The organism is Corynebacterium occultum, from assembly GCF_009734425.1.
Lineage (GTDB): Bacteria > Actinomycetota > Actinomycetes > Mycobacteriales > Mycobacteriaceae > Corynebacterium > Corynebacterium occultum.
The window spans coordinates 2,693,730-2,751,400 of sequence record NZ_CP046455.1 but is presented as its reverse complement, the minus strand read 5'-3'; the positions used below and the strand labels follow the sequence as shown (position 1 = coordinate 2,751,400).

General features: G+C 62.3%; 42 protein-coding genes (2 of these 42 cut by a window edge). 28 read left to right on the top strand and 14 right to left on the bottom strand.

Translation table 11 applies throughout. The features are described from left to right. Positions 1 to 1,789: the 5' portion of a bifunctional proline dehydrogenase/L-glutamate gamma-semialdehyde dehydrogenase gene (locus COCCU_RS12525; protein WP_156231960.1), read on the bottom strand. 1,700 nt of this gene lie to the left of the window's left edge; only the first 1,789 of its 3,489 coding nucleotides appear in the window; the start codon lies at positions 1,787 to 1,789; its stop codon lies off the left edge, out of view. Positions 1,790 to 2,162: 373 nt separating this feature from the next. Here COCCU_RS12525 and COCCU_RS12520 point away from each other — a divergent pair, with 373 nt between their 5' ends. The 6 genes from COCCU_RS12520 to exaC all read left to right on the top strand — a co-directional run bounded on the left by COCCU_RS12520 (position 2,163) and on the right by exaC (position 9,627). Then, complete coding sequence (locus COCCU_RS12520; protein WP_156231958.1) at positions 2,163 to 2,654, top strand: Dps family protein; 492 nt, start codon at positions 2,163 to 2,165, stop codon at positions 2,652 to 2,654. Positions 2,655 to 3,178: 524 nt separating this feature from the next. Continuing rightward, entirely contained in the window at positions 3,179 to 5,029 is a 1,851-nt protein-coding gene (dnaK, locus tag COCCU_RS12515; protein ID WP_156231956.1) for a molecular chaperone DnaK, read from the top strand. Next, complete coding sequence (gene grpE / locus COCCU_RS12510) at positions 5,026 to 5,685, top strand: nucleotide exchange factor GrpE (RefSeq protein ID WP_156231954.1); 660 nt, start codon at positions 5,026 to 5,028, stop codon at positions 5,683 to 5,685. The genes dnaK and grpE overlap by 4 nt, the downstream gene beginning before the upstream one ends. A gap of 393 nt (positions 5,686 to 6,078) precedes the next feature. Then, a complete protein-coding gene (dnaJ, locus tag COCCU_RS12505; RefSeq protein ID WP_156231952.1) occupies positions 6,079 to 7,269 on the top strand; it encodes a molecular chaperone DnaJ in 1,191 nt (396 codons plus the stop codon). A 183-nt stretch (positions 7,270 to 7,452) separates the two neighbouring features. After that, a complete protein-coding gene (locus COCCU_RS12500; protein WP_231598946.1) occupies positions 7,453 to 7,836 on the top strand; it encodes a heat shock protein transcriptional repressor HspR in 384 nt (127 codons plus the stop codon). A gap of 270 nt (positions 7,837 to 8,106) precedes the next feature. Continuing rightward, positions 8,107 to 9,627: an acetaldehyde dehydrogenase ExaC gene (exaC, locus tag COCCU_RS12495; protein WP_156231948.1), complete on the top strand. Its 1,521-nt coding sequence runs from the start codon at positions 8,107 to 8,109 to the stop codon at positions 9,625 to 9,627. Between the two features lie 16 nt (positions 9,628 to 9,643). On the opposite strand, the gene COCCU_RS12490 is transcribed toward exaC, so the two are convergent. Together COCCU_RS12490 and COCCU_RS12485 are read right to left on the bottom strand one after the other, a co-directional pair. Continuing rightward, positions 9,644 to 10,870, bottom strand: coding sequence for an alpha/beta hydrolase (locus COCCU_RS12490; protein WP_156231946.1), 1,227 nt, complete (start codon positions 10,868 to 10,870; stop codon positions 9,644 to 9,646). Further along, positions 10,867 to 11,133, bottom strand: a complete 267-nt coding sequence (locus COCCU_RS12485) for a hypothetical protein (RefSeq protein WP_156231944.1) — start codon at positions 11,131 to 11,133, stop codon at positions 10,867 to 10,869. The genes COCCU_RS12490 and COCCU_RS12485 overlap by 4 nt, the downstream gene beginning before the upstream one ends. A gap of 91 nt (positions 11,134 to 11,224) precedes the next feature. Here COCCU_RS12485 and COCCU_RS12480 point away from each other — a divergent pair, with 91 nt between their 5' ends. Further along, positions 11,225 to 12,043 (top strand): carbon-nitrogen hydrolase family protein, encoded by an 819-nt coding sequence (locus COCCU_RS12480; protein WP_156231942.1) that lies wholly within the window; start codon positions 11,225 to 11,227, stop codon positions 12,041 to 12,043. Positions 12,044 to 12,299: 256 nt separating this feature from the next. Here the strand turns inward: COCCU_RS12480 and COCCU_RS12475 are convergent, their stop codons facing one another. The 3 genes from COCCU_RS12475 to COCCU_RS12465 form a co-directional block, all read right to left on the bottom strand. Continuing rightward, positions 12,300 to 13,454, bottom strand: coding sequence for an FAD-binding oxidoreductase (locus COCCU_RS12475; protein WP_197088363.1), 1,155 nt, complete (start codon positions 13,452 to 13,454; stop codon positions 12,300 to 12,302). A gap of 55 nt (positions 13,455 to 13,509) precedes the next feature. Further along, on the bottom strand, positions 13,510 to 14,577 hold the full coding sequence (locus tag COCCU_RS12470; protein ID WP_156231938.1) for an LLM class flavin-dependent oxidoreductase: 1,068 nt from the start codon (positions 14,575 to 14,577) through the stop codon (positions 13,510 to 13,512). Positions 14,578 to 14,654: 77 nt separating this feature from the next. Further along, positions 14,655 to 15,797, bottom strand: a complete 1,143-nt coding sequence (locus tag COCCU_RS12465) for an NAD(P)-binding domain-containing protein (protein WP_156231936.1) — start codon at positions 15,795 to 15,797, stop codon at positions 14,655 to 14,657. 248 nt (positions 15,798 to 16,045) lie between these two features. Between COCCU_RS12465 and COCCU_RS12460 the strand changes: the two genes are divergently transcribed. Beyond that, the gene (locus COCCU_RS12460; protein WP_156231934.1) at positions 16,046 to 17,419 is read left to right on the top strand and encodes a sodium/glutamate symporter; all 1,374 of its coding nucleotides are present in this window, start codon (positions 16,046 to 16,048) and stop codon (positions 17,417 to 17,419) included. 132 nt (positions 17,420 to 17,551) lie between these two features. Here the strand turns inward: COCCU_RS12460 and COCCU_RS14935 are convergent, their stop codons facing one another. Next, entirely contained in the window at positions 17,552 to 17,668 is a 117-nt protein-coding gene (locus tag COCCU_RS14935; RefSeq protein WP_407924175.1) for a putative transporter small subunit, read from the bottom strand. 11 nt (positions 17,669 to 17,679) lie between these two features. Then, entirely contained in the window at positions 17,680 to 19,410 is a 1,731-nt protein-coding gene (locus COCCU_RS12455; RefSeq protein WP_156231933.1) for a sodium:solute symporter family transporter, read from the bottom strand. 2,247 nt (positions 19,411 to 21,657) lie between these two features. Between COCCU_RS12455 and COCCU_RS12450 the strand changes: the two genes are divergently transcribed. The 5 genes from COCCU_RS12450 (at position 21,658) to clpB (ending at position 34,285) form a co-directional block, all read left to right on the top strand. Continuing rightward, on the top strand, positions 21,658 to 23,292 hold the full coding sequence (locus COCCU_RS12450) for a SpaH/EbpB family LPXTG-anchored major pilin (protein WP_156231931.1): 1,635 nt from the start codon (positions 21,658 to 21,660) through the stop codon (positions 23,290 to 23,292). 78 nt (positions 23,293 to 23,370) lie between these two features. Further along, on the top strand, positions 23,371 to 24,282 hold the full coding sequence (locus tag COCCU_RS12445; protein ID WP_156231929.1) for a class C sortase: 912 nt from the start codon (positions 23,371 to 23,373) through the stop codon (positions 24,280 to 24,282). Further along, the gene (locus COCCU_RS12440) at positions 24,272 to 25,123 is read left to right on the top strand and encodes an isopeptide-forming domain-containing protein (protein WP_156231927.1); all 852 of its coding nucleotides are present in this window, start codon (positions 24,272 to 24,274) and stop codon (positions 25,121 to 25,123) included. Before COCCU_RS12445 ends, COCCU_RS12440 begins: the two co-directional genes overlap by 11 nt. 519 nt (positions 25,124 to 25,642) lie before the next feature. Continuing rightward, complete coding sequence (locus tag COCCU_RS12435; RefSeq protein ID WP_156231925.1) at positions 25,643 to 30,820, top strand: DUF5979 domain-containing protein; 5,178 nt, start codon at positions 25,643 to 25,645, stop codon at positions 30,818 to 30,820. A gap of 900 nt (positions 30,821 to 31,720) precedes the next feature. Then, a complete protein-coding gene (clpB, locus tag COCCU_RS12430; RefSeq protein ID WP_156231923.1) occupies positions 31,721 to 34,285 on the top strand; it encodes an ATP-dependent chaperone ClpB in 2,565 nt (854 codons plus the stop codon). A 180-nt stretch (positions 34,286 to 34,465) separates the two neighbouring features. Here the strand turns inward: clpB and COCCU_RS12425 are convergent, their stop codons facing one another. Further along, positions 34,466 to 34,954, bottom strand: a complete 489-nt coding sequence (locus COCCU_RS12425; RefSeq protein ID WP_156231922.1) for a hypothetical protein — start codon at positions 34,952 to 34,954, stop codon at positions 34,466 to 34,468. Positions 34,955 to 35,020: 66 nt separating this feature from the next. After that, the gene (locus COCCU_RS12420) at positions 35,021 to 35,644 is read right to left on the bottom strand and encodes a hypothetical protein (RefSeq protein ID WP_156231920.1); all 624 of its coding nucleotides are present in this window, start codon (positions 35,642 to 35,644) and stop codon (positions 35,021 to 35,023) included. Between the two features lie 121 nt (positions 35,645 to 35,765). Between COCCU_RS12420 and COCCU_RS12415 the strand changes: the two genes are divergently transcribed. Further along, positions 35,766 to 36,347: a TetR/AcrR family transcriptional regulator gene (locus COCCU_RS12415; RefSeq protein WP_156231919.1), complete on the top strand. Its 582-nt coding sequence runs from the start codon at positions 35,766 to 35,768 to the stop codon at positions 36,345 to 36,347. Between the two features lie 195 nt (positions 36,348 to 36,542). Further along, on the top strand, positions 36,543 to 38,279 hold the full coding sequence (locus COCCU_RS12410) for an alpha/beta hydrolase (protein ID WP_197088362.1): 1,737 nt from the start codon (positions 36,543 to 36,545) through the stop codon (positions 38,277 to 38,279). Here the strand turns inward: COCCU_RS12410 and COCCU_RS12405 are convergent. Then, the gene (locus COCCU_RS12405; protein WP_156232861.1) at positions 38,273 to 39,676 is read right to left on the bottom strand and encodes an MFS transporter; all 1,404 of its coding nucleotides are present in this window, start codon (positions 39,674 to 39,676) and stop codon (positions 38,273 to 38,275) included. The genes COCCU_RS12410 and COCCU_RS12405 overlap by 7 nt on opposite strands. Before the next feature lie 178 nt (positions 39,677 to 39,854). Between COCCU_RS12405 and COCCU_RS12400 the strand changes: the two genes are divergently transcribed. The 12 genes from COCCU_RS12400 to COCCU_RS12345 all read left to right on the top strand — a co-directional run bounded on the left by COCCU_RS12400 (position 39,855) and on the right by COCCU_RS12345 (position 51,923). Next, positions 39,855 to 40,796 (top strand): ABC transporter ATP-binding protein, encoded by a 942-nt coding sequence (locus COCCU_RS12400; protein WP_156231917.1) that lies wholly within the window; start codon positions 39,855 to 39,857, stop codon positions 40,794 to 40,796. Positions 40,797 to 40,843: 47 nt separating this feature from the next. Then, positions 40,844 to 41,668 (top strand): ABC transporter permease, encoded by an 825-nt coding sequence (locus tag COCCU_RS12395; RefSeq protein ID WP_156231916.1) that lies wholly within the window; start codon positions 40,844 to 40,846, stop codon positions 41,666 to 41,668. A 28-nt stretch (positions 41,669 to 41,696) separates the two neighbouring features. Beyond that, positions 41,697 to 42,917 carry a sensor histidine kinase gene (locus COCCU_RS12390; RefSeq protein WP_156231914.1) on the top strand — a complete coding sequence of 407 codons (1,221 nt, stop codon included), beginning with the start codon at positions 41,697 to 41,699 and terminating at the stop codon, positions 42,915 to 42,917. Next, positions 42,914 to 43,537, top strand: coding sequence for a response regulator transcription factor (locus COCCU_RS12385; RefSeq protein ID WP_156231912.1), 624 nt, complete (start codon positions 42,914 to 42,916; stop codon positions 43,535 to 43,537). Before COCCU_RS12390 ends, COCCU_RS12385 begins: the two co-directional genes overlap by 4 nt. A gap of 83 nt (positions 43,538 to 43,620) precedes the next feature. Next, positions 43,621 to 44,487: a sulfurtransferase gene (locus COCCU_RS12380; RefSeq protein WP_156231910.1), complete on the top strand. Its 867-nt coding sequence runs from the start codon at positions 43,621 to 43,623 to the stop codon at positions 44,485 to 44,487. An 84-nt stretch (positions 44,488 to 44,571) separates the two neighbouring features. Further along, positions 44,572 to 45,999, top strand: coding sequence for a type III secretion system chaperone family protein (locus COCCU_RS12375; RefSeq protein ID WP_197088361.1), 1,428 nt, complete (start codon positions 44,572 to 44,574; stop codon positions 45,997 to 45,999). 102 nt (positions 46,000 to 46,101) lie between these two features. Beyond that, a complete protein-coding gene (gene pyrE, locus COCCU_RS12370) occupies positions 46,102 to 46,656 on the top strand; it encodes an orotate phosphoribosyltransferase (RefSeq protein WP_156231909.1) in 555 nt (184 codons plus the stop codon). A gap of 43 nt (positions 46,657 to 46,699) precedes the next feature. After that, entirely contained in the window at positions 46,700 to 47,362 is a 663-nt protein-coding gene (locus COCCU_RS12365) for a TrmH family RNA methyltransferase (protein WP_407924174.1), read from the top strand. A gap of 57 nt (positions 47,363 to 47,419) precedes the next feature. Beyond that, the gene (locus tag COCCU_RS12360) at positions 47,420 to 48,649 is read left to right on the top strand and encodes a glycoside hydrolase family 76 protein (RefSeq protein ID WP_156231907.1); all 1,230 of its coding nucleotides are present in this window, start codon (positions 47,420 to 47,422) and stop codon (positions 48,647 to 48,649) included. A gap of 143 nt (positions 48,650 to 48,792) precedes the next feature. After that, positions 48,793 to 49,827 carry a class II fructose-bisphosphate aldolase gene (fbaA, locus tag COCCU_RS12355; RefSeq protein ID WP_156231906.1) on the top strand — a complete coding sequence of 345 codons (1,035 nt, stop codon included), beginning with the start codon at positions 48,793 to 48,795 and terminating at the stop codon, positions 49,825 to 49,827. A gap of 44 nt (positions 49,828 to 49,871) precedes the next feature. Further along, positions 49,872 to 51,062, top strand: a complete 1,191-nt coding sequence (locus COCCU_RS12350) for an FUSC family protein (protein ID WP_197088360.1) — start codon at positions 49,872 to 49,874, stop codon at positions 51,060 to 51,062. Between the two features lie 210 nt (positions 51,063 to 51,272). After that, the gene (locus COCCU_RS12345; RefSeq protein ID WP_156231904.1) at positions 51,273 to 51,923 is read left to right on the top strand and encodes a septum formation family protein; all 651 of its coding nucleotides are present in this window, start codon (positions 51,273 to 51,275) and stop codon (positions 51,921 to 51,923) included. On the opposite strand, the gene COCCU_RS12340 is transcribed toward COCCU_RS12345, so the two are convergent. Continuing rightward, positions 51,920 to 52,918: a hypothetical protein gene (locus COCCU_RS12340; protein ID WP_231598770.1), complete on the bottom strand. Its 999-nt coding sequence runs from the start codon at positions 52,916 to 52,918 to the stop codon at positions 51,920 to 51,922. The two genes, COCCU_RS12345 and COCCU_RS12340, sit on opposite strands and share 4 nt — an antisense overlap. Positions 52,919 to 53,074: 156 nt before the next feature. Between COCCU_RS12340 and COCCU_RS12335 the strand changes: the two genes are divergently transcribed. Beyond that, entirely contained in the window at positions 53,075 to 54,370 is a 1,296-nt protein-coding gene (locus COCCU_RS12335; RefSeq protein ID WP_156231902.1) for an adenylosuccinate synthase, read from the top strand. Between the two features lie 183 nt (positions 54,371 to 54,553). Here the strand turns inward: COCCU_RS12335 and COCCU_RS12330 are convergent, their stop codons facing one another. Both COCCU_RS12330 and COCCU_RS12325 read right to left on the bottom strand, forming a co-directional pair. After that, positions 54,554 to 56,080 (bottom strand): MFS transporter, encoded by a 1,527-nt coding sequence (locus tag COCCU_RS12330; RefSeq protein WP_156231901.1) that lies wholly within the window; start codon positions 56,078 to 56,080, stop codon positions 54,554 to 54,556. 279 nt (positions 56,081 to 56,359) lie between these two features. Then, positions 56,360 to 57,671, bottom strand: partial view of an MFS transporter gene (locus COCCU_RS12325; protein ID WP_156231899.1) — the 3' portion only. The gene runs 221 nt beyond the window's last position; the window shows 1,312 of its 1,533 coding nt (coding positions 222-1,533); the start codon falls outside the window, past its right edge; its stop codon occupies positions 56,360 to 56,362.

The window sequence follows — 57,671 nt, the reverse complement described above, 5'->3', positions numbered from 1 at the left end:
TGGCCTCCGAAACCTCCGGATCGGACTGATCCACCGCCTTATTGGCCTCATGCGCCATCACCGAAATCAGCTCCCCGCGGGCATCCGCCAGGGCATCCGCGATCTGATCCAGAACCTCGGCACGCTCGGCACCACTGCGCTGGGACCAGCCCTCAGCCAGTGTCCGGGCACGTTCCACGGCGGTGTCGATGACATCAGGATCCGAGACCTCCTGGTTCACCGGCGCGCCGGGATCCGTGGCCAGTGCCTGCAGTGCCCATTCGCGGTTGTGCAGCAGGGCAGGGTCAGTGTCCGGTTCATTGATGAAACGTCCCAGGCCCACCGCCTGGGTGTCCGAATCCAGGTTGCGGTCCTGGCGGCGTCGGGGTCCGGAGGCGGTGACCCAGCGACAGGACACCGACTCGCGGAACCGCTGCTCCTGTTCCTGCATGGGGGTCTGGTGGTCCTGGCCCTCCACCTCGGGGGCGAAGAGGGCAGGCAGAAAGTTCTGTTTCTCACTGGTTTCCTCCAGTCGACGGACCAGGTAGGACACGGCCACATCGAAGTCCTCGGCGTGCACCACCGGGGTGTAGAGGATCATCTCCCCGAAGACCTTCTGCACCGCCCGGGACTGGGAGGGGGACATGCCCTGCAGCATCTCTGCATCCAGCTGATGCTCCACCCCACGCTTGACGGCCAGTTCCCAGGCCAGGGCCACGGTGTAGAGGTTGTGGCTGGCCACACCGATGCGCAGGTTATCGGCGTGTTCGGGCTGGAGGATGTAGTCGAGCAGGCGCAGATAGTTGGCGTCCACCTCCTCCTTGGAGGAGTAGGGGGCCTGGGCCCAGCCGTGCACCTCCGCCTCCACCTTCTCCATGGAGAGATTGGCACCCTTGACCAGGCGGACCTTGATTGCGGCCCCACCTTCGGCGCGGCGTTGCTGGGCGAATTCAGCCAGCTGTACCAGAGCGTCATAGGTGTCCGGCAGGTAGGCCTGCAGCACGATGCCGGTCTCCAGGTCCTTGAACTCCTCTTCGTTGAGCAGTTCGGTGAAGAGCCGGATGGTGAGGTGAAGGTCCTTGTACTCCTCCATGTCCAGGTTGATGAACACCCGCGGTGACTGCTGCATCGCGGTGCGGTAGAGCGGCCGCAGCTGTTCCTTCAGGCGGATCAGGTTGCCTTCGATGTCCCAGTGGTTGAGCTGGGCAACCAGGCTGGAGGCCTTCACCGACACATAGGTCACCCGCGGATTGCGGATCAGATCCAGGGTGCGGGCGGCACGGGAAGCAGCCTCATCATTACCGAGCACCGCCTCACCCAGCAGGTTCAGGTTGAGTTGGGTGCCCTCGGCATGAGCCTTGTCCAGCAGGGCATTCAGTGCCTTGCCCTCGGCATCGAGCACCAGGTGGCCAACCATCTGGCGCATCCGTCTCCTAGCCAGGGGCATCACCACATCCGGCAGCACGCGACCGGCCATACCGCCCGCCCCAAGTAGGAACTTATTGACGGGACCCAGGAAATCGGGGACCTCGGTGAGGCGGCGCAGCTCCTCGGCACCGACCTTGTTGTCCTCGGGGCGGGCCACCCGGTCCACGAAATCCATGGTGAAGTTCACGCCCTTGGGATCCCGCACGATCTCCGCCAGCTGTTCGGTGGCCTTGGCCTCCTTATGGGAGGCCTCGGTACCGGTCTCCTTGAGCCACTGGTGGGCACGTTCGACAGCTGCCTCAACCACAGCCTCCACATCCGCGGCATTCGCGGTGGGGGTGCGGGGTGCGTACTTCTGTTCTTCGATGTGGTTGGCGTTCATGCTGGACTCCTGAAATTGGGTGGTGCTGGTGCGGGGGCCGGTATATCCGGGCAGATTTATCTGGCCGGCTTATCGACGGCCGCGACCGGCGGCCGGTCACTGGCATGCCTGAGATTGCAACGATTCATGTGCATGTTTTGTGGCACCACCTTTCAGCGAGTCCCGGAGATTCCGAAAGAACTACTAGGGCCGAGTATATGGAGGAAACCAGGGGAGTGGGGCAGGTTACATTTTCGAGTATCCTTTGCGGGTGATGGGGAATTTTTTCGGGGAAAAGCGGGGCCGATAGGTTCTTAGGTAAGGCAGACCTATGAAATATAGGTTAATGCTCAAAAAAGACCCACCGTGATCAATTTTGTGTATAATTGCAGCTATGAGCAACTACACCGTTCCGGGAATCAATGAAAACGACGCCAAGAAGCTCAACGACGAGCTTCAGGCCCGACTTACCGACTACAACGACCTGCACCTGATCCTGAAGCACGCGCATTGGAATGTGAACGGCCCCAATTTCATTGCCGTCCACGAAATGATTGACCCGCAGGTCGAGCTGGTCCGTGGCTACGCCGATGAGGTCGCAGAGCGCATCTCCACCCTCGGTGGCGCGCCGGTAGGCACCCCGGCGGGCTCGGTTGAGGACCGCACTCCGCTGACCTACGAACTGAACGAAGGCCCCACCCAGAAGCATCTGGCTGAGCTGGACAAGGTCTACAACCAGGTTGTCGAGGGGGTTCGTGAATCCATCGCCGTCGCCGGCGAGCTGGATCCGATCACCGAGGATGCCTTGATCGGCCAGGCCGCCGAGCTGGAGAAGTTCCAGTGGTTCATGCGCAAGCACCTCGAGAATGCCCAGGGCAATATCTAGCACTTCTTTTCATCGCGGGGTCGGTCGACTCTCCTCCGGGAGAGCGGTCGGCCCTTCTTTTATGTGCTTTGGGGCTAGGTTTCAGGGCGGGTCGGGGAGCTCGGGGGGGGCACCGTGCCGTCGATAAGCTTCTGGTTCCTGCTGTTGTGGTCGATGGGCGGATTCCTGCTCGCGGCGGGCTCCCGGTGGCCGTGATTGAGGGGAATGGGGGAGTGGCTCGGCGATATTTTTCCCCGGTTCTGGCTCTGATCCGAGTAAATCTTCGGCCCCAGAGTTCGCTTTAAGCGATCAGAATTGAGCCTTCTCGGCTCGGGGTGGCTCAGGGTTCCCACCTATTTACCCCTGATTAGCTGGGAAAATGTGCAGAGTTGAGTCGACTTGGAATAACTTTGGAGTTAGTCTGGTTGCAGCAGATGTAAGGTTGAGTGACATCGGCTCAAGGGGATCTGTTAGTCTGGTTCCAGAAGTTGAGCTGAGTGCAGTCAACTAAAGATAGATCCCGGATCAACAGGAGGAATATCAATATGGGACGTGCAGTAGGAATCGACCTCGGTACCACCAACTCTGTGGTTTCCGTTCTGGAGGGCGGCGAGGCCGTCGTCATCGCCAACTCCGAGGGTGCCCGCACCACCCCGTCGGTCGTGGCCTTCGCCAAGAACGGTGAAGTTCTGGTCGGCCAGTCCGCCAAGAACCAGGCGGTCACCAACGTTGACCGCACCATCCGCTCCGTCAAGCGCCACATCGGCACCGACTGGTCGGTCGCCATCGACGACAAAAACTACACCCCGCAGGAAATCTCCGCCCGCACCCTGATGAAGCTGAAGCGCGACGCTGAGGCTTACCTGGGCGATGAGGTCACCGACGCCGTCATCACCGTCCCCGCCTACTTCGAGGACGCACAGCGCCAGGCCACCAAGGAGGCCGGCCAGATCGCGGGTCTGAACGTTCTGCGTATTGTCAACGAGCCCACCGCTGCTGCATTGGCCTACGGCCTGGAGAAGGGTGACAAGGAGCAGACCATCCTGGTCTTCGACCTCGGTGGCGGCACCTTCGACGTCTCCCTGCTCGAGATCGGTGACGGCGTGGTTGAGGTTCGCGCCACCGCCGGTGACAACCAGCTCGGTGGCGATGACTGGGATCAGCGCATCGTCGACTGGCTGGTCGAGAAGTTCAAGTCCTCCAACGGCATCGACCTGACCAAGGACAAGATGGCCCTGCAGCGTCTGCGCGAGGCTGCTGAAAAGGCCAAGATCGAGCTTTCGGCTTCCCAGTCCGCCAACATCAACCTGCCCTACATCACGGTTGACGCAGAGAAGAACCCGCTGTTCCTGGACGAGACTCTGTCCCGCACCGAGTTCCAGAAGATCACCCAGGACCTGCTGGACCGCACCAAGCAGCCCTTCAACCAGGTCATCAAGGACTCCGACCTCTCCATCTCCGAGGTTGACCACGTGGTCCTCGTCGGTGGTTCCACCCGTATGCCGGCCGTGACCGACCTGGTCAAGGAGCTGACCGGTGGCCGCGAGCCGAACAAGGGTGTCAACCCGGATGAGGTCGTCGCAGTCGGCGCTGCCCTGCAGGCAGGTGTCCTCCGCGGTGAGGTCAAGGACGTGCTGCTTCTCGACGTCACCCCGCTTTCCCTGGGCATTGAGACCAAGGGTGGCGTGATGACCAAGCTCATCGAGCGCAACACCACCATCCCCACCAAGCGTTCCGAGACCTTCACCACCGCCGAGGACAACCAGCCCTCCGTGCAGATCCAGGTCTTCCAGGGTGAGCGCGAGATTGCCTCCGCCAACAAGCTGCTCGGTTCCTTCGAGCTGGGTGGCATCGCACCGGCACCCCGTGGCGTTCCGCAGATCGAGGTCACCTTCGACATCGACGCCAACGGCATTGTCCACGTCACCGCGAAGGACAAGGGCACCGGCAAGGAGAACACGATCAAGATCCAGGATGGCTCCGGCCTGTCCCAGGAAGAGATCGACCGCATGGTCAAGGATGCCGAGGCTCACGCCGAGGAGGACAAGAAGCGCCGCGAGGAGCAGGAGACCCGCAACTCCGCTGAGTCCATGACCTACCAGACCCGCAAGTTCGTCGAGGAGAACTCCGACAAGGTCTCCGAGGAGCTCAAGACCAAGGTCGAGGAAGCTGCCAAGGAGGTCGACGAGGCACTCAAGGGTGATGACCTCGAGGCCATCAAGGCTGCCGTCGAGAAGCTCTCCACCGAGTCCCAGGAGATGGGCAAGGCCATCTACGAGGCCGAGGCCAACACCGGTGCCACCCAGGCAGACACCCCGGCTGACGACAATGTCGTCGATGCCGAGGTCGTCGATGAGGACAGCGCCGAGGAGAAGAAGGAGGATGACAGCAAGTGACCCAGTCCAACGGTATGCCCGACAACCCGGGAGATCCGGAGAACACCGATCCGGAGGCGACCTCGGCTGAGACTTCCGAAGCCGCCGCCGAGGAGGCCGCCGCTGGTCAGGGTGCAAGCGAGGACGCCATCGAGGGGCAGTCCGCCGAGTTTGATCCGACCCTCGAGTCGGACGTGGATGCGGCACTGGCTGATATCGATGCCGAACTTGCCGACGCCGAGGCAGACAGCGCCGACAACTCCGTCGAGGCCCAGCTGGCTGAGCGTACCGAGGACCTCCAGCGGGTCAGTGCGGAATACGCCAACTACCGTCGTCGTACCGAGCGGGAACGCCAGGGTGTGATCGATAACGCCAAGACCACCGTGATCACCAAGCTGCTTCCCATCCTCGATGATCTCGACCTGGCTGAGAAGCACGGTGATCTCGCCGAAGGTCCGCTGAAGGCCATCGCCACCAAGCTGCGTGACACCCTGAGGGAGTACAAGGTGGAAGCCTTCGCTGCCGAGGGTGACACCTTCGACCCGGAGATCCACGAAGCCGTTCAGGACCTGTCCTCCGGTGATGAGAAGGTCATCGGCACGGTCCTGCGTAAGGGCTACCGCGCGGATGCACGGATGATCCGCACCGCGATGGTCATCATCTCTGACCCGGCCTAAAATCAGCCGCCCTCCGGCCGGCTGATTCCGGTCAGCCAGCCAAGGGGGATGTCTCACCGCAGGTAGCGCTGAGAACCCGCACCTTCTCAATGGGAGAGCGTGCGGGTTTTTTCAGCTCAAGGTGGGGCTGGTGGGTGGGGCAGGTTGGTGCAGCAGGTGGCGGAAAATTTCAGAAACGCTGGTGTGGGGGAACCCCAGGAACCTCAGGTTCGATTGACTCAGGCCAGGGTGCGCATGGGTGTCACGGAGACTGTGGTTTGTGGAGAGATCCAGCCTCAAAGTTCAGTGCATTAGACTCAACCACAACTAAAAATATTATTGACAGATGCCCTGTGGTTGCCGCTGAAGTCAGTTGAACGAAGTTCTAGAAGAGTAATTTAAGGAGAGTGTCGGATGGCGCAGAACGAGTGGGCAACAAAAGACTATTATGCCGACCTCGGGGTATCTTCAACCGCCAGCGCGGATGAGATCAAGAAGGCCTACCGGAAGATCGCCCGGGAAAACCACCCGGACATCAAGCCTGGTGACAAGGCTGCTGAGGAACGTTTCAAGAAGGCCGCCGAGGCCAATGACGTTCTCAGCGACCCGGAGAGCCGCAAGGAATATGATGACCTGAAAGCGATGTTGCGAGGTGGAGGGTTCTCCGGCTTCGGCAGGGGTGGGGGGTCCGGCTTCCCCGGAGGGTTTCGCCAGCCGACGGACTTCAGCACCTCCGACATCTTCGGAGACCGATCCGATGGAGGATTTTCTGAAGACGGCGCTTTTGGCGATATCTTCGGTGGCCTTTTCAACCGTGGCGGCGGTACTCGCGGGACAGCTCGGCCGACGCGGGGCGCAGACGTCGAAACGGAAATCACCCTTGACTTCACCGAGGCGGCGAAAGGGACGACAATCCCGCTCCAGCTGACCGGGGATGCACCCTGCAACGTCTGCCACGGCTCCGGCTCCAAGTCCGGAAACCCCTCCACCTGTGGTGACTGCTCCGGCACTGGTTTCACCTCGGAAAGCCGGGGGGCCTTCGGGTTCTCCGCACCCTGTTCCACCTGTGGTGGCACCGGTCAGATCATCACCGATCCCTGCACCCACTGTTCCGGGAGGGGCACGGTCAACCGGACCCGTTCCATCACGGTGCGGATCCCGGCCGGGGTGATCGACGGCCAGAAGGTCCGCCTGGCGGGCCAGGGTGAGGCAGGCCCCAACGGCAAGCCTGCCGGTGACCTCTTCGTCACCGTGCATGTCCGCGAGGATCAGGTATTCACCCGTTCCGGTGATGACCTCGAGGTCACCGTCCCGGTGTCCTACACCGAACTGGCCCTCGGTGAAACCATCACAGTGCCGACCCTGGATGCTCCGGTTCGGGTGAAGGTGCCCGCCGGCACCCCCAATGGTCGGACCCTCCGGGTGCGGGGCAGAGGTGTGCCCAAACGCGGTGCTGAGGCCGGAGACCTGCTGGTCACGGTCCAGGTGAAGGTTCCCAAGAACCTCGATGCCGCAGCCACCAGCGCGCTGCGGACCTATGCCCAGGCGGAGAAGGGCTCTGGTTTTGATCCTCGGGCGGACTGGGCCGGGGCGAAGCGGAAATAGTCACCGGGAAATATCCCCTGGACCCTGTGCCCACTCAGGTGGTTGCAGGAGACGGTGGCTGATGGCAGTGAGGGAGGGAGGTGAGGAGAAGTCATGTCGATAAAAAATTCCGATAAAGACAACACACAGGACACCCGGCGGCGGGAAAGTGTCGCTGACTCCGTTGAGATCGGTGAGGTCTTCATGATCTCGGTCGCGGCGGAACTCTCCGGGATGCATGCGCAGACCTTACGTACCTATGACCGGATGGGTCTGGTCACTCCGATGCGCACCACCGGTGGTGGGCGCCGTTACTCGCGCCGTGATGTGGTGATGTTGCGCAAGATCCAGCGGCTGAGCCAGGATGATGGCGTTAACCTGGCCGGCATCAAGGCGATCATTGAACTCACCGAGGAAAATGAGGTGCTGCGGGCGGAGATGTCCGCCCTGCAGGCGGAGAACCAGAAGCTTCGGGATCATCTGGATCGAGGGGGCAACCGCTCTCGCGGCGAGATCGTGCACGTGCCCCGTTCCACTGCCGTGGTGATGTGGGAGCCCCGCCGTCCCCGCCGGAAACCACAGCATTAGCGAACTTCGCTGGGTTTTGTTTAGCCGATGATGAGCAGATCCCCACCACCCCCTCTTGGGGTGGTGGGGATTTTCTTCGCATTGTCCTGAGCTGCGGAAAGTGAGAAAAGGGGACAAGGTGCAAATAATGCAAATGTCATGATTCACATCGGGATTGTGAAAGTTGCTTGCATCACAGTGGGAGTGCGGTTACAAATGGGGATAGTCACCAACGGCTCCCGGCGGGAACGCCCGGGGCGACTCGAATTCATCAGAGGAAGGCAGCACCCCATGACTGTGTACGCAAACCCGGGTACCGAAGGCGCGATCGCGAACTACGAGAAGCGCTATGAGAACTACATCGGCGGCAAGTGGGTACCGCCGGTGGAGGGTCAGTACCTGGAAAACATCACTCCGGTCACCGGTGAGATCTTCTGTGAGGTGGCCCGTGGCACCGCCGCCGATATCGAGCTCGCCCTGGATGCCGCCCATGCTGCGGCCCCGGCCTGGGGCCGGACCTCGGTGGCGGAGCGTGCGCTGATCCTGCACCGCATCGCCGACCGTATTGAGGAGCATCTCGAGGAGATCGCCGTCGCGGAGACCTGGGACAACGGCAAGGCGGTCCGCGAGACCCTGGCTGCCGACATTCCGCTGGCCGTTGACCATTTCCGCTACTTCGCCGGCGCCATCCGCGCCCAAGAGGGCCGCACCTCCCAGATCGATGATGACACCGTGGCCTATCACTTCAACGAGCCTCTCGGTGTGGTCGGTCAGATCATCCCCTGGAACTTCCCGATCCTGATGGCCACCTGGAAGATCGCTCCGGCTCTGGCTGCCGGTAACGCCATCGTCCTCAAGCCCGCCGAGCAGACCCCGGCCTCCATCCTCTACCTGATGAACATCATCGGCGATCTCCTCCCGGATGGTGTGCTCAACATCGTCAATGGTCTGGGTGGGGAGGCAGGTGCTGCGCTGTCTGGTTCGAACCGTGTCGCCAAGATCGCCTTCACCGGTTCCACCGAGGTCGGCAAGATCATCAACAAGGCAGCCTCCGACAAAATCATCCCGGTCACCCTGGAGCTGGGTGGCAAGTCGCCGTCCATCTTCTTCAAGGACATCATGGATGAGAAGGACGGCTTCCTGGAGAAGGCTGTCGAGGGCTTCGCGATGTTCGCCCTCAACCAGGGCGAGGTCTGCACCTGTCCTTCCCGTGCGCTGGTGCACGAATCCATCGCCGATGAATTCCTGGAGCTTGGCACCAAGCGGGTCGAGGCCATCAAGATCGGTAACCCCCTGGACACCGAGACCATGATGGGTGCGCAGGCATCCCAGGAGCAGATGGACAAGATCACCTCCTACCTGGAGCTGGGCCCCCAGGAAGGGGCGGAGACCCTGACCGGCGGCAAGGTCAACAAGGTGGAGGGCCTGGAGGGCGGCTACTACATCGAGCCCACCGTTTTCCGGGGTGACAACTCCATGCGCATCTTCCGCGAGGAGATCTTCGGCCCGGTGCTCTCCGTTGCCACCTTCAAGGATTTTGATGAGGCGATCAGCATCGCCAATGACACCAACTTCGGTCTCGGCGCGGGTGTCTGGTCCCGTCAGAACAACATCGTCTACCGTGCGGGTCGTGCCATCCAGGCTGGTCGGGTCTGGGTGAACCAGTACCACAACTACCCGGCGCACTCCGCCTTCGGCGGTTACAAGGAGTCCGGTATCGGCCGCGAGAACCACCTGATGATGCTGGCCCACTACCAGCAGACCAAGAACATGCTGGTCTCCTACACCGAGAAGCCCACCGGTCTGTTCTAGCCTCCCACCATCTCCTTCACCGCCCGGTGGTCAGGGTGGAAAGTTGCCGCAGGAATTCCTCCTCATTCCAATAACCGGAATGATCTGCGGCAGACTCCCACACCTGCGCCCCGAAGAACCGGGAGGTGGGGTCAACGCCATGAACCCCGCCGAATGCGGTGGCCGAAAGGCCGATCGGGTCAGCTGATCCGGTGACCGCATGAACGCGGGGTTTTGCGCTGCCTTCCTCTTCCATATCTGCTTCTTTCATCCCCGCCGCCTGGGGAGACACCAGGTTCAGGTGGTCTGCGCGACTCAGCCCGATACCGGGGCTGCCGACCAGAACCACCTCATCGGCGGCCAGCCCTGGCCCCCGCGGACTGGCTGCCTCACCGAGCACCACAGAGCCATAGCTATAACCCACCACCACGCGTTGCTGCCCGGGATTCCGGCGGGCCAGTTCCGCCTGGAAATCACGGAGTTTGGGGCCCGCCAGCTGTGCCGGGATCCGGCTCATCGCCTCCGGAACGCTACCGGGTGCCGGATGCCCCATCCACAACACCGTGGCGGCCCCGCTGGTCTGGGAGATGTTCCGGGCCCGATCAAATTGAGTGGGCCAGCCCGCCGGATCCGCGGAGCCGGTACCGGCGGCGATGGTCACCACCGCATCAGCACTGTCGATGTCCCCGATGGCGGCCACGAAAGCGCCCTCGGAAAGTTCCAGGACCTGGATATCCGGTTGCTCCGCCACCAGCTGCGCCAGTTCCGGGGGAAGCCGCGGCAGGTGATGTTCATGGATGGCACCGGCCGCCAATCCCTCGAAATCGGCGAAGCTGCGCAGCGGTCCGGGGGAGTGGGCACCTGAGCGGGCGGTGATCTCCCGGGCGCAGATGAAATCCAACAGGGCCGCAGCATGGGAGATGTGCTGCAACCACATCGTCACCACCGGGTGGTATTCCCCCAGGGCCTCCACGAGGGGGAGGACGCGTTCCTGCAGCTCCTCCCAGGGGCGGAGGAGGTCTGCCACCTCAGCCAGCAGTTCACTGACCGCCAGGATCTGGGTAGCAGACAACGGAATCGGGCTGTGGTGGCTCAACAGCAGGGCGAAGCCATGCTCAAACCCCATGCCGAGGGTCTCGGCGGACAGGGCCGACCATTCAGCTTTTCTTTCGGCAGAGTCACTGTGCAGTTGTCCGCCCCTCTGGCTGAGCAGCTGGGCGTTACTCAGCAGTTCTGAGCTGTGAAAAGGAAGCAGCGTGTTCATCGGACTGCCCCAAGCTGCCAGGAGAGCACCTGATCCTGATACTCTAGCTCTACGCTGAATTCAGTTAATTGATCAAGCTGATCTCCTACCGCCCGGGCAGCCGAGTCGCAGCGGGAATGCCAGCTGCGCACGGCACCCTGAAGAGCGGCGGCGCTGCGGCTGCCACCGGGCAAGGCAAGTGAAGGCAGTACGGGGAAAGGACGTTGTGCCCTGGTGAGTGCTTCGGGCAGGTGGCGGGGGAAGCTCAATTCATTGTGTGTCATGACCACAGTGAATCCCCAGGTGCGGTGAAGCGACAAGAAGGATGCTCCCGAACCTGTGGATAAAGGTCACTTATCCACATATCCTGGGATCATGCGCATTGCAGTGGTACAGATCCAGTCCGGAGCAGATATTCTGGCCAATTTGGGCCGGATCGAGGAAAGCGCACGTCAGGCAGCTGCAGAGGGAGCGAAATTGCTCGTCTACCCGGAAGCCAGCAGCCAGGCCTTCGGGACCGGGAGGCTCGACCGCGATGCCCAGGAGATCGACGGGGAGTTCGCCGGCCGACTGAGGGAACTTGCCGAGGAACTCAGGGTGGTGATCGTGGCGGGTATGTTCGCCCCGGCGGACACGGTGGAACGTGAGGGCAAGACCATCAACCGGGTGTACAACCTGGCGCTGGTGACCGGCCAAGGGCAGCACCTTGGTTACCGGAAGATCCACACCTATGACGCCTTCAACTACGCCGAATCTGACACCGTCCACCCCGGTGAGGAGCTGGTGACCTTCCAGGTGGAGGGGCACACCCTGGGCGTGGCGGTCTGTTATGACGTGCGCTTTCCAGAGCAGTTCAAGGCACTGGCCACTAAGGGTGCGAAGGGGATTGTGTTGCCGACCTCCTGGGCGGATGGGCCCGATAAACTGCCGCAGTGGCGGACCCTGACCGCGGCCCGCGCCCTAGACTGCACCTCCTGGATCATCGCCGCAGGTCAGGCGCGTCCCGGTGGGGAGGTGGAGGGTGGGACCCCCTCCGGGCCGACCGGGATCGGACATTCCTGTGTGGTTGACCCCAATGGCCAACGTGTGGCTGAGGCCGGTTATGGCGAGGACACCCTCATTCTCGACATTGACCTGGATGTGGTGGACAAGGTCCGCAAGATTCTGCCGGTGCTCGGGGCAGGGAAGTTCTAGCGGAATTCCTTTATCCCGTGGCGGCTCACCACCAAGGCGGCCGGATCCTGCGTGGCGGCGAGACGATGCCTGCCTGACATCCAAGGCCGGGACGTCGAAAAGCCGGATGACGCTCAGATGCGGAGCACTTCCCACCTTCTGCTGGATCTTGCGCAGGTGCTTTTCCAGGCGGGGCCCTTCATGACGGAGAACGTTCCGCAGCTGCTGGTGGAAGTCCCGATCTCCTCAAGACGGTTCATATCGCCGGAGCCGGAAACTACCAGGCTTCATAGTCCACCAGGTTGAAGGGGACACCACCACGGTAGAGGGAACGCACCGCCTCATGGACTCCGCGGGCGGGGCCGGCAACCAGCACCTCATGGTTATCCCAGATGCCCTGGTCCAGCACGAACTGGCCCAGATCCTCACTCACCTGCACCGAGACCCCGGTTGGCGGTTCGGAAGCGCTGGTTGCACCCACCCACCAGGGGTCGGCGGGGTTTTCCGCCACCGGGGTGATCTCAAGCCAGTCCACGGTCCGGGCGAGGTTGGACAAGGTACGCAGGTCATGGAGCTCGCCAGGGTATTCGGCGCTCATGAGCAGGTGCACCGGCTGGTGAGGGCCGGGCCGCTGGAGCAGGTCGAAGATGATGGCCCGCATGGGGGCCAGTCCCATGCGGTGAGATATCAGCAGCAGAGGGGAATGACCCTCGGTGTTCAAGTTTCCGGTGGGGGCGCCGAGGGTCCAGTAGTCACCGACCCGGGGGTTAGCGAGCATGCCGGAGGCGGCACCGTTCTCGTGGACCTGGATATGGAATTCCAGCTGACCATGGTCATCGCTGGGCAGCACCGGGGTGAGGGTGCGCCAGGTGCCGGGCAGGTAGCTCATGGCCACCGGGATGTTCTGTCCCGCGCGGTAGTCGATTTTCTGGCTGTCCAGATGGACCACACTGATGCGTCGGCTCCGTCTTTCCACATGCGTGACGGTGGCCAGGTAAGCGGGCGGTACGCCGGCAAGATCCTGTTGGTGGGCGGCGGAGGCCATGGCCTGGCAGACCTGACGCAGCGCCTGTTGTGCGGCAGCGAGGATTTCCGGCTCGGCGGCGGGGAGGACGTCGGCAAGCGCGGCGGCAAGGGAATCCCCGAAAGGACCGTAGGCCTCGGAGGGGAAACCATGGCGGCGGTGCCGGACACCATGTGCCGCCACATAGTCCAGCATGTGCTGCGGCACTTGGCCATTGAGTGGGGTGCGGTCGAGGACATCGGTGATGACCGGGACCAGCCCAAGATGGGTGCGTTCCCGGGAGAGCGGGAAGAGCGCCCGGGCTTCCAGGATGCTGGTGAAGAAATGATTGTGCACCAGGTCCCGGAACCGGGCCTCCTGAGCGCGCACCCTGCTGGCAACTTCAGAAAGCGTCTCGGAGGGGGTCACGTCCCCCATTGTGCCCTATTTCAGGGACAGGTTGCCAAGGGGGTTCATTAACGCCTCAGGAAAGTTCATGACCCGTGGTCAGACCCTCTTTCGCGGAGATCCAGCCGAGTGCCGGAGCGACGTGTTCCGCGAAATTCTGCAGGATGGAGAGGTTGACCTCCACGCCCATCTGGTTGGGAATGGTCAGCATCAGGGAGTCTGCGGCCATGACCGCGGGATCGGCCTTCAGCTGCTCGATGAGCACATCCGGTTCGGCGGCGTAGCTGCGTCCGAAGGTGACCGGCACACCCTCACCCAGGGAGCCGATCTGATCCCGGTCACTGGCCTGGAGGCCGAACATCTGACGGTCCTTCTCGGAGACGATCGGGAAAATGGAGCGGGACACTGACACCCGAGGGGTCCAGTCGTGGCCGGCTTCCTGCCAGGTGGCGCGGTAACGACGGATCTGTTCCGCCTGAACCTCGCCGAGGGTGGAGCCGTCGGCCTCAGACACCAGGGTGGAGCTCATCAGGTTCACACCATCCCGGGCGGCCTGCTCGGCGGTGGTGTGGGAGCCGGCACCCCACCACATGTGCTTACGTAGGTTCGGGGCCTGCGGGAAGATCGGCAGGGGAGTGCCGGGGTGGTACATGTTCGGGTACTGTTTGCCGGCCTCGGCGGCCTTGGCCATCCCATAACCATCGATGGCGGCGAGGAAAGTCTCCCACTTGGAGCGTGCCATGTCAGCGCCATTGTCCTGCTCAGCGCTGTAGCCGAAGGCTTCCCAGCCCTTCTCGGCGGGCTCCGGCGATCCCCGGGACACCCCGAGGGCCATTCGACCATCGGCGATCAGCTCCAGGGCGGCGGCCTCCTCGGCGAGGTAGAGGGGGTTTTCATAACGCATGTCGATCACGCCGGTGCCGACCTCGATGTGCCTGGTCTTTCCGGCGATCGCGCCAAGCAGGGGCATCGGGGAGGCGTTCTGCGGAGCGAAGTGATGGACGCGGAAATAAGCGCCGTTGACACCGAGCTCATCGGCTGCGACCGCAAGGTCGATGGCCTGGTGGAGGGTGTCACGGGCATCGGGGCCGGGTTGGTTGCCGATGGCGTAGTGGCCGAAACTCAAAAATCCGAAACTCTTCATGTCGAAGATTGTAGTTGATGTGTCAACAACTGTCCAGGGGGTTAGATTCCCCACTCCCAACAGTGCTGTCGCCGCAGCTATTTCCCACTCAGCCACTTCCAGGCCTTGCGGCCGGCCAGGCGACCCGCGCGGGTTGCACCCACCGTGGAGGCGGTCGAACCGTAGCCCACCAGCAGGATTCGTGGATCCGCGGCCGGGGTGACCTCGTCGAGCAGCTCAATGCCGCCCTTGCCGCGCAGCTTCATCGGGGCGAGGTGGCGCAGGGCGGCACGAAAGCCGGTGTTCCAGAAGATCACGTCCACCTTCTCCACCTGGCCGTGGGGGAGGGGGTCCCAGCTTTCCGGGACCGCCAACTTGCTTCCGGTGGAAGGTCCCAGTCCCTGTTGGCGGGTGGAAAGCGGCGGGCCGAAACGGACGGTCTCCGGATGGATCTGGTCTATCATGCCGCGGCTGACCAGGGTGCCCTCCTTTACTCCCCGCAGGTAATCCGGGTTCTGGGGGATGCCGGTGGTGCGCACCACTGAGGCCGGGGCCTGGCCGGAATGGGTGCGTTCCCGCACCGCCTTCTCCACCGCCAGACCCCAGCCGGCATCAAATTCCTGGCTGGTGAAGTTCGGGGGCCGGCGGGTGGCCCAGATGGTTTCGGTGAGCGGTGCCAGTTCCAGGAGAAATTGCACCGCCGAAAGTCCGCCACCCACCACGAGGGTGCGCTGGCCAGCGAAGTCCTCCGCCTTCACATAGTCCCTGGTGTGTAGTTGCCTCCCCTGGAAGGTCTCGATGCCCGGAATATAGGGGATATAGGGATTGGTCCAGGTTCCGGTGGCATTGAGGACCATGCGACTCAACCAGCTTCGACCGTCCCGGGCATGGATCCGCAGCAGATCATTCTCCGCTTCCTCGACCCGGGTGACATCAACCGGTCGGATGGTCTTCAGTTCGAAGGTGTCCTCATAGGCACCGTAATAATCGCTGACTAATCTGCTGGCCGGCATCTTTGGGTCCGGGCGCCTCATGTCCAGGCCCGGCAGGTCAGCGATGCCGTGGGCCTTGCCCAGGGTGAGGGAATCCCAGCGGTGCCGCCAGGCACCACCGGGGCCGGGATTGGCGTCGATAAGCAGGAAGTCCTTGCCGGGGACAAGTCCTCGCCGCGCTAATTCATGTGCCGCGCTCAGGCCTGCCTGGCCAGCTCCGATGATGATTGCTTTATAAGTAGTTGTCATGTCAACAATTCTAGCAGGAGTTGCTCCCTCATTGAGGGAGCCGCCGGAGGGGAACTTCCGGGGAAGCGCCGAAAGTACAGTCCCTGAACTCCAGTTGAAATGACAGCGAAACTTAGCGCTAAGAGCGTTTATGCTTTTATTCGGCCGCGCCGGTCGGGACCCTACCTACATAAATAATGTGATCTGCATTAAGCTCTTCCTGTTCTACCACCCCATTGAACTGATATGAGAGGAAGTGCGTCGCCACAATGGAGTACACCCCTTTTAGTCTCTTGCAGGATGTCGGATGGATTTCCGCTCTGATGGTGATCGGCAATGTGTTGCGCCGGAAAATCCCCTTCTTCCAGACCCTGCTGATTCCCTCGCCCATCACCGCTGGCCTGATCGGGCTGGTGCTGGGTCCGCATGTCCTCGGTCTGATCGGCTTTTCCGCTCACATGGGCACCTACACCACCCTGCTCATTGCGGTTGTGTTCGCGGCGATGCCCTATTCCATGCAGTTCTCCCGCTCCATGCGCTCCGGTGCCCAGACCATGTGGTCCTATTCCACCGGTATGTTCATGGGGCAGTGGGCGATCTTCATCCTGCTCGGCGTCTACTTCTTCCAGCCGATCTGGGGCACTGAGGACTGGTTCGGCATGATGCTGCCGGTCGGTTTCGTCGGCGGCTTCGGTACCGCCGCGGCCGTCGGCAGCTCCCTGGAAGCTTCCGGCGCGGTCGCTGCCTCCTCGCTGGGCTTCACCTCTGCCACCGTAGGTACCCTGGCAGCCATCGTCGGCGGAATCATCTTCACCACCTGGGGCATCAAGAAGGGCAAGACCGCAGCGATGCCCTCGAAGCTTCCCTGGGATCTGCGCTCCGGTTACATCGACAAGCTTTCCGAGCGCCCCAGCATCGGTAAGGCAACCACCAACCCCTCGGCCATCGAGCCGCTGGCACTGCACGCCGGCATCATCGCCTTCACGGTGCTGCTCGCCTACCTGTTCAATCAGTGGATCACCTCGATGTTTGCGACCGTGTCCATCCCGCTTTTCGCCACCTCCTTCGTGGTCGGCATCATGGGCATGGGTATTCTGCGGTTGCTGAAGAAGCCGGAGTACCTGGACCGGGACACCGTCAACTCGATCTCCGGCGCCTCCACCGACTACCTCATTGCCTTCGGAATCGCCTCGATCGTCCCGGCTGCCATCGCGGACTACCTGGTGCCGCTGATCATTCTCTTCGTCGCCGGTGTCATCTACTGTGTCTTCTTCTTCTTTGTTGTTGCCCCGCGCTTCTTCGGCGAGAAGTGGCTGGAGCGAGCTGTCTTCGGCTGGGGTTGGGCAACCGCCGCCGTGGCCACCGGTATCGCACTGCTCAAGATCGTCGACCCGAAGCTGAAATCGGGGACCCTGAATGAATACGGCGTGGCCTATATCGGTTTCGCGCCCTTCGAGATCGGCATGACCATCATCGCCCCGATCGCGGTGATCGCGGGCCTGACCGCTGGCCTTGGTTGGGCAACCCTGATTGTGGCGGTGGCGGTGATCGGCGCCGCCTTCGTTCTCAAGTGGCTACCGGAACGTGGCCATGTCAGAGGAAACGACCGGGAGCAGCAACCGGCTACCGCCGGGGAAGCGTGATCCCCCAGACAGACTTCTTGAAGGACCACGGTTGAACACCGCCGGGGGAGCCTTCATCACAGACACCAACGCCGCCGGGGCCGAGCTGCATATGCAACTCGGCCCCGGCGGCGAAATGAGGGATTTCTTCGGTCAGACGACCGATCGATTTTCCCGGTGAGCGTCTCGATAATCGTTTATTACACCCAAAGTGAGATAGATCAACACAATTGCGGCAAGTATCGGCCACACCAGAATATAGATGGTCATCAGGACTGTGGTCATACGCGGACACCTCCCTTCGGGTCAGTGTCGGTGCCACCATCGTCGCCATCAGCCAAGCGATGTGCCAACTGGGGGGATCCGTGGTCCGCGGTATCGCTGCCGTCGGCGTTGGTGATGGTGGTCGTGCGGGTTTCTCCACCCTGGAAGGACATCACGCGCTCGTCAATGAGGTCGAAGTCGAAACTCTCATTGCTGCGGAAACTGATGCCCACGCACAACGCAGTACTGATGCCGTAGGCAACCAGGGCGCTGAGCAGTGCCGGGTAGTCGCGGAGGAAGCCGAGGAAGAGCGGGACCATGGCGACGAACATGATTGCCGCCGCGATCAAACCAGGTCGACGGCCGAAGATGCCGAAGACCATCAGCCCCACCGCGCTCGCAGCACCCAGGGCGCTGAAGAGCTCGAACACCACTGCCTGGACCCCGAACATCGGGATCAGCTCGAAGCGGGTCAGCAGGAAGAAGACCACTGCAACCACCACGGAGATGGTGAATGCCTTACTGGTGATCCGGTTCCAGTAGAAGCTCATGATCACCGGGAAGACCAGTGCACCCCATAGTCCGCCAACGAAGACCAACAGGTCCAGAATATTGAAGTTAGCGAAAGCCAGGACCACACCGCAGGCGGTCGCACCAACCATGGTCATCCGGCCGACCAGCAGCATCGTTTTGGTCTTGACGCGACCACGGGCGATGTTCTTACCGTAGATATCGGTCATCGCAATCGCGGCCAGTGCCGAGAGATCGGAGTCCGCGGTGGAGGACAGTGAGCCGATCACCATGATGAACAACGCCACAATGAGGAAGACGGGCAGAAACTCCACGCCCATCTGCGGAATGATGTTGTTGGTGTTGCCATCGGCGGGCTGCAGGCCGATCATGGCGGCGAGGACGCCGAGCATGCCCAGGCCGATGACGGTGCCGGCATAACCGAGAGTCGCGGTGACGAAGGTTGACTTGATGCGGTCGACCCGCACCGCGAACAGGCGCTGCATGATGGTCTGGTTGCCGATCGCATAAGCCAGCACCGCCACCATGTAGGGCGCACCCTGATAGAGGAAGGCATCCTTCGACCAGAAGTCCGCCTTCTGCGGGTTCTGCTCGTACAGCGTGTCCATGCCGGTGCTGATCATGTCGGGACCACCAGCGGCGTAGAAGATCGTCGGGATGATGATGACCGCGGCGCCCATCATGGCGACCAGCTGGATGTAGTCAGTGAGCACCGAGGCACGGAAGCCGGACCAGATGGTGTAGGCGAGAACGCCGACTGCGACCGCCAGGACACCGGTGCCGAAACTGAAGGGGGTGAGAACGTACACCAGCGCACCAGCGGCGGTGAAGTTCGCCGTCAGGCTGATGAGACTGCCGGCGATATTCGACACCGCGAGCATCAACTGACTGGATGAACCATGCCGGGCATGGACCATCTCAGCGAGAGTGTGCGCGTGCGGTGCAAGAGTACGGAAACGCTTTCCGAAGGGGTAAATACACAGAATCATCAGTGCGCCCCAGAGACCGTAGTGGATGGGGCCAGAGATTCCGTAGATATAACCGGCCTCGGCTGCAGCGTAGAAAGACGCTGCCCATACCCAGGTCGCAGTCATCGATGAGGCGGAGAAACCGAATCCGATGGAGCCACTGGACACCATGAATCCATCAACGTTTTCTTTACGCTGTCGGATGGTCAGGGTGAGCAGGAAGGTCGCTCCAAAGAATCCGACCAACATCAATATGGTCGCCCATGAACTGAACTGAAAGCCGTCCAAATCTCCTCCATACTTCGGGACCGAAGAATGAGTGAACCCGCGGCTTAGAGGAAGCCGGGCGAAAGGCCGCAGCTTTCGGTCCCGTCTTTAAAGTGAATACATGTCCTCCGCCAGCGGGGCGATTTGAGTGCGGCATAACCATAACAACATTCTGAGTTATAGCCGAATCCAAACTATCGAAATTTAAAAACCAATTTAGCTATGATATGATCAAGGGATTTCGGGGAAAAGTAGTTCCGGTTATATTGCCAGCGCAGCCAGTTTTCATTCGGTTGATACCGGCCCTGTTTCGGGTGTGTTGGCGGGGGTGGTGTCCGTCAACTCTCAGGGTTTTTGGCATTGATATGTGTGGCTGGGGGAGAGGCAGTTAGGGGGCGTCTTGGCTCGATTGTCCAGCTTTGGAGTGCAGATATGGGATGGGTGGCGAAGGTTTTGCCCTGGGTGGCTGCTGGGAGGAGTGGGGTGGGCAATATGTTCCCTCGGCATTTTTTCGGGGGTGGCTCCCAGTTTTTTCTCAGATGTGGGCGCGCTTCTTGGGGCGGGTTTTTCGGGTGTCTTAAAAGCTGTTGTGGCGGCATCTGGGGGATAAATTCGGATGAACTTTCGTGGGGGAATTTGTCTGAATTACCTCTGTCTTAATGGTCCTAAATTGATATTTCAAAGGAGAATTTCCGAGTTTTTACATTGCTTAGTTGTAGTATTTTTCATTATTAATAGAAGTCCGCTCTTTAAGGGACTAAGTGGCCCTTCCCGTTTTAGGAACTCTTTGTGGAATTGTTGATCTCTCCCTGGAGTCTTTCGGGGTGGATCAGCGACGACCAAGAGGTAAGGAGTTATATTCCTGACTCCGTGGGAGATTGCACGTAGGTGCTCCAGCCTCCTGTTGATCGCTTGGGCGAGATTATTGAATGCGCCGGTATCGAAATTCGGCAGAATCTCCTGACATAGTTTCCATCTGGTCGGCCCCCTCTGCTCCAGCTGTTGAACGTTGCTGGGGCAGGTTGGATGGGATTCCTTTCGGACTGGCGTATCCAGTATTAACTGGCCTCAGGATTCTTCCACTCCTACACTGTGATGCGGGGCGGATTCTAAGGGTCGGTGCAACACCTTGACCCTGACAGGGGACGGGCGATGCTCGAGGCGGCTCGCATCCTGTTCCTCTCACTAGCGGTATCGGTTAGCAGATCCTTGCACGGCAGTTGCTCGAGATGAAAGTCGGTGTTGTTGCACAGCGGGGACAAGGGTGGGGGGGTGGGCCGAAACATCGGTAGATGCCTTGTTTCAGTGCTTTCAGGTGTTCTCAAACGCTTGGCCAGCGATCACATGTCCAGGGTCTAGCTGTCCGCAGGTGAACGCCGTCCCTCGGTCCTTTTCTCAATGTGTGACCGGTTTTCATGGCTATCGTGGTCCGAAGAGGTGTCCTCGCTGTGATGTTGCGCTTCGAAGAGGGGGAAATTCAGAGTTTGAATATTCACGGTGAGCGCCAGATCGAAGATGTCATTATTTACCGACGGCCTGAATGTGGGTCTCATTTACCAGCAGGGATCGGAACTGCCAGCCCAAAATCTGCCGGTGCCAACACCTCTGGGTGTCAACTGGAAAAGATGTGCCTGAACCCTGCGGGAGAGGGGGTCGATGCGCATGCCAGGCTGCAGTCATCATTTCTTGAGGCCCAGATAACTGAACCCATAACCGTAGCGATCGATACGCCGTTCATCGGGTGGTCTTCAGGAGAGGGTCAACGGCCCGAGAAGACATCCATGGCTGTGCTCATTCCATGGCCTTCTGACTATCGCATCACTGTGCAACAACATCCTTCTGGGCCCTTTTCGCAGTGTGTTGGCTGGCCCATCGTCTCCCTCACTTCCCGGGTGGGCTCTACCTGGCCAGTTGGGGCAAAGAGGCTTCGGTCTCTGTCTCAAGGCTGGTGAGTGCTATTTCACGTTATGAAAAAGATGACCAATAAAACTGACAATCATACCCAATGAGGTGATACAGTACATCTGAGATTGGCGTAAGTTATGTCTGTTAATTATGTTTGAAGCAAGTTAAATATTAAGCGACGCATCCTAATGAAAGGCAGGGTCGGGCGTTCTGAGTTCTGGGAAATCAGCCCGCCAGACCATTTTTCCAATCTGTCACGTGAGCGCAGGTCTGCTCACACCTGAACGCACCTAGTGAAAAATCAATTCTTCAGGAGATAAACCAATGGCCAATATCGCCCGTAAAACGCTCTCGGCAGTAGCCGTGGCCTCATTGCTCGCTGCCGGAACCTTCGTTGGTGTCGGCGCTATCAACGGTGGCGCCTCGTTCCTACCGTCTGCTGCTGCCCAGACTGCTGCGATCGACGGCATTCCAGATAGCGCGAATTTGGAGATCAACAAGCGGCTGGGCCTGCCGGGGACTGCCCGAGATGACGGCACCCAGATCGCCCCGGAGGAGGTTCCCGGGGAGCCGGCAGAGGGGATCGAATTCTCTATTTTCCCCGTCAACGGCATTGACCTGAACACCCTGGAAGGCTGGCAGGCTGCGGATGGCCTGGAGATCAACGACTTCTTCCCTGGCGCTGCCCCCAATTCCTACAGCACCTTGGACCGCACCGGGCTTGGCACTGAGACAACCGCGGTGACTGACGCTGACGGGGTCGCCGCTTTTACGGGCGATACCGGCCTGTATCTGGTGGTTGAGGAAGCCAACCCGACCCTGCCCAATGGGCAGGCTGTCGCCCCAGCCGCTCCTTTCCTGGTCACCCTGCCCATGACGGACCCGATCGATAGGCAGACCTGGCTGGACACGGTATATGTCTACCCGAAGGGCCAGGCAGTTGCGGTACCGCGTAAGACAATCACCGATCCCGTCCCGACAGGTGACGGTATGGATCTGACCGGGTCCTCGCTCGGCGAGCTCATCGGCTACGAGATTGCAGCCGACGTTCCTGCGCTCGGCGGGGACAACGCCCTCAATGGTTTCTCCGTGACAGATAAGCTTCCTGCCGAATTGGGAGGACTGAACCTGGAATCCGTGGTGGTCACTCTCGATGGGGTAGCGCTGGCTGAAAACTCCTATAGCATTCGAAACTGGTCCGTCGGTGCAGGCGATGACGCTCAGGAAGTTCTGCTGGTTGAGCTGACTGATACTGGTCTTGCACAGCTTGGGGCCGGCGGCGGGGAGATTGTGGTCAGCTTCAACGCCCCCCTTGAGACAACCCCGCAGGCCAACCTGATCAACCAAGCCTGGGTTTCTCCCACTGCCCTCGGTGTGGCCGAAGGCTGGGATCCGGAAGCCGAAGGCGCCAGCCCCGGCACCCCGTCGAACGCCACCCGCTCGATCTACGGCCAGATCAATATTCAAAAGACCGGGCAGGGGGATGACTCGGATGGACTCGCCGACGCGGTCTTCGAGTTGCACCGCTGTGTTGATGGCGACCTGGCAGAGAGCAGTTTGCCGATCCAGGTCGGAGGAACCACTACGTGGACCACTGGGGCAGACGGCTCCGCCAGCATCTCCGGAATCCACCTGGCGAACGTGACCGACCAGGATGACTTGACGAGCTATGTGGATCTCTGGGAAGGAAACGGTGAGCAGTTCTGTCTGGTCGAAACCCAGGCGCCGGACGGTTATGCGTTGCTGCCGGAGCCGGTGGGCGTGAACCTGGTTTATGACGCTGACAACCTCGAGCTGGTCAGTGTCGATCAGCCCATCGAAAACGTCGAGGCCAATGCCGGTTTCTCCTTGCCGCTGACCGGTGGCATGGGTATCTGGCTGATCCTCGGTGGTGGCATCCTGTTGCTGCTGATCGCCGCGGCCTACTACCTGGTGACCCGCAAGCGCGATAACGCGTAACCAACGGCCCAGTTGTTTGCTCAGCCACCGCGGTAATTGCTGTGGTGGCTGGGCGGGCCAGATTCAGGAGTACCAGACATGACCGTGGTCGAAAAGGCTGGGGCGGTTAAACGCTCAACGGTCCATAAGGTCATCCCGATTGTTCTGGTTATCGCCGGCATTCTCGTGTTGCTCTATCCGGTTGCCGTCACGTATCTGCGCAATGCCAACCATGCCTCGATCGCGGATGCTTACCGCAATTCACAGACCCAGGTACCTGAGGTTGATCGTGCAGCCTGGTTGGAACGCGCCCGGGAGTACAACGACACCAACACCAATATCCCGATCCTGGATCCGTGGTTGGCGCGGGTGTCCAGGGACAACGCGCCCTACCGCGATTACCTGGAACAGTTAAACCCCACCGGGGATCCGGAAGCGCCCATGGCGGCGGTGGCGATCCCGGCGATTGACTCGAAACTGCCGCTTTATCACGGCACCGATGAGGAGACTCTGCAGCGCGGGCTGGGCCACCTCTACGGCTCCGCACTGCCGGTGGGCGGCGAGGGCCACCATTCTGTATTGACCGGCCACACCGGGCTGACCACCGCCACAATGTTCGACCGTTTGGACGAGATTGTCGAAGGCGATGCGTTCTACCTCGATGTTCTCGGCGAGCCGCTGAAGTATGAGGTGGATCAAATCAAGGTTGTCCTGCCCAATGAGATCGATGATCTCCAGCCGAAGGAGGGCCGTGATCTTTTCACGCTGATCACCTGCACTCCCTATGGCATCAACTCTCATCGTCTCCTGGTTCGCGGGACCCGCGTTCCGATGGATGAGGAAGAGCTTGATGAGGTCTTCACCGACGGGGGACTATGGCAGACCTGGATGACCTGGGTGCTGATTCTGGTGGTAATCGTGCTGCTGGTCATTCTGTTCCTGGGGCTGCGCGCGCTGGCCCGAAAGCGTGCGGCAGCACTTCCGGGGGAGGGACGACACCGTGTCCGCTAATCGACGTTTCGTCCGCACCACTGCCGCGGCCGCAATCCTCGGCTTGCTCTGGGTTACGGTTGCCCCGATTGCTTCCGCCCGCCCGGTCGTTCCTGCGGTCATCGCCGCGTCTGCTCCTATTGTGGACGTGCATCAGCTAGGCCAGCTCACCCTGGAGTTTCGTGCCCCCAACCTCAATGATGATGAGCCTGGACAGACTCACGTCGGTGTCCTCGTGAATATCCGAAGGGTCGCCGACATTGATCTGAGCACCAGTGAAGGTTGGCGGCAGGCTGCGGACCTGGAGGCCGAGGAGGTTCTCGCGTTCCCTGCTGACCGTTTCACTGATCACCGCTCCGAGGACACAGGCCCCGACGGTCGTGTCCGCTTCGCCAACCTGCCACTGGGGCTGTACACAGTGACCGCACCTGAGGATGTCGAGCTGAGATTCGAACCTTTTGTGATCACCGTGCCCATGACCAATATCACCGGCACTGGCTGGGAGTACTCCTTCATGGTGTATCCCAAGGCGAAGGCTGACGCTGGCACCCCGACCCGTGGTCCAGCGCCGGATCCAGAGCCTGATCCCATCCCGGGGCAGGAGGGGGCTGAACCCACCACAGAACCGGGTGGACCTGGGCAGACCAGCAGTCCGGGGGAATCGGGGCCGTCGGAAAGCACACCAGGAAACACAGAACAGCCCTCTGGGCAGCCTGAGAAGGCCGGTGCCAGCAGGGTTGATAAGTCCAGGCGAGAGGGTTTGGCCGGCACCAAGGCCGCGGTCCTAGGCCTCGTGGCGGCAGGTTTAGCGATGATTCTGCTGGGTCTATTCCTACTACGTCGGCGAAGGGCTGAGCAATGATTTTTTCCCCACAGCCTTGTCATGTACTGACTTTTAGAAGGAATGACCGTGATCTCCCCTGACACCATGCCGACGGTACTACGAACATCAGCTAAACGCGTGTTCAGCATCTTCGCCATCGTGGTGCTGCTGCTGACCTTGTTGTTGGTGCCGCAGAAACCATTTGTGGCAGATGCTCAGGAAGTCCCCGCACAGCAGGCCCCAGCACAGATCGGCACGTGTGGTGCGTCAATAGCCCTGGTATTTGATCTTTCCAGTCATGTCTCTGCTGGCACACTGGAGCAAACCAAGCAGGCAGCGCGAGACTTTGTCACCCGGATGCGGGGTTCGGTTCATCAAATCGGTGTTTATACCTACGCCACTGATGCTCCGGCGCAGGGCAGTCGTAATACTTCCTTGGATCCGGTATCTGTCCGGGATCAAGCGGGAGTGAACCAGCTGCACGCGAAAATCACCGGGTTAACCAGGCCAGGCGGTTCAGAGGACGGGGCGAACTGGGATAAGGGTTTGAGACAAGTCTTGAATAGTAGCGTTGATTTCGAAACGGTATATTTTTTCGCCGGCGGAGCACCAAACCATGACCGTAACGGCTCCAACCGGTGGCTGTCCGGCAATACCACCGAAACCGTTGAGATCGAGAATGCGGTGAAAACAGCCACTGCGCTTAGGCAGGAAGGCACCAGGGTCATCCCCATCGCGGCGGGAAATAATTCCGTGAATGGAACAGTCACCACCTGGACAACGCTGGTTGGTCTGAACTGGCTCATAGACAAGACCAACGTGCCAGTCCTGGGGATGCTCGAACAATTGGCTACTAATCCGCAGGAAGTTCTGCGGGCAGTGGGAACTGGCCTTGGGTCGGTGCCCGGTCAGATGGTGAACTTTGGTGTCCCTGCCTGTGTCCAGGTCAACAAGGAGATGGTGGACGCTGACGGGGAAGTCCTGTCCCCGGGTCGGGGTTGGCAGTTTGATGTGGCACTGGGTAATCCACCAGATTGGGTGAGTGTGGATAATGCCCAGTTAACCACCTCGGCTCAGGGAAATGCCTTGACGAAGATTCGCGGTCTCCGATCTGGGGCATCGATACCCGTCACGCTGACTGAGCGGCAGCAGGAATCCTACGAGCTGGTTCCCATCGACGGGAAGCCTGCCCGCTGCACCATCATTCGGCCCGGGGTCCCTGATATCGAGGTCAACCCAGACTCCATCGGAGAAAACGGTGTTCGGGTTAACCTGCAGGCCAGTGACGCTCTTTCCTGTACTTTCAGCAACCGGGAGCTGGTCCCGGTCCACCTCGCCAAAACGGTCAGCGCCTCTCCGCAGGCACTTCTGGAGCAATTACGCGGATACGAATTCGATTTCCGTTATGAGTGCACGGCCGGAGGCCGGGAGATCGCTTCTGGCGAATTCACGGATATGCTCGCCGAGCAGTCCGTGATGTTTCCCCAGCGGATCCCCGTAGGGGCGAAATGCACCGTGTGGGAGGTATTCCCACCAGCCGATCCGATCCTGCAGGATCTGCAGACCCAATGGACCGTGACCGGTGGCACCAAGTTGGACTCCGGGGACAGCGCCCAGGAATTTTCTTTCCGGGTGGACTCACATCCCTCCGTGAACGGGGTCACCATCGGAGTCCACAACTCTTATGTGGCGCAAACTGGTTCGCTGATGATCGACAAAGTCCTTGATGCGGAGTCGGTGCCTGCCAACCAAGTGCCGGGGCAGTTCCCGGTGCGTTACTTCTGTCGCTATATCCCGAATCCCAATGACCGCCCAGAACTCGGAGGCGGGGGCACCAACCCGGCAGATGTCACTTCCGGGTACACCACCGTCTCTGAAGCAGGCGTCGCAATCATCGATGATCTGCCTGTAGGTACGCAGTGCGGTTTCGAGGAAGTCGCCGAGGACGGTTCCACCCCGTCCATCGACGGCTTCACCTTGAACACCACGTGGGCATCTGATGCCTGCCTTGACTATCGGGAAGCCGGTACCGGTATCAGAGAATGCCAGTCCAACTACATCCGCATTCCACAGTCCGGGGAGTTTACCCTGGAAATCCGCAACAGTTACGAACGGCAGATCGGCGCCCTGGGCATCAACGTCAGCCTGGGTGGCGACGCTGCCGACCGAGGTCAGGATCTGAGCTACCTGCTTAATGTGCGGTGTGTCGCCGAGGGGCAGGAGATTTTCTCTCAGACGGGGATCCAGGTGACCCCGGGTTTGACCACCAGGATCACCGGTGTTCCGGTGGGTGCTGACTGCACGGTCACCGAGTCCGGCACCACTGTGCCGGGTGTGGAGGTCACCCAGGCGGCGCCATCGACCGTGGTGGTTTCCGGTGGCAGCGAGACCACCACGGTCGAGGTTCCTCTGACGTTGAGCGCACAGGAGGGAAGCGTGCAGCTGACTTCGCGGCACGACGTTGCCTCCGAGATCAATGACCCGGTGTTTAGAGAAGAACTGCTGCTGGCTGCGGTCCCGGTGAGGGCGCAGTGTTGGGAGCCCGGGGCAGTGACGCCCACCGAATGGGAGGGAACCATCACGGACGGTGGAACTGCTGGCCTGGAGAGTTTCCCGGCAGGCACGATCTGCCAATTCAGCTCGGATTACGTCGCACCCATCGGGGCAGAAGCCCACCTGTCCTTCTCACCCGGCTCGGTTGAGGTAACCGCAGGGGAGACGGCTGATGTAGAACTTGAGGTTCACTTTGATATCGCGACTACCAGACTGGTGCTGCAACACTCCTCGGGGTTGACCGCTGCTATTCCCGATGCTGCCCAGCTTGTTCCTGACAACTACACCTATAACTATCAGTGCTCCGATGACACCATGGGAACGTGGACCTTGGTCTCCGGCGAGACCCGGTATGTAGAGGTCCAGGAGGGCACACAGTGCACCATCACGTTGAACACCACCACTAATCAAGCGGTGGAACGTGCCACGACGTGGACGACACCGGCTGAGCAAGGACAATCCAGCAGTACCACCGACAACGATCTGGTGAGACTGACCGTGGAAATCCCCACTACTGAAGAAAGCGCCACGGTGAATATCGCCCACCGGTACTCACCGGTGATGATTCCCGCAGGCATCCGCCTAAACGCTGAGTTGCGTTACCCCGATGGAACCCCGGCGGATGACATCCGGGAGTCCGTGCTGGGGCAGCAGCGATATCTGATGAACTACAGCTGTACCCGTAACGGTTATGAAGTTGCCACTGCGTCCCGTGTGCTGGAGTCCGGTGAACCGCGGTCTCCGGCACTGCCTGTGGGGGCAGAATGCACCTTCACCGTGGGTGGTGAGGATCTGGTTTCTGCAGCGGGACCGGAGACCACCTGGGATGGTACCGGCACGACCACGGATGCGGGTTACACCGTCACCCAGACTCTGTTACCGCAGGAAGTTCGCGCTCACCACCGGTACACGGTGAAGCTGGGTGGCTTCAACCTGAAGAAGAAGGTGGACGGCGAGGGGGTCGCAACGATTGACGGAAACCGCCTGTTCGATCTGAACTATCAGTGCACCTTGGGCGGTCAGGTGGTTCAGCCTCGAGACGAGCTTGGTATCGGTCGTTTCGACCCGGCGACAGCTGCGATGATCACCGGGATTCCGGTTGGCTCGGAATGCCTGGTTACTGAAGACATTGGGGTGGCGGCGGAACCGAATGCGGAACTGTCCACCCGGTGGATGATTTCTCCTGACGCCACGGGTTGGGATGCCCCGGAACAAGCATGTTCTGCCGCCGACAACTGCACCCCGCAGGCGGACAACTTTTCGGTGCTGCTGACTATTAGCGATCGAACCCTTCCCAATGTGGATGAACTGCTGCCAGATAACGGGCAGAACCTTCCTGAGTTGGACCCTTATTTCCAGGGTACTCTGACCATCTGGAACACCTACGTCTATGACAAGGTACAGCTGAGAGTCAACAACCACCTGTCAGGGGATGGTCCGGAGCTGGTGGGAACGGAGGAATTCACCTATTCCTACCGCTGCGTCGACCCCCGCTATGAGCAGGGCGGCAATATGCCTGATCCGACGATCACCGGTGTACTCCGGGTGACTGGAGAAGGCGAAGCCACCGAGCTGATCCCGGACCCGGATAATCCCAACGGACAGATTGCCGTGCCCTCGCGTCCGATCCCGGTGGGTTTCGAATGCGAAATCCGGCAGAACATGATTGTCGGTTACGACGCAACCGTCACCGCCTGGTTTGGCGAAGAGCCAGCTGATCCCGTCGACCCGACCCAGTCCCATGCATCCACCACCTGGGTGGCGACTGCTGAATTCGTGGATACCGTGTACCCGTTACGCGTCACCAACAACTATGAGCGCGCTCGTGCTGACCTACATGTGTCCAGTTCCTATGACACCCAGCGGCTCGGTGACGTATCCGCGTACCTGGTTAACAGCGATGCACCGGTGAACATCACTTGGCAGTGCTATGACCCGGTACTGGATACCACTTATGGCGGAACCACCCCGACTCCCGTCGGCGGGGACCCACAGCCAGTGACCTGGGGGGATAACGGCCAGCGGTTGCCTGCTTCCGCAGTGTGTTCGTTCACCGGGCTTTCTGCCCGGGAGCGAATTCCTGAGGATTTTGAGGATCTGGTCCGTACTGCGAGCATGACGCGCTGGGAAGAAGACCCGGCGGCGGGAGAGACCATCCGTCATTTGCAGACCGATGCCCTGAACATTCAGGATGTCAGCTTGACCTCGGTAAATAACACCCACGTTTCTTTCTCCCGTGCTTTCTATGTGCCACAAAGCGAGATGGGTATCGCACATACCGTGGAAGGAGACAATGATGTGATGGTGGTCCGGGAGGACGACACCTTCAGATACAACTACCAGTGCGATATACGGCTCCTGCCGGGGCAACCGGCACCCTTCGACCAGAACGGAATCTTTGAGCTAGGTCGGGATCAACAGTGGAGTCAGCTTGCCCCGGAAGGCACCACCTGCACTGTGATCCCCCAGGAGCCTTCCACGGAGTTGGCGGAACGTATCAAGGACAATGTGCTCCGTGTGCAGCCGAACTATGGGTACCGCGGTTCCGGCGAAGACAATGGTGATCTGACCCGGGTGATTCTGGATCAGGGGAACCCGAGCATCATTCTGGACAACAACCCGAAAGTCGATGAAATTGACCGCGGCGTGGCCCTGGTGTTCCAGAGCCTGTTCCGGGAGGACGGCGAGGTTGCCGTCCGGAAGGAAAACGCCGATGGCACGGCCCTGGAAGGTGCAGCATTTGCCATTTATCCTGCGTCGCCTGATGGAAGCCCCAGTCGTGAAGCCGTAATTGAGGATATGCAGTGGGATCCGAACGTCGAGGATGGTTCGCGCTTTATCGCTCGGCTGGTTCCTGGCACCTACTTCCTGGTGGAAACCCGCAGTGGCAACGGCGCGCAGTTGATGCCGCAACCGTGGCGGTTTACCGTCGCCGCGGATCCTGAGCCGGAGATTCTGGGTGATCTGCAGATCAGCCTCAACTCGGAGACTGATCACTCTGGCCTGATCAGGATTGAGGAGCCGACAGAGGGCAAACCCTGGTCGATTCATGTCGCCAATATCGCCACCGGTGAACTCCCGTTGACCGGCGGTCGGGGCATCTGGCCGGGCGTTCTATTGGGCAGCTCGATCCTGCTGCTGGCAGCGGCCTGGTACGTCCACACCAAACGCCGTGAGGGCTAGGGAGATTTTCTTGCGAACGGGTGGGTGTCGGTGTAATTGCAGGCTATGCGCATCTCAGCCACCAGCCACACCCACCAAAGGAGACCTCGGGAGTTTCTTTATCTCTGATACTTAAGGCTCAATGCTTCACCGGTAGGGTCCACCACCCAGATCTGTGACTGGTAGTTTCGAGTGGGGATTCTCCTGTGGGGATACACAAGCGGTCCGAGGCCGGTGCAGGTGCCGACAGGTAGACTCAGCCGTCTCGGTTGCTTCCTTGCCGGCGTTTGTCGTGCTCCCCAAAGCCGCTAAAGCGACCGTAGTTCATCTTCTTGAACCTCCGGGAGTGATTCCACGTCGGTGCTCCAGCATCCTGCACCCTGAACCTCCTAAGCATCATAGTGATTTCCTTTCTCATTAGTTTGTGTTCATTTGTCCATGCCTCGTCCTCAGGGAGGGTTCTGGGGGTTGTGGCGTCATGGGGAAGGTGCCCAATGTTTTCGCCAAGGAGCGCAGCTGACTTTCTTGGCCACGCCGGGCTGAACCGTCGTGCCAAGTTGAACCGCCATATCGGGCCGTGCCGCCACATCGGTTCGAACCATCACGCCGGGCTGAACCGCCGCACCGGGCTGAACCGCCCCGCCGGGCCAGGGCTCAAGAGTGAGCAGTCTGGAGGGCATCGGGGTTTTCCCGGAGCCGAATATCTGGCGGGGGCATTAAGCTGGCAAGTCATCGGGCCAGCCGGTCATGAAACTGGATGGCGAGACTAAAGTTGAGTCGCATCTGCTCAAGATTCAGGAAAGTTTTTCTAGATTGAGTGGAGTTGAGTGGAATAGACTCAACTCCGCGGTGTTATATCTAGTGAGAGTGAAAATAATGGCTGGTCAGTGACCGGTCAGGTACTGGAAAGGAACGGTGTACATGAGCTCCTTCAACCCCACCACCAAGACCCAGGAGGCCCTGCAGTCCGCTCTGCAGGCTGCCTCCGCCAAGGGCAACCCCGATATCCGCCCGGCACACCTGCTGGTCGCCATTCTTGAGCAGACTGATGGCATTGCCGCCCCGGTGCTCAAGGCCACCGGCGTGGATCCCCAGGTGGTTTCTCAGGAGGCGCAACGCCTGGTTGATTCCTATCCGAAGGCGGAGGGGCAGAACCTCGCCAACCCGAATTTCAACCGGGAGGCACTCAATGCACTGACCGCTTCCCAGGAGCTGGCCGGCGAGCTCGGTGATGAATATGTCTCCACCGAGGTGCTGATGGCGGGTATCGCCCGTGGCACTTCCGATGCCGCTGACCTGCTCAAGGGGCGTGGTGCCACCTATGAGGCCATCAAGGGAACCTTCCCCTCGGTGCGTGGCTCCTCCAAAGTCACCAGCCAGGATCCGGAAGGCCAGTTCCAGGCCCTGGAGAAGTACTCCACCGACCTGACCAAACTGGCCAGGGAGGGCAAGATCGACCCGGTGATCGGGCGTGACGCCGAGATCCGCCGCGTGGTGCAGGTGCTCAGCCGCCGCACCAAGAACAACCCGGTCCTCATCGGCGAGCCCGGTGTGGGTAAGACCGCCATCGTGGAGGGACTGGCCCGCCGCATCGTCGCCGGGGATGTGCCGGAGTCACTGAAAGGCAAGACCCTGGTGTCCCTGGACATGGGTTCGATGGTGGCGGGCGCCAAGTACCGCGGTGAGTTCGAGGAACGTCTGAAGGCGGTCCTGGATGAGATCAAGGCCGCCAACGGTCAGATCGTCACCTTCATCGATGAGCTGCACACCATCGTCGGTGCCGGTGCCTCCGGGGAGTCCGCCATGGATGCCGGCAACATGATCAAGCCGTTGCTGGCCCGGGGTGAGCTGCACATGGTCGGTGCCACCACCTTGAATGAGTACCGCAAGTACATCGAGAAGGATGCCGCGCTGGAGCGTCGTTTCCAGCAGGTCTTCGTCGGTGAGCCGAGCGTGGAGGATGCCATCGGTATCCTCCGTGGCCTGCGGGAACGCTATGAGGTCCATCATGGTGTCCGGATCCAGGACTCCGCGCTGGTGGCCGCCGCCACCCTCTCGGACCGCTACATCACCAGCCGTTTCCTGCCTGACAAGGCCATCGACCTGGTTGATGAGGCCGCCTCCCGCTTGCGCATGGAGATCGACTCCTCCCCGGAGGAGGTCGATGAGCTGGAACGTATTGTCCGCCGCCTCGAGATCGAGGAGATGGCGCTGGCCAAGGAGACCGATGAGGCCGCCAAGCTGCGCCTGGAAAAGCTGCGCCAGGAGCTGGCTGATGAGCGGGAGAAGCTGGGTGAGCTCAAGGCCCGCTGGAACAATGAGAAGGGCGCCATCGAGCGCTTCCGGGAGGCGAAGGAGGAGCTGGAGAAGCTGCGCCAGGAGTCTGAGATCGCCGAGCGTGAGGGTGACTACGGCAAGGTCGCGGAGCTGCGTTATGGCCGCATCCCGGAGTTGGAGAAGGAGGTGGTGGCTGCTGAGGAGAGCGTGAAGGAAGGCCAGAACAACGCCATGCTCTCCGAGGAGGTCACCCCGGACACCATCGCCGATGTGGTCTCCAACTGGACGGGCATCCCGGCCGGCAAGATGTTGGCGGGTGAGACCGAGAAGCTGCTGGACATGGAAGGTGAGCTGGGCAAACGGGTCGTCGGTCAGCAGGAGGCTGTCGGCGCGGTCTCGGATGCGGTCCGCCGCTCCCGGGCCGGAATCGCCGATCCGAATCGCCCGACCGGTTCCTTCCTCTTCCTGGGTCCCACCGGTGTGGGTAAGACAGAACTGGCCAAGACCCTGGCTGACTTCCTCTTCGATGATGAACGCGCCATGGTTCGGATTGACATGTCCGAGTACGGGGAGAAACACTCCGTCGCTCGGCTGGTGGGAGCCCCTCCCGGATATGTCGGTTATGACGCCGGCGGCCAGTTGACTGAAGCGGTCCGCCGTCGCCCGTACACCGTCATCCTCTTCGATGAGGTGGAGAAGGCCCACCCGGATGTCTTCGACATTCTGCTGCAGGTTCTTGATGATGGCCGCCTCACCGACGGTCAGGGTCGTACCGTCGATTTCCGTAACGCTGTCATCATCCTCACCTCCAACCTGGGTGCCGGCGGCACCAGGGAGCAGATGATGGAGGCTGTGAAGCGCACCTTCAAGCCGGAGTTCATCAACCGTCTCGATGAGGTTGTGGTCTTCGATCAGCTGAGCCGCGAGCAGCTGGGGAGCATCGTCGAGATCCAGGTCGCCCAGCTGGCACAGCGACTCTCCTCCCGTCGCCTGGACCTCAAGGTCAGTGACGCCGCCCGACTGTGGCTCGGGGAGCGTGGCTATGACCCGGCCTATGGCGCCCGGCCGCTGCGCCGCCTGATCCAGCAGTCCATCGGCGATCAACTGGCCAAGCAGCTGCTCGCCGGGGATGTCCGCGATGGTGATATTGTGCATGTGGATGTTGCTGATGGTGGCGAAAAGCTCGATATCCGTGGGGTCCGCAACTAAGACCCCATCACATGGGTGGAACTGAGCGTGCTCCCAGACCCCCGTAGGGGATCATTCCCGGCGGGGCCCCGGGGAGCCGCTCCCTGCCGTCCCAGCCCCCAGCCCCGCTTAGGCCGCTTATCGACGCCCCCCTCAACCGCCTGTCTCCCCGTCCTGGGCTTCCGGGGTGATCCGTGGCGGTTAGGCCTGCACCTGGAAGATCAGGTCGATGCTTTGGCCGTTGAGCATGAGTTTGAGGTGGTAGTCCCCGAGCGGGCTGCCACCTTCTGTTGTCGCGGAGATCTGCCGGGCCTGGCCCAGGTCCAGTTCGGTGCTGCCCGCGCAGCTGCGCAGGTTGGGATCGAGGGTGATCAGATGCCCCTGCGGGTCGGTCAGGGAGACCATTCCGACGCATTCATCATGAGTCACCGGTTGCCCGGCCATCAGCCCCTCCCAGGAAAAATTCACCACACCGGGGCCAGTGCCTAGGGAAGTGGGGGAGGGTACATCGCTGCGCAGGGAGATCTCCTCGATGGGCAGGGTGGGGACGTAGATCTCCTCATCCGGCTCCTCGGGGGAGCTGCCGCAGGCACTGAGCAGTATTGCCCCCAGAGCCACCACACCTACGGCACCGCGGCGCAACCGGGACCGGGTTCTGGGGGCGAGGACGTCAGGGCAGGTGCAGGACATGCGGGAATACTAACCCACCTGGGTTAACCGGGTCGGGCTGGGACTCGCTGTGGCGCTCAATCCCCTTTAAGCAGCAGCGACGCTGATGCTCTGTTCTCCACTGGCCTTATCCAGCGAGACCTGGACCTGATAGTCACCGGGAATCGCACCCACACTCTCCCGGAGCAGGATGCCGGTGCTTCCTGAACAGCCCTCGATCCCCGGTTCGAAGGTCAGGGTCTCACCCTCCGGTCCAGTGATGGAAAGCATGCCCACACAGTCATCGGCGACGATGGGGGAGCCTCCCGCGGTGGCTGCCCAGTGGATGGTGACCATGCCGCTGTCGGTGTTCAGTCCTTCGGCCGGTTCCACCTGGAAGGAAATGGCATCCGCGTCCGCGTCGACCGCTTCCGCCCCGGTCAGGGGGTTAGCACCGAAGTCGATGCTGCCATCGCCTTCTTCTGCGGGGGAGACCGCAGGCAGATCCGCCGAGGGGGCCACGCTGAGTTCCGGTACGCTCGGCCCCTCAGCTTCAGCCTCAGCCGCAACGGCAGTACCTGCGGTGGTGGCGGGCACCGTTTTGGAGGCTGGTGCAGTGCTGCTGGCCGGGGCCGGGTCTTCTTCGGTGGTGGAGCAGGACGCCAAGAAGAGGGATCCGGTGGCCAGGAGTGCGGCAACCGGGATAACCTGGCGCAGGCGAGGGAAAGTCATGGGAAAACCCTAGCATCTGGATAGGGGTGGTGCGCTGCGGAAATGTCATTTTTCACCCCAGAAAGTGCGCAGCTTTCCACTTGGCCAGCAGGACTAGCTCACCCGTAATAGAGTTCGCGATATGGCGAGAAAGCAGAAGAAGGAACGCCGCAAGGAAGCCCTTGCGGCCGCTAAGCGGTTGTTGTCCCGGGAGGGCATGCAGGCGGCGAGTGTCCGGCGGGTCGCGGAGGAAGCGGAGATGTCCGCTGGTTCCCTGCGGCATATCTTCCCCTCCCATGATGAGCTTTTCATCGCGCTCTTCGAAGATGGCCGCAAACGCAGCGCCACCCGCCTGAAGCAGTTGCAGGCAACCCCGGCAGGCAGCGAACTCTGCCTGGCCGCGGCCGTCGATACGCTGCTGGCCCTGCTGCCGTTGAGCCCTGGCACTCGGGTGGATCTGCTGGTGCAGCTGGCGGTGCAGACAGATCATCCGAATAATCCGGTGCTGGTGGAGTCCTATCGGGAAACCTGCGAGCAGCTGGATGAGCTCTGCCGGGCGATCGTGGCCACCACCGTGGCTCCCCATGAGGTGGCGGAGGCGGCGCTGGAACTGCGACTGGTGCTGGATGGGGTGACCATGAGGGTGCTCTCCAAGGCGGACTTCGGTGAAGCTGAGGCCCGAGCCGCTTTGAACAAGACCCTGCGTCGTCTGCGCTTCCTCTAGGAGCGACTTCTGGTACAGCCGGCTGGAAACCACGGTGGAAAGTATCAGCTCCGAACTCTGGTGCAGGGGCCGGAGCCTGGGGGATAATCAGTTCTGAGGGCTTAGGCTCGCAGAGTCTGATGCCTGCCTCCGCCCCCGGTACCCATCTGACGGCCCGGGCAGCTTTTCGGGCCCTCCCCGAAATGAGGCCCGCCGATGTCGCGGAGCAATCTGATCACCCGGTCACCGAATCCTGAAACAACCCGCCGTACCTCTTTTCTTCAGCACAGCCGGGAGCATCTCCTGAGCCTGCATCCTGTGGGCCTGGCTTGTGCCCTGCTGTTCTATACCTGGTCGCTGACACCTTCCCTCCTGCCACGCATGTGGTATTTCCAGGCCCTGGCCACCGGAATCAGTTTGGCCACCGGTTATGGCCTCGGGGTGCTGGGGGTACGCATCTGGTGGTGGGCGGGTTTCACCTGGCAACCCCCGGCCCGGTGGCGGCGGATCGGCTGGTGGGTTCTGGGGATCCTGGCGCTGGTGCTGATTCCACTGTTCAGCGTGCTCGGCGCCCAATGGCAGTGGGAGATCCGGGAGTTGGTGGACGCGCCCCGGGATTCCCGTGGTTTCTATGTTCTGGTCCTGCTCCTCGCGGCGCTCATCGCCGCGCTGTTGATCGCAGTGGGGCGTGCCATCGGCCGTTTCCTCGGTTGGCTGAACCACCAGCAGCGTCGCATCCTGCCCCGCCCTCTGGCCAGACTCGGCACGGTGGTGTTGATGGTTCTGCTGGTCTGGGTGCTGATCAACGGGCTTCTCATCCAGGGGGTCCTCGCGGTGGCGGAACGTTCCGCCGGGCCGGTGGACCAGACCACCAGGGAGGGGATTGAGCAGCCCCGGAATCCGGAGCGTTCCGGTTCCCCGGACTCCGCGCAGGCCTGGGAGTCCCTGGGCCGTGACGGCCGCGGCTTCATCGGTACCGGTCCTGATGAAGCCGAAATCGCGCAGGTCACCGGCCGGGCCGCGATCGAACCTATCCGGGTCTATGCCGGGGTGGATTCAGCGGATTCAGTCGAGGGGATCGCCGAGAATGCGGTGGCTGAGTTGCTGCGCACCAGAGGACTGGACAGAACCGCGCTGCTGGTGGTCACCACCACCGGCCGCGGTTGGGTCAATGAGGCGGGGGCGGAATCCTTCGAGTACCTCCATGGTGGCGACAGCGCGATCATCTCCATGCAGTACAGCCACCTGCAGAGCCCGATGGCCTTCCTCGCTGACCGGGAAACTCCGCTTGAGGCAGGACGGGTGCTGCTGGAGAAGGTGTTTGAGCAGTGGTCCCAGCTGCCTGAGGGCGACCGCCCCGAGCTCTATGTCATGGGGGAGAGTCTGGGATCCTATGGGGCGCAGGGGGCGGTGGGTTCCGCCCAAGGCATGATCAACCAACTTGATGGCGGGTTGTTGATCGGCACCCCGAATTTCGCGGAACCCTGGAACCGGCTCACCGAGGAACGTGATGCCGGCTCACTGGAACGTCTCCCGGTGGTGGATGCGGGCCAACATATCCGCTTTGCCGAACGCGCCGGGGACCTTGAGGTTCCCACCGCACAGTGGGAGGCACCCCGTTTCGTTTTCTGGCAGCACAGTGGCGATCCGGTCACCTGGTGGAGTTTCTCGCTGCTGCTGAACCGGCCGGACTGGTTGGCGGAGGAACCTGGTCCCTGGGTGCATCCCGGGATGAGGTGGTTGCCTTTCGTCACTTTCTGGCAGGTGACCGCCGATATGGCCCTTTCGCTGGGGGTTCCAACCGGTTATGGCCATAACTATGGGGAGGAGGCGGTGAGACTCTGGGTCAGGATCCTGGAACCGGCGGACTGGGAGGAGGCGGACACCGCCCGGGTGATGGAGGCCATCCGGGATCCGGATGAGGGGGTCACACCCCTGGGGGAGTTCTACTGAGCTGAACCTCCCAGGTCCTGCTGGTGGGTGGCGTAGTAGCGGCTGAGCTGCCGGTAGGGCCGGGAAACCAGGGCGAGCAGCACCACCACCAGCATGATCAACCCGGAGATGAAGTACATCAGTGCCATGCCCCGGGTGGTGCCGGCACCGAGCAACCAACCGAAAGTTTCCTGGCCTGCAGGAGTGTTCATCCAGGGGATGATGTAGGCCTGCGCCAGGACCGCCACGATGACCGCGGAAAGGGGATTCGCCGCCAGTTCCACCGCCATCGCCAGGCCGAAGACCCGGCCCTGCTGACGGAAGGGCACCACACGTTGCAGGATGGTCTGCTCGGCGGCTTCCGCGGCGGGCATCAGCAGCATGAAGAGGCAGATCCCCCCGGCGTAGAGCCACCACCATTCCCGGATGCCGAAGAACATGCCCAGCAGGGCGACCAGCACATTGGCCAGCAGGAGGGTACGCACCGGGTTTTTACCCAGGCCGAACTTGGCCACCAGCATGCCGCCGAGGATGAAACCGAGGCTGCTGATCCCCAGCACCAGACCCCACACCTGTGGGCTGAACAGCTCCAGCCCATAAGGGTCCATCAGGGCCGTGTACACCCCACCGATCAGGTTGTTGAAGCAGGTGAAGAGGATCAGGGCGAGCAGCCCGGGCACACCCCGGATGATCTTCAGCGAACCCCGCAGGTCAATGCCCCTGCTTATCGACACCCCCTCCGGATCTGCCTCCACCGGTGCCCCGGCCTCCCGTGGGGTGCTGGCCGCCACCGTCGCCGCCCTGGCTTCGGCCTCGGCGGCGCTGAGGATTTCCTGCTCCGGGATCTTGATCGGGATCAGGTGCAGTAGTCCCGCCACGCTGAGTGCCAGGGCGATCCACAGGGTGATCTCCATTCCCAGCCAGCCGATGGCGGAACCGGCGATCACACTGGTGACCAGGAAGGAGGCACCGTGCACGGTGCCGACCAGACCATTGGCCCTGTCTCTTTCCCCCTCCGGAACCAGGAGGGTGACAATGGTGGAGAGCGCGATATTGCGCATGTGTTCCACCACCGAGCCCAGCAGCACCAGCAGGGCGAAGGCCCAGAGGGCGGCGTCGTCAAACCCGATGCTGGCGGGGTCGACGAAGAGCACCCAGACCACGGCGGAAAGGAGATAGCAGCCCAGGGTGGCCACCGCCGCGAACATCATGACGTGTTTCTTGAAGTTATGGTCGACGATGCTGCCGAAGAAGATGGAACCGACCGCGATCAACCCCATGTAGAGGGCGTTGAGGACGCCGGCCAGGGCAACGTCCCGGGTTTCCAGATACACCCAGAAGGTCAGGGCGAACCAGAGGAAACTGGTGGTCACATTGGCAATCAGCGTATTGAGCAGGATGTGGTGGAAGGTCTTCACTGCATTCATGCCCTTCCGGAAAGGGATCTGTGCCCTTCAGAATCTACGCCCTCCGACCCGGGGAGGGAATGCCCCCGCCAAAGATGACAGATGTCATGGTTGAGCAGTGACATTTTCCAGCCAGACTCCTGACATCCGGCCCTGGTTGCGGACATGATGCTGCGGCAGAGTTGAGACCATGACAAGGACACTCCCAGCCACAAACCCTGAGACCACCACCGACACCATCATCCGTGTGGCAGGCATGGGCCGTACCTACGGCAAGGGAAAGCAACGCTACACCGCCGTCAAGGACTCCACCTTCCAGGTCCGCCGTGGCGAGGTCTACGGACTGCTCGGCACCAATGGTGCCGGCAAGACCTCCACCCTCGAAGTGATCGAGGGACTGGCAGAACCCAGCGTCGGCCAGGTGGAGATCCTCGGCCTAGACCCGGTGAAGGATCGCGCGCTGCTGCGCCCCGAACTGGGCATCATGCTCCAGTCCGGGGGCCTGCCCTCCCAGCTGACAGTCGCTGAAACCATGCGCATGTGGCAGGGCACCTGCTCCACCCCACGGCCCATCGATGAGGTGCTTGAGGATGTCGACCTGGGCCACCGCCGGGACATCAAGGTCGGGGCGCTGTCCGGTGGTGAACAACGCCGCCTCGACCTGGCCTGCGCCCTGCTGGGGGACCCCTCCATACTCTTCCTCGATGAACCCACCACCGGCCTGGACCCGGAGTCCCGTCGCAATGTGTGGGAACTGCTCCGCGGGTTGAAGGAACGTGGGGTGACGATGATGCTGACCACCCACTACCTGGAGGAAGCCGAGATACTGGCCGACCGGATCGCCATCATGCACCGCGGTGAAATCGCGGTGGAGGGCACCCTGCGGGAGCTGGTCTCCCGGGCCGGATCCGAGATCCACTTCGAACTCGAGGCCAACCATCCGCCCCTGCCGCAGCTACCCGGCGCGGATCTGACCCGGGATCAGCGCCAGGTCACCATCACCACCGATCAGCTGCAGCGCGACACCCATCTGTTGTTGGAATGGGCCGCGGAACACCGCCTGGAACTGAATGGTTTCGCCGCCCGCCCGGCCAGCCTGGAGAGCGTGTTCCTGCAGATCGCCGGCGTCTGAGAAGTTCCCCGAACCCACACCCCCCTTGAAGAGGAGATTTCCCCCTGATGAGCACCACCTTTGAAACCACCACCCAACCCCGGGAGCTGTCGAGTTCAGGGCAGCGTCTGCGTTCCCTGGCCCGTGCTGAGGGGTTGCAGTTCCGCCGCAATAAGACGCTGCTTTTCATGGCGACGGTCTTTCCCGTGGGTATCCCCCTGGTTCTTTTCCTGATGGGGGAGGGCACCGCCATGCAGGCGGCGAATTCCTTCGACATGTTTGTTTTCTATGTGCTGATGTTTGTGCAGTTCTATACGGTTCTGGCGATGGCCACGACCCGTCGTGATGAGAGGGTGCTCAAGCGGCTGCGTACCGGGGAGGCCCGGGACTGGGAGATTCTGGCTGCCATCTGTGCGCCCGGCGCGGTGCTTTCGGTGGTGTTCACCCTGGTGATCATCCCGCTGATGATGTTGCTGGGGGCACCGGCTCCGGTCAATGTGTTGCTGATTGCCGCGGGCCTGCTGCTGGGCCTGGTGCTCAGTAGTGCGCTGGCCCTGTTGAGCAGTGTCTTCACCCGGAATGCGGAGGCCGCTCAGATCACTTCCCTGCCGGTGATGACTCTGGCGTTGTTGGGTCTGGGAACCCTGCGTCCCTTGTTTGGTGATGGGCTTCTGGCGGAGGTCATCGCTTTCACTCCTTTTGCCGCGATCAGTGATCTGGTGGGTGTCGGTTGGGCGGGTGCCACCTTCACCCAGCTGATGGAGGGGGTGAGTCCCCAGAACTTCGGGGGAAGTTTCGCTGAGACGTGGATGTCTCTGCTGGTGCTGCTGGTCTGGATTGGGCTGGCGTTGTTCGGGGTGAAGCGTCTGATGCGCTGGGACTCTCATCGTTAAGGCCGGTCACCTTTAGAATCAGGACATCATGAGTGACTATTCCCCGGCAGACTCCGCCGTCGAGCGTTTCCCCAGGTTGACTGCGCCCCGGCGGACCTGGCGGGCGATGAGTGGTGGGGCCCGCTATATCGCCTACACCCGCATCTCCCTGCAGTTGATCGGGGTGGGTATGTTGCTCTTCACCCTGCTGCCCCTGCTGAGTTTCCCGGCGAGCCGGGAGCTGCCGGTGCCGGGGTTGGTGGTGGCGGGCCTGCTGGGCCTGGTTTCCCTGGGGTTGATGGTGGCTGTTCTGGAGCTGCATCCCGATTTGAATTCCCGGCCACGCCGGGAGGTCCGCCCCTTTTTCCTGGCTGGTTTCATCTTCAACCTGGTGGCCTGGGGGTTCAGCCTGGTGCTGGTGGTGGCAGACCTGCCGGATGGTTACCGGGTGCTCGGGGTGCTGGGGGCAGTGTGGCTGCTCTTCAACCTTTCGTTGACCTATCTGCCGTGGTTGCGTTGGCGTTGGGTGTGGCTCTCGGGGATCGGCCTGGTCACGATGGCCCTGAGTTACCGGATCACCTCCGAGGGTGTTGCCATGCTGTTCTGGGTGGTGGGTGCGGCGGCCCTGGTGGCCACGGTGCGGATCACCCTCTGGACCATTGAGCTCTTCCGGGAGGTGGAGGCGGCCCGTCAGACGGAGGCGGCGTTGAAGGTCACCGAGGAGCGGCTGCGTTTCGCGCAGGAACTCCATGACACCCTGGGCCAGCACCTGGCGGGGATGTCCCTGAAGGCGGAGTTGGCGTTGGCGCTGGCCCGCCGGGGTGATGATCGTCTGGAAGGGGAGCTGGTGGAGCTGCAGCGGCTGGCCCGGACCTCCATGTCGGAGATGCGGGAGGTGGCGGCCGGTTACCGGGGGATCAACCTCGCCACGGAGGTCGGGGGTGCGAAAAGTCTGTTGGCGGATTCCGGCATTGCGCTTGAGATCAGGGGTGATGCCCTGGATGTGGTGCCGCGGGACCGTGAGCTGGCGGCCTGGTTCGTGCGGGAGGCGACGACCAATGTGCTGCGCCATTCCGATGCCGATCAGGTCCGGCTGCGGCTGGGCCCGGAGGTGGTGAGCATGAGCAATGACGGGGCCGGCCGGGAGATCCGGGCATTGTCGGGTCTCAAGGCGCTGCGGCACCGGGCGGAGCACAATGGGGCTCAGCTGCTCGTGGAAAGAGATGGCGAGCAGTTCACCGCCAGCCTGATCTTCGGAGGTAACCCTTGATACACCTCAGCATCACCGATGATGAAGCTCTGGTGGCCAGTTCCCTGGCCACCCTCCTCAGTCTGGAGGATGACCTGGAGGTGCTCACGGTCTGCGGTTCGGGGGAGGAGATGCTGGCCTGGTGGCAACGGACGGAAACCACCGGTGGGCAGCTACCCGATGTCTGCGTGCTGGACCTGCAGCTCGGGGGGATTGACGGCATCGACACCGCCATCAAGCTCCGGGAATCCACCTCAGATCTGCCCGTCCTGATCGTCACCAGCCATGCCCGGCCCCGCCAGCTCAAACGTGCCCTGTCCGCCGGGGTGCAGGGTTTTCTGCCCAAGACCGCCACCGCCGCGGAGTTCGCCACCGCCATCCGCAGTGTGTATGCGGGGCGTCGCTACATCGATCCGGAGCTGGCGGCGCTGACGATCAGCTCGGGGGAGTCCCCGCTGACCCCGCGGGAGGAGGAACTGCTGCTGTTGGCGGGCCGGGGCGGCAGTGTGGAGGAGATCGCTGCCCAGACGCACCTGGCGCCGGGCACCACCCGTAACTATCTCTCCCAGGCGATGAGCAAGCTCGGTGCCCAGAACCGTTTCGAGGCCTACACCCGGGCCCGGGAGCTGGGCTGGCTCTGAATCACCCCGCAGACCTCACCCCTCACCTGCGGGATCCTCGCTGGGATCTGCACGATCCCGATAGGGTCAATAGACTGCGGGGCATGAGCATTCTGACGACTCCGGCGCAGCTGCGTGAATCCATCTACCATGCTGACAATCAGATCGTCCTGGCCAGTTACTGGGTTCCCCACCAGAAGCCGGGACTCTCCGGCTACAACAGTGCCGGCCTGGCAGCCTTTAACTCCGAGCACATCCCCACCTCCCTCTTCTGCGATCCCTCCTCCGCCCTGGCTGCTGTCCCCGGTTCCGGTTCGGGACGCAACCCGATGCCCTCCCTCGACTCCCTCTCCCGTTGGTTCCAGGCCTGGGGGCTGCGGGAGAACCGCAGCGTCCTGGTTTATGACCACGGCAAGGGGCTTTTTGCGGCCCGCGCCTGGTGGATGCTGCGCTGGGCCGGTGTCCAGGATGTCCGCATTCTCGACGGCGGCCTGGCCGCCTGGGACAAGGCCGGTTACCCGGTGCTCGCCGGGCCGGGCAATATCCAGTCCAGCGCCAACATCACCCCGCAGCCCGGCAACCTGCCCCTGGCAACCATGGATGATGTCCGTGATTTCCGCGGGGTGCTTGTCGACGCCCGCGAACCCAACCGCTACCACGGCCGCAAGGAAATCTTCGACCTCAAGGCCGGCCACATCCCCGGGGCCATCAACATCCCCTCCCGTGACCTGGTCAACGAGGATCACACCTATAAAACCCCCGAGCAGATCCGGGAACGTTTCGCCAGGGAAGGCCTCAGCGGGGAGGAGGAGATGATCGTCTACTCCGGTTCCGGCAACCATTCCTCCCAGGCGCTGGTCGCCATGCACCTCGCCGGAATGAGCGGCGCCGCCCACTACGTCGGCGGCTGGTCACAGTGGTCGGCCAACCCGGCCAACCCCATCGCATACCCGGTGAACCAGCCCCTCTAAACCACCGGGGTTTCCCCACTGGGGCGGGGTGTCTGACAGAGGGATCTCCCTAAGTGCGGCGCGGGGCACTAATGTTAAGGATTAATGGAACTCTTCGCGCTCGCCCTCGCAGGTGTGGCCGGTATCGCCGGTGTCACACTGTGGTTCGTCGATGCTTCCCGACGTCGCGGATCCACACCCCATCGGGAACCCCTGGCCGCCGGGACCCCGGAGCAGCCGCCGGCGACCCCGGCATCGGCACAGCCGGACACCCCGGAGCCGGAACCGGGGGAGGCAACTGAACCCGGAACCTCGACCGAGCCACTGGACGTGGAGGTCGAGGACACCGAGGACACCACCCCGCTCCCTGAACCGGTCACAACGGCAGCGTCTGTCGCCGAGCCGGAGCCCGAACCAGAGCCGGAGCCGACGCCCGAACCTGCGGCGGAGCCCGCCGTGGAACCGGAGCCGGAACTCTTCGCCGAGAGCGGCGAAACAGAGAGCGAACCTGAATCCGAACCGGAAGCTGAGGCAGCGGTGGACATCGACAAACAGGACCAGGATAAACCTGAGACCCGCCGCGCCCCCCGCCGCACCGGGCTGAGCCTGCCGGGTTCCCAACGCCGGGAACGCCGCGCCTGGGCGGAAGCCAATGAGTGGGAGTTCAAACGCACTGACGCCTACCTGGATGATGAATGGAACCGTGGGGCTGCCGCCAGCGGGGCAGTGGTCCGGGATGTGGTCTCCGGTGTGGTCTACGGCAAGGAGATGCACCTGGTTGACCTCGGCGGGGTGACCGTGATGGCGGTGCGTCGGGGCGCGCCCTCCGATGTGGTGATCGATCTGCGGCGCATTGAGGCGATCCCGGCGGACCGGAGCGCGGAATCCCCGGATCTGGTGCCGGTCAGTGAGATTAACGGGTTCCGGCTCTACGCCACCGAAACCGGGCCCGCGGAACGTTTCATCGATGAAAGGGTCACCGCCGCGCTGGACGCCCTGCCGGAGATCGTGGCCGCGGTGTGGGCGGAGGGGGACTGGGTGTTGGCCCAGACTCTCAAGGGTTCCCACCAGGGCGACTGGGATGAGATGTGCGCCCCCCTGGCCTCCCTGGCGGATGCCGCCCGAACTCTCCCACCGCCGCTGAACACCCCGCAGGCCATCAACCATGAGGACCTGGATCCCACCCGGCGGATGCCGCCCAAGCAGCACCCCCCGGCCCAGTTGGTCGCGGTACCTGACCCGGAGCCGGACACCCCGCTGGTGATCCGTCCCGAGGAACCCCTGGAGCTGCCCAGCCGCACCCGGTCGGAAAGCCGGGGAGTAGTCGAACCCCGCCCGGTGGGCGTGGATGAGGTGGCACCGATCGCGGAGGAGACCCCGGAGCTGGACCCGGAGAAGCTCAATGGGTTGCGCGTGCTGCGAGATCTTTCCCGGGGGTCGAGCATCTTCGATGACCTGACCAAGGAGCTGGGCACCGACCCACTGAGCACTGATCCACTGGGCGGCGATGAGCCCGGTGAGGGGAAGAACTAAGTTTGAAGGGGTTGGGTGCCACCGGCACCCGGCACCTTATCCTTATGAGAAACCCTTTTTGGGGACCTGCCCGGGGTCCCCTTAATGCCTGAGGAGGCCACCATGACCCGACCCGACCTGGATGCCCGACAGCTCGCCGAACTTGCTGAGCTGGTCAAGGAACTCGCCGTGGTTCACGGCAAGGTGACCCTGTCTTCCGGCAAGGAAGCCGATTACTATGTCGACCTGCGCCGCGCCACCCTGCACAACCGTGCCTCCCGGCTGATCGGCCAGCTGCTGCGCCAGGCCACCGCCGACTGGGACTATGTCTCCGTGGGTGGCCTGACCCTGGGTGCGGATCCGGTGGCCACCGCCGTGATGCACGCCGAGGGCCGTGCCATCGATTCCTTCGTGGTGCGCAAGGAAACCAAGAAGCACGGCATGCAGCGCCGCATTGAGGGCCCGGACATCGTCGGCAAGAAGGTGCTCGTCGTGGAGGACACCACCACCACCGGCAACTCCCCGCTGACTGCGGTGGAGGCACTGCGGGAGGCCGGCGCCGAGGTCATCGGTGTGGCCACCGTCGTCGACCGTGCCACCGGTGCAGACCAGGTCATCGCTGACGCCGGCCTGGAGTACCGCTACCTGCTGGGTCTGGAGGATCTCAACCTTGCCTGATCAACAGCCCGAGGTGCCGGAGACCGGGACACAGGGCGAAGAGGTGGCGGGGCCCGGACCCACTGAGTGGGGCGAGGGTCGTCATGGTGTCGGGCCCTGGGTGGTGGAACATCCCGGGCAGCCCCTGCCTACGGAGCCGAATTTTGATCCCGAGCTGCTGGCGGAGGGTGATCGACGCAATGTGGTCGACGCTTACCGCTACTGGGCCAGGGAGGCGATCGTCGCCGATATCGACACCCGCCGGCATCCCCTGCACATCGCGATCGAGAACTTCGAGAATGACGCCAATATCGGCACCGTGGTGCGCACCGCCAACGCCTTCGCCGTGGACACCGTCCACATCGTGGGGCGGCGGCGCTGGAACCGTCGTGGGGCGATGGTGACCGACCGTTACCAGCACCTGATGCATCATCCTGATGTGGAGTCCCTGCTGACCTGGGCGATCCGCAATGACCTGACGGTGGTGGCGATCGACAACACCCCGGGTTCCGTGCCCCTGGAGACCGCGGAACTGCCGCGGGAATGTCTGCTGCTCTTCGGCCAGGAAGGCCCCGGTGTCAGTGCCGCCGCTCAGGCGGGAGCCCTGATGACCTGCTCCATCGCTCAATTCGGTTCCACCCGTTCCATCAACGCCGGAGTGGCGGCGGGTATTGCGATGCACAGCTGGATCCGGCAGCACGGGGATCTCGACGTGGCCTGGAAATAATTGTTACGCTTGGGTAACGATCGTTATCCGGGATCCTCGCCAGGAGTGAGAGCTGTAGTGCATGAGAAATGGGCGCATCGCGCCGACCTCGCGGAAGCGGCCATCAATGAAAGGCACGCCACCAGGCTGTGGGGTCTGCCGCGCACCAACCTGGCGGTGGTCAGCTGGCCACCGACCACCAAGGAATCTCTCTTCGCCCACTGGCATTACTGGTGGCAGGCCCACTACCTGGACTGCCTGGTGGATGCGGCCTCCCGCCGTGCCACCCAGTCCCGCCAGCAGCGGATCAACCGGACCATGAAGTCCATCCGGATCCGCAACCTGGGCAAACTCACCAAGAACCGCTACTACGATGACAAGGCCTGGTTGGCGTTGGCCCTGGCGCGAGCCGACAAACTCAAGAAGGTCAATGCCACGAAGACCCTGGCAGCCCTGGAATTCGACATCATCGCCGGCATTGACGGGCTGACCGGGGTGCTGCCCTGGCGCACCGGGGAAACCTTCTACAACACCCCCACCAATGGTCCGGCCGCGATCATGATGGCGCGCACCGGACGCCTGGACCAGGCCACCCACATCGTCGACTGGATCTTCGACACCCTCCTCAACGAGCACGGGTTGATCGCCGACGGGCTGCGGATGCGGATGCACGGCCCGGAGGTGGTCAAGGACATCCACCCCTACTGCCAGGGTGTGACCCTGGGGGCCTGTCTGGAGATCGCCCTGAAACTGCGGGAGCGGGCCGGCTTCAGCCACACCGAGGAAATCAAGGACCTGGCGGATGCCGAACGGGCCGATGAGGCGATGCCCTACATCACCCACATCCGTTCCCTGGTGGATGCCATCGCTCGACACCTGGCGAACCCCGACGGGGTGATCGACTGGGACACCGGGGACGGCGACGGCGGCCTGTTCAAGGGCATCCTGGTGCGCTATCTGGCGGATGTGGCGGTCCGCCTGCCGGCTGACAGCCCCGCCAACAAGACCACCCGACGTCGCGCCGCCCGCCTGGTGCTGGGTAGCGCAGAGAGCGTGTGGAACCACCGTTTGGAGGTGGATGGCCTGCCCGTATTCGCCACCGACTGGACCCAGAGTGCCCGATTGCCACATAATTTCGGCCTGACCGCCAGCTCCCTCCCGGAGCGGGTGGGGGTCGTGCGCATCACCGAACGGGACCTGTCGGTGCAGCTCTCCGGCTGGATGCTCATTGAGGCTGCGGCCCGGGTCTCAGCCGATGAGCAGAAAACGCGGGACACCCTATCGGGGGAGACCAAGCGTGGCGGATAGCACAGTGGGGTGGTGATCCCCCACAACCCGAGACATTCCTTCCCGACCCAGGCATACTGGTGTCGGGATGTGGGGTCCGGACTTGTGACCGGGCCCCGATCATGAGGCCCGAAACACACACTTCTGATGGAGGAACCACCACAATGCCTATCGCAACCCCTGAGGTATACACCGAGATGCTCGATCGTGCCAAGGCAGGCGGCTACGCCTACCCGGCGATCAACTGCACCTCCTCTGAGACGATCAACGCCGCACTGAAGGGTTTCGCTGAGGCAGAGTCCGACGGCATCATCCAGTTCTCCACCGGTGGCGCCCAGTTCGGTTCCGGCCTGGGTGTCAAGAACATGGTCGCCGGTGCACAGGCACTGGCCGCCTTCGCCCATGAGGCCGCCAAGCACTACGGCATCAACGTCGCGCTGCACACCGACCACTGCCAGAAGGAAGTCCTCGATGACTTCGTCCGCCCCCTGATCGCCATCTCCCAGGAGCGCGTGGACCGCGGCGAGCTGCCGCTCTTCCAGTCCCACATGTGGGACGGCTCCGCCATCCACATCGACGAGAACCTGCAGATCGCCCAGGAACTGCTGGAGAAGTCCCGCAAGGCCAACATCGTCCTCGAGGTTGAGATCGGTGTCGTCGGCGGCGAGGAGGACGGTGTCGAGGCCACGGCCGGCGCCAACCTCTACACCACCCCTGAGGACTTCGAGAAGACCATCGACGCCATCGGCACCGGTGAGAACGGCCGTTACCTGCTGGCCGCCACCTTCGGCAACGTCCACGGCGTCTACAAGCCGGGCAACGTCAAGCTGCGCCCCGAGATCCTGCTCGAGGGCCAGCAGGTCGCCCGCAAGAAGCTGGGCCTGGGCGAGGACTCCCTGCCCTTCGACTTCGTCTTCCACGGTGGCTCCGGCTCCGAGAAGGAGAAGATCGAGGAGGCGCTGCGTTATGGCGTCATCAAGATGAACGTCGACACCGACACCCAGTACGCCTTCACCCGCCCGATCGTCTCCCACATGTTCGAGAACTACAACGGTGTGCTCAAAATCGACGGGGAGGTCGGCAACAAGAAGTTCTACGACCCCCGCTCCTACCTGAAGAAGGCCGAGCAGTCCATGTCCGAGCGCATCATCGAGTCCTGCCAGGACCTGCACTCCGTGGGCAAGTCCGTCACCAAGTAACATCCCCGGTCCCGGGGTCGGCCGCGCCGACTAAAGTGAGGGCCATGCCCAAACGTAGAATCGGCACGCTGGAGCGACTGCGGGATATTGATGACTCCCTGCAGGCCAGAGCGCGTCGTGTATTCAAAAGACGCCTCTCGGTGCTGCAGGGAGCTCTCGCAGCCGGCAGCGCCTACTGGGTGGCCCAGAATATCTTCGGCCACGAACAACCCTTTTTCGCCCCCATCGCGGCGGTGATCATCCTCGGCCTGACCGGCGGCGAACGCCTCAAAAGGGCCGTGGAACTCTCCCTCGGCTGCGCGGTGGGGGTCGGCCTGGGAGATCTGCTGATCTCCTTCATCGGCTCCGGCGGTTGGCAGATCGCCGTGGTGGTCGGGGTCTCCCTGCTGGTGGCCTCCTTCCTGTCGAAGGCCCCCCTGGTGAGCAACCAGGTCGCCATCGGCTCCATCCTGATCGCCACGATCATGCCCCCGGGTTCCTCTGATGGCTTTGACCGCATGTTCGACGCCCTGATCGGTGGTGTCACCGCCATCATCATCATCGCGATCATCCCCACCTCCCCGCTCAAGGCCGGCCGCCATGAGGTCTCCAAGGTGCTCGGCATCGTCGCCAGTGTGCTTGAGGACGTCGCGATCGCCATCCGGGAGCGCGACACCAAGGCCCTCAATGAGGTGCTTTCCGCGGTCCGCGGCACCCAGCAGGACATCAACATCATGCTGGCGGCCACCAAGACCGGCCGGGAATCCAGCACCGTCTCCCCACTGCTGTGGAGCGAAAAGCGCCGCGTCCGCTCCCTGGAGCGGATCCTCACCCCGGTGGACAACACCATCCGCAATGTCCGCGTGCTGGCACGCCGGGCCCTGGTGCTCACCGAGGACAATGACAGCGTGGCCGAGGAACAGCTCCTGATCATCGAGGAGCTCGCTGATATCGCGCACGCACTCGCTGGGGTCTATGAGCGCAACACCATGGTCACCGAAGCCATCGAGATCCCCGAACTGGTCCAGCGGCTCCGGGGGCTCGGCGCCCGGGCCGAGATCTCCGTGGCGGAGGGGAAGGTGCTCTCTGCGCAGGTGGTGCTGGCCCAGTCCCGCTCCATCATCGTTGATCTGTTGCAGGTTTGCGGTATGTCACGGGAATCCGCGGTGGCGGTGCTGGCCCCGACCTCCGACACCCCGGCCTTCCCACCGGAGGTGTGGGAGGAGGACCCGCTTGGGGACGGCGAAGTGGAATAACACCCCTCCCTGGTTGAAATCATCGTGGTGGGAGGATGAGGTGGTTGCTTTCCTGCAGTGGGGTGCCCCGGTGCGGGAAAGCGTGGGCAGCTGAAAATGGATGACGTTTAGTGTCGGAAAACACTAGGCTGGTGTGGCCCAGGCGACTTTTCTTCACTGAGGAAGTCTCCGCGAAAGCCCCGAGACCGTCCCCGAACCAAGGATCAGATCATGAACGCACGCCGTCTGCTGACACTCGCTCTCAGTCTCCCCGCCGCCGCACTGCTGGCATCCTGTGCCACCCTGATGAGCTCAGACAGTGAATCAGAGACCACCACCCCCACCTCCGACAGCAGCGAAAGCTCCACCCCCGTGGAAAGCACCACCGAGGAGCCCAGCACCGAAACAACGACCGCTGAAGAGCAGGATGTCTTCGACCTGTCGGTGGGGGACTGCATCGAAGACATTGAAACCATCTTCGGTGGTGCCGAAATGGTGGATTCAGTCACCCAGGTCGGAGTCATTGACTGCGCCCAGCCCCACAACGCCGAGGTGTACTACGCGGAGGATCTCCCGGATGGGGAATTCCCCGGGGTTGAGGCACTGACGACGCAGAGCGAACAGATCTGCCTGGACAATTTCGAGTCCTTCACCGGGGTGCCCTATCTTCAGTCCGAGCTGGAGATCACCTATTTCCACCCCACCGATCAGTCCTGGCGCTACGGCGACCGTGCCACCAGCTGCATGATCGTCTCCCCGGAACCGGTGAGTGGGAGCGCTGGTGCCGGCGCGGGAGGGGGCGAGGGTGAAGCCCCCGCTGAGGAAGCCCCGGCGGAAGAGACCCCAGTTGAGGAAGCCCCCGCTGAGGGGGCCGGCATCTAGAGCCGCACGATCTGCAGGTCGCGCAGATGGCGGTAGAAGGTGGACCGTTCCACCGCCCGCCTGGCACGCACCCCATCCACGGTGACCGCGAGCGCGGGTCCACCGGCCTGCACCGCACGACCGGAACGCAGGGACTCCGGGGCGACCAGTCCGGTACGCGGCGGAGCCTGCCGCAGGGAGTTCGCGAGCAGGCCTGACTCGCTGAGCTTCTGCAGTCGCGCCGGGTCGAGGCGGGTGGCGAGCCAACCCCCGAGACCACCGGGTGTGGTGTCCGCCAGGGCTGCCACCGGGGAGGTGGCGCGGACCGCGGCGATCCCGGGGGCATCGGTCATGGGGACCAGGCGGGTGCCGAAGACCCCGTGGAAACGGACCTGATCCGCTCCCTCATGGCGGACCAGGATGGTGTCATCGACGATGATCTCCCCGGTGAATTCATGGTTATCCCAGTTGCTGATGGTGGCGGAACCCGCGACCGCCAGACCCGTGTCGGTGCGGATCAGGGGGGCGGGGTGGACGGATGCCGCCACCGCGATCTCCAGGGCGGCCTCCGGGTCGGTGGGGATCGCCCAGTTCACCGCCGCCGCGCTGGACTCCTCACCGGGTACATAACCCACCTCGGCCCAGAGATAATCAGCGCGCATCATCCGGGTCAGCACCGCCCCGAGGGAGGCATCGGAACCGATCACGATCACCCGCAGTCTTTCTGCCGGCTGCTGGGGGGCATGCTTCGGGGTGCCCAGGTGTTCCACATCGGGCTGGGCGGAGATCTCATCCAGGGAAGGGGTGGGATCTTCGGGCAGGATCTCCGCGGCCATCTCATCGAGGAAACGCAGCTCCCGACGGGAGGGGACCGCATCCAGGTAGTGGTGGGAAACCCGCTTCTCCCGGATATTACGACGGTGGAGAATCTCCGTGACCGAGTCCTCGGTGATCGTTGTGCCGGTGTCATTTCGCCCGGCCTTGTCTTGACCGCAGTGCAGAACCATCAGAGCCATGGGAGTAGATTCTACGTCCCTGCTTGTACTTCTCTGATGGGGTGGCTGTTAGAATTGGTTAACGTCCTTGTCATGTAGTGCCCCGGACGCCGGAAACGGTTCTCTCCAAGGCCAGGAAACATGACGAACCCAAGCGATCGGATGTGACGTAAACCAATGGCTGCAATCGTGATTGTCGGCGCACAATGGGGCGACGAAGGTAAGGGAAAGGCCACCGATATTCTCGGTGGTCGCGTCGACTACGTGGTCAAGCCCAATGGCGGTAACAACGCCGGGCACACCGTGGTCGTCGGCGGCGAGAAGTACGAACTGAAGCTGCTTCCCGCCGGTATCCTCTCCGAGAACGCCATCCCGATCCTGGGCAATGGTGTGGTCATCAACCTCGAGGCCCTCTTCGAGGAGATTGAGGGCCTGGAGGCCCGGGGTGCGGACGCCTCCCGGCTGCGCATCTCCGCCAACGCCCACCTCGTGGCCCCCTACCACCAGATCATGGACCGGGTGCAGGAGCGGTTCCTGGGCAAGCGTGCCATCGGCACCACCGGCCGTGGCATCGGCCCCACCTACCAGGACAAGGTCGGCCGGGTGGGCATCCGGGTCCAGGACATCTTCGATGAGTCCATCCTGCGCCAGAAGATCGAGTCCGCACTTGATGTGAAGAACCAGATCCTGGTCAAGATGTACAACCGCAAGGCGATTGTCGCCGAGGAGATCGTCCAGTACTTCCTGGGTTACGCCGAGCGTCTCCGCCCGATGATGATCGATTCCGAGTACGTCCTCAACACCGCACTTGATGAGGGAAAGCATGTCCTCATGGAGGGTGGCCAGGCCACCATGCTGGATGTCGATCACGGCACCTACCCCTTCGTCACCTCCTCCAACCCGACCGCCGGCGGCGCCTGCGTGGGTTCCGGTGTCGGACCGACCAAGATCACCTCCTCCCTGGGCATCATCAAGGCCTACACCACCCGCGTCGGCGCCGGCCCTTTCCCCACTGAGCTCTTCGACAAGTGGGGCGAGTACCTGCAGACCGTCGGCGGTGAGATCGGTGTGAACACCGGTCGTAAGCGTCGCTGTGGCTGGTACGACTCCGTGATCGCCCGCTACGCCTCCCGCGTCAACGGTTTCACCGACTACTTCCTCACCAAGCTGGATGTGCTCACCGGTATCGGGGAAATCCCGATCTGTGTGGCCTACGAGGTTGACGGGGTCCGTCACGATGAGATGCCGATGACCCAGTCCGAGTTCCACCACGCCAAGCCGATCTTCGAGACCATGCCCGCCTGGGATGAGGACATCACCGGCTGCACCACCTTCGAGGAACTTCCCGAAAAGGCACAGAACTACGTTCGCCGCCTGGAGGAACTCTCCGGTGCCCGCTTCTCCTACATCGGTGTCGGCCCGGGCCGCGATCAGACCATCGTGATCCACGATGTCCTGGACAATCAGCTCTGAGCTCCGGCACTGAGTTCTTTCGCTGAGATCTAGCGAAAGAAAAGCCGGGTCCTTCCCCCAGGCAGCCGCACCGCTCCAGGTGCCCGGCCCTCCAGGGGGAAAGGGCCCGGTTTTTTCTGTTCCCAGGGCAGCTGCCGCCCCAGCGCCTGAGGTGCGCGGTGAGGGGGGGCGTCGATAAGCGCCTCAGTGACCGGGATGCTGCTCGGGGTGCTCGGGGTGGGGCTGCTTCTTCAACTGCTCGGCATCGCGGTCCTGGCGCGGAATGATCACCAGAATGGCTACCAGCGCGCCCAGCGCCAGCACCGCATTGAAAGCCACGCTGACCATGCCGGCGGTGCGGATCAGCACATTCTCCTGCTGGCCGGAAAAGATCACGTACTCCCCGAGCATGGGCAGCGGCGAGTTGCTGACCACGGTGAAGATGGCGGAGGACAGGGCCACACCGAAGGCGGCGCCGAGGGAAGACGCCATCTTGAACACACCGGCACCGGAACCGGCCTTCTCTTCGGGGAGGGAGGAAAGCGCGGTGTCGGTGGCCGGGGTGGCGAAGAAGGCCAGCCCCAGGCCGTAGAAGGCGAAACTGACGGTGGCTAGCACCACATAGCTGAGCTGCATGAGGGAGGTGGGCAACAGCATGAGGATGGCGATGAAGATGATTCCGGCACCCAGGGCCATCGGCTTGCGGGGGCCCACCTTCTGCAGCATCTTCTCCCCGACGCGGATGAAGAGAATGACACAGGCGGCATAGCCGACGGTGACATAACCGGCGGTAGCAGGACTCATGCCACCCGCGAACTGCAGGGTCCACAACGCCACCGTCATCACGCCGATGCTGGCATTGAGGAGGGTATTGGCGATGACCGCGCCGGTGAAGGAACGGTTCTTGAAGAGACTGAAGTCAACGAAGGCGTTCTCGCGGTTCCGCTCCGTGCGGATGAAGATGAAGAGCCCGATCACCGTCAACGCGATGAGAGCGAGAATCAGGGGATCGGTCCATCCCCGCACGAATCCCTGGGCCGCCAGGACCTGGGCTGCGAGCAGAGTTCCCATCAGCGAGAACAAACCGAGGTAGTCCATCTTGCGCTGGCTGGCGGCCACCGGCCGGGATTCCGGGATGCTGCGGACCAGCAGTCCGGCGATCAGGGCGATGAGGATGGACATGATGAAGATGCTGCGCCAACCCAGGGGGGTGGTGGACAGGTAGCCACCGAAGATGGCGGAGAGACCGGAACCACCGAAGGTGCCCATGGACCACATCGAGATCGCCCGCTGCCGGGCAGGGCCCTCCCAGTAGGTCTTGAGCAGGGCCAGGCTGGTCGGCATGATGAAAGCGCTGGAGACACCCTGCAGTGCCCGGCCGAGCAACATCATGGGGCTGGCGAGCGGACCGAAGGCGGTGATGATCAGGAGACAGGCGATGATGCTGATGATGAGCCCGAGGTTCAGTATCCGCACCCTGCCGAAACGGTCACCGAGGTTGCCACCCAGGACGATGAACATGCCGGTGAACAGGGCCGCCAGGGAGATGGCGGTGTTCATGGTCGGGGCCGGGACACCGGCATCCGCACCCATGATCGGGCCGATGTTCAGGGCGGTCTGGGCGAAGAGGAAGAAGGTGATCACCGAAAGCACCAGGCCCAGGAGGGCACGGTCATTACCTCGGTAGGGGGTCGGTGATTCGGGTAGCTTTGCTTCAGTTGTTGAGGCCATCGGATGCCCTTCCAGAGGGGGGTGGCGCTCCTGGTCCGGGTCTGGTCAGGAAGGCAGCGAGCGGGGTGGCAAAGGGGGAAATACCTGGCAGAAGATGAGGGAGGCTCGCACCGCAGCGGGAAATAGATGGCGAGGCAGGCGGGTGGGCAGGCGGGTAAATAGGTGAACTAAAGGGGAGAAACCCTGAGCGGCTGAGACCGGAACGGGGCACCAGCTTAAAGCAGGTACCCCGTCCGATGAGCCTTGAGCCGCGCTGGCTGAGTGGAGCTGAGCGCGGGCCTAGACCTTCTCGGGTCGGGTGCCAGCGGCAGCCGCACCGGGCTGGGGAGCGGCGGCGAGGGGCTTGTCCTCACCCTCCGCCTTCTTCCCCTTGGGGATGAAGACGGTGATGGAGATCAGGGCGGCGATCGCCATCAGACCGTTGAAGGCCAGACCGACCATGCCGGCCTCACGGACCGCCAGGTTGTCCTGTCGGCCAGAGAACTCCACGGCGGCACCGACGATGTCGAGGCCGGTTTCGGAGAGGGCGGTGAAGATCGCCGCGGAGGCGGCGACACCGAAGGCGGCACCCAGGGAGGAGGCCATCTTGTAGATACCGGAACCGGCACCGGCCTGATCATCGGGCAGGTTGGTCAGGGCCGCATCGGTGGAGGGGGTGGCGTAGAAGGCCAGGCCCAGACCGAAGAGGGAGTAGGCGATGACCGCCAGGATGACGTACTGCTCCACCAGGGTGTTGGTGGCCATCAGCAGGGCGATGGACACCAGCACGATTATGGTGCCCCAGATCATCGGCTTCCGGGGGCCGAACTTCTGCAGCAGCTTCTCACCGACGCGGATGAAGGCGATGATGAAGATCGCATAACCCGCGGTCAGATAGCCGGCGGTGGCCGCGGACATGTCGGCGGCACCCTGGAGCACCCAGAGCGAGACGGTCAGCGCACCGGCGGTGCCGTTGATCAGGAAGTTCGAGATCGTGGCACCGGTGAAGACGGTGTTCCGGAAGAGCTTGAAGTCCACGAAGGGGTTGTCGACCTTGAGCTCATTGTTGATGAAGACACCGAAGGCCGCGAGGAAGATCGCGAACAGGCCCCAGGTGATCATGCTGGTCCAGCCGATGCTGGAACCCTGGGTGACCACGATCAGCAGGGCAGCCAGGCCGACCGCCATGGCGATGATGCCGATCCAGTCGGTCTTGCCTTCCCGGCCAGCCGCGGGGGCGGACTCCGGGATCTGACGCATCAGCAGGATGGAGATGACGGAGACCACGGCGCAGATGATGAAGATGGAGCGCCAACCCAGCACCGTGGACGCCATGAAACCACCGAAGATGGCGGTCAGACCGGAGCCACCCCAGGAACCGATGGACCACATGGAGACCGCACGCTGACGTGCCGGCCCATCCCAGTAGACCTTCAGCAGAGCCATCGTGGAAGGCATGATGGAACCGGCGGCCAGACCCTGGAGGATGCGGCCGAGGATGATCATCGGGGTGGCTGCATCACCGAAGGCGAAGGCGATGAACAGGGAACCGATGATATTGAAGATATTGCCCAGCAGCACGATCTTGACGCGGCCGAACTTATCGCCCAGT

Bases quoted from the DNA above. Each gene is read 5' to 3' on its own strand.
- COCCU_RS12520 (WP_156231958.1), top strand. From the start codon at position 2,163: ATGAGCAACTACACCGTTCCGGGAATCAATGAAAACGACGCCAAGAAG.
- dnaK (WP_156231956.1), top strand. From the start codon at position 3,179: ATGGGACGTGCAGTAGGAATCGACCTCGGTACCACCAACTCTGTGGTT.
- dnaJ (WP_156231952.1), top strand. From the start codon at position 6,079: ATGGCGCAGAACGAGTGGGCAACAAAAGACTATTATGCCGACCTCGGG.
- COCCU_RS12500 (WP_231598946.1), top strand. From the start codon at position 7,453: ATGATCTCGGTCGCGGCGGAACTCTCCGGGATGCATGCGCAGACCTTA.
- exaC (WP_156231948.1), top strand. From the start codon at position 8,107: ATGACTGTGTACGCAAACCCGGGTACCGAAGGCGCGATCGCGAACTAC.
- COCCU_RS12490 (WP_156231946.1), bottom strand. From the start codon at position 10,870: ATGAACACGCTGCTTCCTTTTCACAGCTCAGAACTGCTGAGTAACGCC.
- COCCU_RS12485 (WP_156231944.1), bottom strand. From the start codon at position 11,133: ATGACACACAATGAATTGAGCTTCCCCCGCCACCTGCCCGAAGCACTC.
- COCCU_RS12480 (WP_156231942.1), top strand. From the start codon at position 11,225: ATGCGCATTGCAGTGGTACAGATCCAGTCCGGAGCAGATATTCTGGCC.
- COCCU_RS12470 (WP_156231938.1), bottom strand. From the start codon at position 14,577: ATGAAGAGTTTCGGATTTTTGAGTTTCGGCCACTACGCCATCGGCAAC.
- COCCU_RS12465 (WP_156231936.1), bottom strand. From the start codon at position 15,797: ATGACAACTACTTATAAAGCAATCATCATCGGAGCTGGCCAGGCAGGC.
- COCCU_RS12460 (WP_156231934.1), top strand. From the start codon at position 16,046: ATGGAGTACACCCCTTTTAGTCTCTTGCAGGATGTCGGATGGATTTCC.
- COCCU_RS14935 (WP_407924175.1), bottom strand. From the start codon at position 17,668: ATGACCATCTATATTCTGGTGTGGCCGATACTTGCCGCAATTGTGTTG.
- COCCU_RS12455 (WP_156231933.1), bottom strand. From the start codon at position 19,410: ATGTTGGTCGGATTCTTTGGAGCGACCTTCCTGCTCACCCTGACCATC.
- COCCU_RS12450 (WP_156231931.1), top strand. From the start codon at position 21,658: ATGGCCAATATCGCCCGTAAAACGCTCTCGGCAGTAGCCGTGGCCTCA.
- COCCU_RS12445 (WP_156231929.1), top strand. From the start codon at position 23,371: ATGACCGTGGTCGAAAAGGCTGGGGCGGTTAAACGCTCAACGGTCCAT.
- clpB (WP_156231923.1), top strand. From the start codon at position 31,721: ATGAGCTCCTTCAACCCCACCACCAAGACCCAGGAGGCCCTGCAGTCC.
- COCCU_RS12425 (WP_156231922.1), bottom strand. From the start codon at position 34,954: ATGTCCTGCACCTGCCCTGACGTCCTCGCCCCCAGAACCCGGTCCCGG.
- COCCU_RS12420 (WP_156231920.1), bottom strand. From the start codon at position 35,644: ATGACTTTCCCTCGCCTGCGCCAGGTTATCCCGGTTGCCGCACTCCTG.
- COCCU_RS12415 (WP_156231919.1), top strand. From the start codon at position 35,766: ATGGCGAGAAAGCAGAAGAAGGAACGCCGCAAGGAAGCCCTTGCGGCC.
- COCCU_RS12410 (WP_197088362.1), top strand. From the start codon at position 36,543: ATGTCGCGGAGCAATCTGATCACCCGGTCACCGAATCCTGAAACAACC.
- COCCU_RS12400 (WP_156231917.1), top strand. From the start codon at position 39,855: ATGACAAGGACACTCCCAGCCACAAACCCTGAGACCACCACCGACACC.
- COCCU_RS12395 (WP_156231916.1), top strand. From the start codon at position 40,844: ATGAGCACCACCTTTGAAACCACCACCCAACCCCGGGAGCTGTCGAGT.
- COCCU_RS12390 (WP_156231914.1), top strand. From the start codon at position 41,697: ATGAGTGACTATTCCCCGGCAGACTCCGCCGTCGAGCGTTTCCCCAGG.
- COCCU_RS12380 (WP_156231910.1), top strand. From the start codon at position 43,621: ATGAGCATTCTGACGACTCCGGCGCAGCTGCGTGAATCCATCTACCAT.
- COCCU_RS12375 (WP_197088361.1), top strand. From the start codon at position 44,572: ATGGAACTCTTCGCGCTCGCCCTCGCAGGTGTGGCCGGTATCGCCGGT.
- pyrE (WP_156231909.1), top strand. From the start codon at position 46,102: ATGACCCGACCCGACCTGGATGCCCGACAGCTCGCCGAACTTGCTGAG.
- fbaA (WP_156231906.1), top strand. From the start codon at position 48,793: ATGCCTATCGCAACCCCTGAGGTATACACCGAGATGCTCGATCGTGCC.
- COCCU_RS12350 (WP_197088360.1), top strand. From the start codon at position 49,872: ATGCCCAAACGTAGAATCGGCACGCTGGAGCGACTGCGGGATATTGAT.
- COCCU_RS12345 (WP_156231904.1), top strand. From the start codon at position 51,273: ATGAACGCACGCCGTCTGCTGACACTCGCTCTCAGTCTCCCCGCCGCC.
- COCCU_RS12340 (WP_231598770.1), bottom strand. From the start codon at position 52,918: ATGGCTCTGATGGTTCTGCACTGCGGTCAAGACAAGGCCGGGCGAAAT.
- COCCU_RS12335 (WP_156231902.1), top strand. From the start codon at position 53,075: ATGGCTGCAATCGTGATTGTCGGCGCACAATGGGGCGACGAAGGTAAG.
- COCCU_RS12330 (WP_156231901.1), bottom strand. From the start codon at position 56,080: ATGGCCTCAACAACTGAAGCAAAGCTACCCGAATCACCGACCCCCTAC.